Origin of the sequence: Streptomyces sp. NPDC056061 (assembly GCF_042266885.1) — a bacterium.
In the GTDB taxonomy this organism is placed as follows: Bacteria; Actinomycetota; Actinomycetes; order Streptomycetales; family Streptomycetaceae; genus Streptomyces.
The window spans coordinates 324,894-381,847 of sequence record NZ_JBHJWQ010000003.1 but is presented as its reverse complement, the minus strand read 5'-3'; the positions used below and the strand labels follow the sequence as shown (position 1 = coordinate 381,847).

The window sequence follows — 56,954 nt, the reverse complement described above, 5'->3', positions numbered from 1 at the left end:
CCGCTGGTGGGCGCGCTCGGCGGAGTCGTCGGCCGAGTGGCCGCGGAACTGCAACGCGAGAACGGTGTCGATCTGCGGTGCGGAATCATGGTCACCGCGCTGGAGGGCGACACGGCGGGGCGCCTGCGGCGTGCCCATCTGTCCGACGGCACCACCGTCGACGCCGATGTCGCGGTGGTCTCGCTCGGCGCGTCCCGGAACACGGGGTGGCTCGCCGGTTCCGGGCTCGGCGCCGGTCCGCGCGGCATCGCCTGCGACGCCGGATGCCGGGCCTTCGACGTCCGGGGCATCGTCACGGACGACGTCTTCGTCGCCGGTGACGTCGCCCGCTCCCCGCATCCGCTCTTCGGGTACCAGTTCCTGTCCCTGGAGCACTGGGGCAACGCCGTCGCACAGGCCGAGACCGCCGCGCACAACATGGTCAGCAGCAGTTCGGAGCGTCGCCCGCACCTGTGGGTGCCGGCGTTCTGGTCCGCCCAGTTCGGCGTCAACATCAAGTCGGTCGGTGTTCCGTCCCTGGGCGAGGAGATCGTCGTCGCCCAGGGCTCACTCCCCGATCACCGCTTCACCTGCGTGTACGGGTATCAGGACCGGGTCATCGCCGCCGTCACCTTCGACCAGACGAAGTGGTTGGAGTTCTACCGGCGGCAGATCGAGTCGGCCGCGCCGTTCCCGCCGCCGTACGCCTCGGTGGATCGTCGTCCGGAGGGTCTGCGCCCGGTCCCGGCCGAGTTCCCGGACCCCTCCCTGCCCAGCCACGGGCCGTCCGTCACGGTGAGTGGCTACGCGCCGACCGACCAGCGGATCACGTTCACCCCGGCCGGGGGCTGACCCCGTCCCGTCCGCCACCCGCGCAGCCGACACCGCGTGCGTCCGACGATCCGTGCGGCCGACACCTCGTACGGCCGACACCGCGTGCGTCCGACGGTCCGTGCGGCCGACACCTCGTGCGCCTCTTCCGTTGTTCGGTGCCCGTTGTTCCCCATCCTTCGCCCCCGCCCCTCGCGCCTCCAAGGACCGCCACCATGACGCCTGACGTACTCCTGCGGCAGATCCTCGACCCCGCCAACCGCGCCGACCCCTACCCGCTGTACGCCGAACTCCGCAAAACGCCGGTCATCCGCGGAGGAGACAGCTTGTTCATCGTCAGCACGTACTGGGAGATCAAGAGCCTGCTGCACGACCCGCGGGTCAGCTCGGACGCCCGCAACCTCTCCCCCGGCGCCGGCGACAGCCTGCTCCGGGACGACGACGACGCGTCGGTACTGCCGCCCTCGTTCCTCCGGCTCGACCCGCCCGAGCACGACCGGCTGCGCCGGATGACGATGCGACCGTTCGGACCGCCGGAGACGCCGCGACGCATCCACGACATGCGCGGTGAGCTGGACGGGATCGTCTCCGGTCTCATCGACGGCTTCGGGGACCGGAAGCGGGTCGATCTCGTCGACGACTTCTCGTACCCCTTTCCCGTCACCGTGATCTGCCGCCTGCTCGGCGTGCCGCGCGAGGACGAGGCGCGCTTCCACACCTGGGCCGACACCATCGCCGCCGGGCTCGACCCGGACCCGGACGACGATCCCGGCGAGCGGCGACGCGTCGTCCAACAGGCCCGGACCGAACTGGGCACGTACCTGTCCGGGCTCATCGACGAACGCGGCAGCGCGCCCGGCGACGACATGCTCTCCGCACTGGTCGCCCAGCACGGCCCCGACGGGCGGATGAGCCGGATGGAACTGCTCAGCACCGCGGCACTGCTGCTGATCGCCGGCCACGAGACCACCGTCAATCTGATCACCAACGGGATGCTCACCCTGCTGCGCAACCCCGATGTGCTGGCACGGCTGCGCGACGACCCCCATTTCGCCGTCCCGGTCGTGGAGGAACTGCTGCGCTTCGAGCCGCCCGTGCAACTGCTGCCGCAGCGCACCACTCTCGCGGACATCGACATCTGCGACACCACCATCACCAAGGGGTCCGCCCTCTGGCTCGTACTGGCCTCCGGCAACCGTGATCCGCAACGGTTCGCCGAGCCGGACCGTTTCGACCCGGACCGCGAGGACAACCAGCACCTCGGCTTCGGCAGCGGCATCCACAACTGCTTCGGCGCGCCCCTCGCCCGTCTGGAGGCCCAGACCGCCCTGGCCGAGCTCGCCCGGCGGCTCGACAACCCGCGTCTGGTGGAGGACCCGCCGCCGTACCGCCGGAACGCCGTGCTCCGCGGGCCCCGGCACCTGCACATCGAGTTCGACGGGGTGAGGGGGTAGCGGGCGGCGAGGCGGGGGAACGGGTGCACGCGCCCCGCGGGCGGGTCGGACGGGGCGCCGTCCGGTCCTGGGCCCGTACCGGAGACCGGTCCTCGGCCCGTACCGGAGACCGGTCCTCGGCCCGTACCGGAGACCGGTCCTCGGCCCGTACCGGAGACCGGTTCTCGGCCCGTGCCGGAGACCGGGCGAGATCGGCGGGCCGTCCGACCATGATGGGCGCATGGCAGCACCTGTGCATGAACTGGACGGACGCGACGCGTACGCGGCACGCGCGGCGCACGACACTACAACTCCCTGCCGCGGCCGGCTGTGTACGGCTATCGGACCGATCCCGACGGACAGGTGCGGTTCGTGCTCGTGCGCGAGGCGCAGAGCGTGCGCGGCGTGGTCGAGGAGAGCGGGCTCTCCCAGGCGGACGCCCTGGTCGCACTGCGTTCGGGCGGCACCGCGGAACGGTCGGAGAACGCGACGGGATGAGCGGGACGGGCAGCATGGCCCGTTCCCTGCGTCGGCCGTCGATCACCGGCCGAAAGGTCAGGACCGTCGGCCGAAGAACTCGACCTCGGCGACGGCCATGCGCCGGTCGGGGCCCGCTCCGTGGGTGCTGGTCGTCGTGAGCCGGGCCCGGACCACCTCCGAACCGCGCAGGTCGAAGGTCTGCTGACCTGGCTGGTCCTTGACCCTGATCTCCTTGCTCGTCTCCCCGCCGTCGGCGGAGGTGAGCAGGACGGTGATGCGGGCCGGGCGGGCCTGAGTGAGGAACTCGTCCATCTTCGTCGACGTACCGGCGAAGACGACAAGCTTCAGCACCCGCACCGGCTGCTCGAAGTCGCACTCCACATACTGCCCCACCCCTGATTCCGGCCCCGCCGCCGCGGGCGCCCAGTAACGGTTGTTGAAACCGTCGAACGCGGCGCCCGCGGGATGGCCGGGCGCCCGGCTGGAGGCCCTGAACCGGGCGGGCGGCACCGCCTCCGGCGTTCCGGTCTCGTCCTTGGCGAGACCGAGCCAGCCGGACAGGTGCGGAAGGGCGAACCAGACTCCGCAGGCGACCACGATCAGCACGATGGGCAGTGCCAGGCGCGGACGGCGCCACAGCCGACGCCGCGGACGGCTCCCCGCGACGGGCGCCTGACGCCGTCGCCCCCGCAGGATCCTGCGCCACCACGGAAGCCGGGCCTCGGGAGGCGGCCCCGGGTCCAGAAGCAGGGCGCAGCGGATGCACAGGGTGCGGTCCGGGGCGTTCTCCGTACGGCAGTTGGGGCAGCGGACGGGCGCTGCGGCCGGTGGTCCGGGCGGTACGGGCGCGGGTGCGGTCGATGCGTCGGGGAATGCCTCGGGGCCGGGCACGGACACGTCCGGCTGGTCACCGGGCCGGCGCGGGGCGGCGGTGGCGGTGGCGGCGGGCGGCCGGGACGGTTCGGCGACCGGCCGGTTCGGTGACTGCGGTCGCGATACCGGTCGCGGCTGCGGCTCCGGCTCCGGCTCCGGCTGCGGCTGCGGCTGCGGCTGCGGCTGCGGCTGCGAGGTGGAAACAGCAGAGGCAGGAGGGGCGGGAGTGGCAGGGGGGACGGGAGTGGCAGGTGGGGCGAGAGGGGCAGGAGGGGCGTATGAGTCACCGCCTACGCCGCCCGATGAACCCGCACCACCCGCCGTTCCTTCACCGGAACCCGCTCCTCCACCGGAACTCGAACCCCCGCCTCCACCCGACCCCGACCCTGCACCCGACCTCGACCCCGCACCTGACCCCGCACCCCCACCCGTACCGCCCGGACCACCACCCGCCACGCCCGTCCCGCGCTCCTCCTCCCATTCCAGGAACGCCTGGCACGACGTGCAGAACGGCGTTCCCGGCGCGTTGTTCTGCCCGCACACCTCGCAGATCACGACACCTCCAGGTCGAAGCCCACATGCGCCGGTATCTCCGAACGGATCAGCTCCTCCAGCCGTACCCGGTCGATCCGGTACGGCTGCGCCGCCCGGACCCGCACCGTCACCCACGGCCGCGGCCCGCCCGGGAACTGCGTGTGCGGGGTCGACGACCACGCCGTGCCCCCGCTCTCGACGATGTCCGGTTCGATCCCGGTCTCCAGGAACACCGCCTCCGCGAGGCCGCGCCGGGTACCGCGTCGGCTGTGCCGTTCCACCGCGCCGCGCACCGCCGCGCGCCGTTGCCCGACCGGATGGTTCTCGTGCGGTTCGACGGCCACCCACTGGGCCAGCCACGCGAGGAAGTCGTCGGGGGCGCTGCGGGGGTCGAGGTGGGCGGGCAGGTTGTCGATGGCGAGCAGGACCGGGGCGAGCACGTCGTCGAGCGCCCCCAGGAACCGTTGCAGGAAGTCCTGCTCCAGGTAGACGGCGGGAAGCTGCTCGATCAGCGGATGCGGGGTCGGCAGGCCGGACACGGCGGTGCGCACGATGCTCAGCCCTCCCGTACCCGGAGCTGGTGCTCGTAGCTGAACACCAGGGCATGCCGGTCCAGCGTGATCCTGGTGGTGGGTTCGCCTCGCCGGCCGGTCACGGGGTCGGCGGGGAAGAGGCGTACGTCCTCCACCAGGTCCACCCCGGCCACCTGTTGGAGCACGGCGAACGCCTCGCCCGACTGGATCGGCCGCCCGAACGGCCAGCCCTCGCCGCCGGGCCCGCCGCTGAGCGGGTTGAAGTAGCGGTAGAGGGCCTCCAGCGCCTCCTCGCGCACCCGCTCCGGCACGGAACCCCGGCGGGCCTGGACCCTGGCGACCACGGTGACCCCCTGGTAGTAGGGCGGCTCGACCACCAACCGGGCGCCGATCGGACGGCGTTCGTCGAGATGGCCCGCGATCAGGGCGAGGGTGTGCTGCGGCGGGATCAGCTCGTCGAACTGGATGCGACCCTGCTCGTCGCTGCGCCCGGCCGGCACGACGAGCAGCCGCACCCCGCCCGCCTCGACGTCCGAGTCGCCACCGGCCGGGATGCACTGCACCCGGGAGGCGTCGGGGGCGACCTCCCGGGCCAGCAGCTCGTAGTCGTGCGGCACGACGGCCCGGTGCAGGGTCCGCAGCGTCATGGGGCCGCGCACCCGGGCGCTGTCCACCGTCTCGCCGTCGACCCCGCCGAGTGCGGGTCGCCGGTTCTCCACCCGGGCCACGTACGGGATGGCACTGCGCAGCACCCGGAGCGTGGAGCGGGCGACGTTGCCGCGCAGGCCGCCGCCGGTGCGGTACGCGCGCACGCGCACGGTGGCGCCCTTCGGCGGCACCGCCCCGTAGTAACGGATCGACCCGTCCCGCTCCCGCACCGCGGGGCCGAATTCGACCCGCCCCGAGTTGGGGTCGAGCGTGATGTGCCGGTCGTCGGGGCCGGAGTGCGCGAAGTCGTCGACGCGGGTCCACTCCGTCGCGTGCGGTCCCCGTCCCGGATCGGCCACCTCGACGACGAACTCGCCGGGCACGACCGGCGGACGGCTCACCGTGAAGACCTGCCCGGGGACTCCCTCGGCCGGCCCGAGCACCTCGTCGGTCACGGTCTCGGCGTGCACGGCGCCGACGGTGGCGCCGATGGTGAACGCCCTGATCCCCCGCACCACCGGGGGCGCCATGTAGGTGGGCTGCCCCGGTTCGGCCTCCACCAGACGGCAGCGCAGCCAGCCCCCGGTCCGGCGCACGACGACGGCCGGGGCGTGCCCCTCCGGAAGGTGCAGGATCAGCTCCCCCGACCTGTTGAAGCCGCCGGTGTCGTCCTTCTCGACCTCGCAGACCGCCCAGGCGCCGCCGTCCCACGCCTCCCAGAGCAGTGGCGGGCGCGACGGGTCCACTCCGACGCCCTCCACCGCGCAGTCCAGCCGCAGCGCGACGACCCCCGACGGAACGGCCGCGGACAGCCCGAGATAGAGGGCGTCGCCGGGCGCGGGTGTGGTGTCGAAGCAGGGAACGGCCCTGCCGAGGGCCAGCTCCTCGGTCCGCTCGACGGCGTCCCCGGACGCCGCCCAGGTCGCGAGGTACGCGAACTCGCACGGCACGACGGACAGTTCACGCACCGTCGTGAACACGACGGCTTCCTCGGTCTCCGTGCGGACGGTGGCCACCTCCGTGCCCGCCCGCACCCGGACCGGTTCGGGCCGGGGCGCGGCGAGCCGGAAGGTCACATCGGTGCGGGCGGCGGTGGGCGGGTGCAGCCGGACCCCGATCAGGTCGAGGAAGGTCAGGTAGCTCTTCTCCGGCACCCGGTTCACCCGGTAGACGAGCTGGTCGACCATGGTCGCGAATGCCTCGATGAGGGTCACGCCGGGGTCCGACACGTTGTGGTCGGTCCACTCGGGGCAGCGCTGCTGGACGAGCCGTTTCGCCTCGTCGACCAGGCCCTGGAAGCGCCGGTCGTCCAGATGCGGGCTGGGCAGCGTCACGCTCGGTCCACCTCCTCGTGCTCCGGGATCACATAGAACGGGAAGACCAGGTTCCGGGGGTCGTTGGCGCCGCGGACGGTGTAGCCGATGTCGATGTACAGGACGCCCTCGTCGGCCTCGTCGAAGCGGACGACGACCTCCGTCACCTCGATCCGGGGCTCCCACCGGTCCAGCGCGAGGCGTACCTCGTAGGCGAGTTGCCCGGCCGTACCCGCGTCCGCCGGGGCGAACACGTAGTCGTTGATCCCGCAGCCGAACTCCGGCCGCATCGGCCGCTCGCCCGGCGAGGTCGCCAGGATCAGCCGGATCGACTCCTCCAACTCGTGCTCGCCGCGTACCAGGGCGATGGAACCCGTGGCGTCGGTGCGTGGCGGGAACGCCCAGCCCGCGCCGATGAACTCCTGCCCCATGGGCGCTCAGCCTCCGATCAGCACCGTCGGGCAACCGGACACCACGGTGGCGCCGCAGGCGGCCTTGTCCCCGATCCGGGCGGCGGGCCGCCCGCCGATCAGCACCGAGGTGCTGCCGGGCGGCACGATCACGGACGGCGGATGCACCGCGGGCGGCGGGAACGCGCATGTGTGCTGGGTGCCGACGGTGGCGGCCGGTCGCCCGCCGATGAGCACCGTCGGAACGCCGGGCGGACCGATCGTGCCCGGATGTGCGGTGGGGTCGCCGACCCGCGCTGCAGGCATGGAGATCATTGGCATCGCTTGCCCGTTCCTCTCGTCCCGTGCCCCGTTCGGGCGCTCTTTCCGTTGTTCTGTGCCCGGATCCGCTCCCGTGCCCGGATCTGTTGCCGCAACCGTGTGCGGGGTTCGTCAATTGATCTTCACCAGGGGCGCGTTGATGGCGAGGGAGCTGCCGCCCCTGATGTCGGTGCGCTGTGTTCCGTCGACGGCGACCTGCGCGCCCCTGACGTTCACCGTGCCACCGGTGGAGAGCGCCACCTCTCCGGTGCCCCCGTCCACCCGGACCCCGCCCCGGGATGTCAACGTCACGCTGTCACCGCTGAGTTCGAGTGTGCCCTGCCCGCCGTCGAGTGCGACACCGTGCGACGCCCTGATCGAGACCTGTTGCTTGGCCTCGATGGTCACGCTGCCGTCGCTGTTGATCACGATGGCGGTGCCCCTGCGATCGAGGTCGATCTTCAACTTGCCGTCGCCGGTGAGGAGTCGTACGCCCTGCGGCCCGTCCGCACCGTCGAGGATCTCCAGCTGGTTCCCGCTCTTGGAGGCGATCGACCGGCGGTTGACGGCTCCGCTGGTCGGGTCCACCAACGGGGTCCCCTGCGCGGAACCGGAGGAAGGGGCCGGACCGGAGACGGAGTTCGTGGCGGAGGCCCCGCCCTCGGAAGCGGCCGGGGCGCCGGCCATGGCGGCGGCCACGGCACCTGCCGTACCGCCGCCCCCGTCACTGCCACCACTGCCACCGCTGCCACGGGGATCGCCGCCCCCGCCGCTGCCCTGTGACGGCCGGTCCTTCCCGTTGTACAGACCGGCGAGGACGTACGGGCGGTCCAGATGCCCGTGCTCGAACCCGACCAGGACCTCGTCCCCGACCTCGGGGATGAACGCCTCGCCACCACTCGTCCCGCCCGACTGCGCCGTGCGCGCCCAGTCGCTGGCGTACTCGTCCGACAGCCAGGGGAACCGCACCTTGACCCGGCCGGAGCCCTTCGGGTCATGAGTGTCCGTCACCGTGCCGCTGACCAGCCCCGCACACCGCGACCCGCCGCCGTTCCCCGTCCCCGGTCCGCCGGATCCCCCGCCGCCACCGGTCAGCCCGAACAGCGAGCGTTCCTGCTGTCCGGAGACCGTGAGCCAGGTCTCGTACCCGCGCACCGGGTCGAACACGTGCCGCGACGAGGTGACCGTGTACCGCCCCTCGAACGGCGCCCCCACCGCGTTGAGCGCCACCGCGCTGCCCGCCCGCACCTCCGGGTTCCCCCGGATCACCGCCTCCAGCTCCGCGAACGATCCGGCGATCCGTTCCGCCAGCGCCTTCGCCGCCCGGTCCACCTGCGCCTGCTCCCCGTACGCCGCGTCCGTGACCACGAAGCGCGCCTCGCCGAACGGTGCGGTCACATCGGCCGCGCTCACCCCGAGCTCCAGTGTCGACGACCGGCCCGCGGGCGCCCGTCCGACCAACGGCGCCTTGGCCTTGACGTCCCAGCCTCGCACCTCGACCTCGGACACCTGCTCGGCGCAGGACACCCCGGCGCGACAGCGCAACAGGTTGCTGCCCATCTCCAGGACCAGCGGGTCGCGGTCGGCGCGGGCCGATCCGTCGGGCGCACCGCTCGCCTCGGCGGGGCGGGTGATGTGCAGTTGCCCGTCGAGCACATACGCCTGGGCACCCGCCTCCTCCGCGAGATCACGGATGAACTCCCAGTCGGTGACATTGGGTTGGGCGATGTGTTCGAGTACGGGTCCGGCCACGTCCACGTTCCCCGGCTTCAGCCCGGCCCGCTGGGCCACCCGGGCGCAGACATCGGCGAGTGTCATGTTCTGGTAGCTGGCCACCCGCCGCCCCCGGAACAGCCGGTGCGACTCGTCGAGCCCGCGCACGACGGTGAAGGTGCCGGTCTCGTCGAGCTCCACCTCCAGGGCGGTGACCACCCCCTTCAGCAGCGGCTTCGGGGCGGAGTCGCCGCCCGCGCGGGCCAGCAGCCGGGCCTCGCTGCCGATCCGCAGCCCGGCCTGTTCCAGCAGCACCCGGTCCGGGTCCCGGAAGCGCAGCAGGAACAGGTCGGGCAGCGTCCGGCTGTCGTCGACGTACCCGTCGACCAGCGTGTTCACGAACGTGGCCGGCAGCGGGCGGCCGCCGAACTCCACCACCAGTGCCGTCGCGACGCCCGACCGGGCCATCAGGACCGCCCTCCGCCCCGGCCGCCCTCTTCGAGCCGCTTCAGCTCGTCCGGCGCGGGCAGCAGCAGATGACGTCCGGGGGCCAGCCGCAGCGGATCGTCGATCCCGTTCGCCTCCGCGATCACCCGCCAGGCGGCCGGGTCGCCGTACTCGCGCTGGGCCAGCGACGGCAGCGAGTCCCCGGCGTCCAGCCGGTGGACCCGTCGGGCCGCCAGGGCGCCCGAGGTCGGGTTCTGCCCCGGGGTGTCGCCGCTGATCTCCTCCATCGTCACCTGGCAGACGGCCCGGATCGGCACGCCCGAGGTGGTGAACAGGGTGTATTTCGCCTGTACTTGGCTGACGTAGCCGGGGAACCCGGTGAGCCCGCCCCAGTGGAACACCACCCAGGGCGGCGACGAGCGCTGCTGTTGGCGGGTCTCGTTCGTCGGCACACAGCAGGCGAAGAGCTGCTCCACCGAGGTCACCACGCGGGTGTCGTGGGTGTCGCCCGCGTCGAAGAACATCTCGACGGTGAGCTTGCTGGGCTGCGAACCCTGGTACTCGGGAGGGCCGGAACTCTTGGCGCCCTTGGCCGGACTCCGCTTCCAGGACGCGGCCTTGGTGAGGCTCAGCTCCTTGGGGTTGAACTGGAAGTCGATCCGGCCGCAGGGGCCGCCCGGGGTGAGGCCACCGCCGGTCGGCGGCGTCCGCAGTTCCAGATAGGCGTGCTCCAGCTTGGGCCGGGCCGAACCTCCCCGGCCCGCCTTCGCACCGGCCGACGCCCCGGCCGTGCCGGCGGCACTGAACGCGATGGGACCCGCACCGCTCACGACCGTCAGCCCTCCATCACATAGCCGTGGTGGGCGATCTCGATCGTCTCCATCGCCACCTTGGGCGATTCGGGGGTGAACGAGGGGCCCGTCCAGCGGACCGGAACGACCTCCAGCAGCCCCCACTGGGCCACCTTCTGCCCGTCCCCGGTCCGGGCCTCGATGTGCGCGGTCTTGCGGCTGAACCCGGTCGTCATGGTGGCGAACCAACGGGCGACCTTCTCGGTCTCCCTGGTCAGCGGCCGGGAGAGCTTCACGTTGGAGTACTTCAGACGGGTCGGCAACTGCCACAGGTGGCCGTTGTTCCCGCCCTCCTCCCGTGTTTCGAGCACCACTTCGCAGCCCAGCCCGTCACAGGTGTTGAACGACCCGAGTTCGATGTCGTCGATCGTGACGACGAAGCAGACGCTGACGGCGGGATCGTCGTTCCGGTCGGTGGCCATGGCGCGTACCTCTCCATTCCCTGTGGTGTCGCTGCTGTGCTGTCGCTGCCGTGCTGCCCGACTGCTCGGCCGGCCGACTGCCTGCGGCCGTGTGCCGCCCGATGCCCTCCATCAGTGGCGGGTGTTGATGAGGAAGCCCGCCCGCTCGCGTTCCAGCCGGAGGTCCGCCTTGAAGAGCCTGCTGAGCGGCGGGTACAGGGCGCGGACCAGCTCGTCGGTGACGACGGGCGGCGCCCCGCCGGGTGCCTGGACGTGGGCTTCCGGGGTTCCGGGAGCATCGGGCGCGGACCCGGGCTCCGGTTCGGGAACGGGATCGGGTTCGGGGGGCGGGTCCGGAGGAGGCGGTTCCTCGCTCTCCGTCTCGCGCTGGACGACCGGCACGGAGTAGGCGGGCCGAGGCGTGCCGAACACGACACTGCCGTCCGCCATCCGCTGGGCCACTCCCGCGGCGACGGCGGCCGAACCCGCCGTGGTGAAGTCCCCGACGGGCACGGCGGACGCGGGGGACGCCGGGGGCGCGGAGAGGGCGCCGGACGCCGACAGCGACCGCGGCACCGGCGGTCCTTGGGCCGCCAGGCGTTGCAGAGCGGGCGTCGGCGGCCGATGGCCGCCCGGCCCGTACCCCGCGCCGATCCCGACGCCGGTTCCGATCCCCGTGCCGATGCCGGTTCCGATGCCCGTTCCGGCACCGTGCGCCGCGCCGGGCCCCGGGGCGTTGCCCGACGCCGTGGTGTCACGTTGCAGAGGCACGACCGCCCGGCCCGCCGCCCCATCGGGGGGCCATCGCACCGGAACGGCATCGGCGGTGGTGACGGCGGCGGTGTCTGCGAGGCTGCCGCCCGATCCCACGGGTGCGAACCCGCCCGCCCCTCCCGAACGCTGTACGGCGACCGCGGCGCGGCCCCCGTCCGAGCCCCCGTGTCCGGACCGGAGCGACAGCGGCCGGTCGGCCAGCAGCCCGGCGAGCGGTCCGGTGGCCGCGGGCGGCGACAGGGGTGTCGGCATCCCTGCCCCGGACGAGCGCTGCACCTCCGGGCCCGCAGCAGGGACGGGGTCGGGCCCCGGCGGTGCGGGGAACAGGGGATCGTCACCGAGCAGGGGGGCCGTGGACGCGTCCGGCCCGGACGTCGGCAACGGGGGCGAGGCCGACTCCCGGCCCACTGCCGACTCGAACGCGTCGGGCGCGTCGGGCGCCGTGGGGGAACCGGCAGCGGGCCGGGCGTCCACACCCTCCGCGCTCCGGGAAACCGGGAGGTCCCCCGCATCCGCCGCCGGGTCCGGTGCCGTGGCGGCGGCGCGGCGCTGCGCGGTGGGCGGCAGGCCCGGCAGCGGCGCGCCGAGACCGGGCGCACGTCGGGGGCGGGCCGCGCCCGGGGACGGCACCTCACGCTGAACGGGCGGCGGAGGGGTCACGGGCCGCGGCCCGGACGGCTCCGGCACCGCCACCCCCAGGAGCTGTTCGCCCACCAGGTGCCGTACCGGCAAACCGGCCACGGCCGAGTCCCCGGCCGATGTCATCTCCGGCGCCTGCCCGCCCGCCGACCGCTGCACCCCGACGAGCCCGGAAGCGGAGAAGGCGTCGGCCCCGGACGAGGCGGAACCGTCGGTCCCGGACGTAGCAGGGCTGCCGAACCCGGACGCCGACCCGGCTCCCCTGCGCATCGGAAACTCCACAGCGCACCCCGGCACCGACCCGGACACCGGCTCCGGCACCGCCCCCGCCGTCCGCTCCCCGGTCCGCTGCACCGAGGCGCCGCCGCCCGCGTCCGCCGGGGCCGGGTCGGTGATCCCGCGCAGGAGCCCCGTGGGGGCGTCCGGGCTGACCAGATGACCGAGCGGCGTGCCGAGCGAGACGTCGCGCCGGGTGGTGAGAGCTTCCTGGAACCCGGAGGGGTTCACGACGAGGTCCTGGCCCCCCAGCGTCCGCTGAAGGGGCGGGAGTTCGCTCAGATCAAGGCGCTCATGCGCAGCACCGCCCGGTACGGAGGATTCCGCGGGCGGCTCCGCCCGCCCCGTGCCGGGGACCGCCGCCGAAGCGGCAGGATCCGCCGACGCCGCCGGGTCCGCCGGGTCCGCCGGGTCCGCCGCGGAGCCTTCCGCGCCCGTCCGCGCCCCCTTCTCCGTGCGCCCGTCGCCACGCAGCCAGGACATCAGGCCCATGAACTCTCCCGCCCCTCCCCGCGTTTCTCGCTACTGCCCGTTCAGGCGAGCGACCTGTGCGACGAACCTCAGACGTTCCGGATGTTCCAGATCCAGCAGCTCGTCGAGCGGCCAGTGGAAGTGGTAGGCGAGGTACGCGACCTCCTCGTAGAGCAGGTCGGCCGCGTACGTCACGATTCCCCCAGGCGGCCACCGGCGAGATTCACCGCGAACTCCTCCTGGCACGACGGGCAGGTGACGGCGGCGCGAGTGTGGCCCTCGGCATTGATCCGCCGGTAGAAGTCCTGGAGAAAAGCCAGGTCGGAGGCGAAGAGGTCCTCGATGACGCCGGGATGGATGTCGTCGATCGTGCCGATCCGGGTGACGACCCGTGCGATGAGCACGACCGAAAGGTACGCGGAGTTCTCGCGCACCCGGTCGTCCCGCAGCGGCACGAGTTCGTCGCGTGCGGTCGCCAGCCGCATGGTCCCGGTGCGGTGCACGGTGCCCGCCTCGTCGACGTATCCGCGCGGCAGCTCGAAGGTGAACTCGGTGCGCAGCGTGTCCCGTTGGGCGGACTTCCCGCCGCGCCCCGGCGATGCGCCTCCGTCCGGTCGCGCCGTCCGCTCCGGCCGTTCCGCTCCTTCCGCGACCGCGGTCTGCGCGGCTGCCGCGGCGGATGCCGGTGTCGGTGTCGGTGTCGATGTCGATGTCGAACGCCGCATCAGTCGACTTCCATGCTCTCGTACGTGATCGCGAGCTTCTCCGTCAGCACCGAGGTGTCACCGGCCTTGAGCGTGCCGATTTCCAGGGACTTCGGCCAGGCGTTGATGAGCTTGTAGCGCTTGATGGCGACGCCCTCGTGGTCGTACACGATGACCGCTCCGTTGCGCCGGGCCGTGGGCATCCGGCCGAACCGCGAGTCCTTGATCCACCGTTCGAAGCTGTTGTCCTCGGTGAGCCCCCGGGTCACGGTCACCTCACCGGCCTTCGGCCGGCCGGGGAGCTTCTTGATGGCATAGCGGCCGTCGGCGGTGTTCTGCTTCAGCTCGATGACGTCCTGCTCCATCTTCAGACCACTGACCTCGGTGATCTGCTTGATGACGACGCTGTCGAATTCGAGGCCGAAGGACGCACCGACGGTGCTGTCGAGATCGGGAAGTGGCACAGCAGGCTCCTTTACCGCTCATACCGCTCTTACCGCTTGGTGGACCTCAGGTCTTGTCGGCGGACCTCGGGACGGCCGCGTTGCCGTGATCCGACAGCCGCGCTGCCGTGACCCGACGTCCGCGCTGCCGCGGCCCGGCCCCGGTGGGGCGCTACTCGTCGACGCCGCCGCTGCCCTCGCTCAGCTGGGAGAGGCGGAAGACGACGAACTCGGCCGGCCTGACCGGTGCCACCCCGATCTCGCAGACGACCTGGCCCGCGTCGATGCTCTCGGGCGGATTCGTCTCCCGGTCGCACTTGACGTAGAACGCCTCCTCCGGTGTGAGCCCGAACAGCGCCCCCTTGCGCCACTCGTTGACCAGGAACGCCGAGACCGTGCGCCGGATGCGCGCCCACAGGGCGTCGTCGTTCGGTTCGAAGACGACCCATTGCGTACCGGCGAGGATCGACTCCTCCAAGTAGTTGAAGAGGCGCCGGACGTTCAGGTAGCGCCAGGCAGGGTCCGAGGCCAGGGTTCGGGCTCCCCAGATCCGGATGCCGCGGCCCGGGAAGGACCGGATGCAGTTCAGGCCGATCGGGTTGAGCAGGTCGTGCTCGCCCTTGGTCAACTGGGTCTGGAGGGCGACAGCACCCCGGACCACCTCGTTGGCCGGCGCCTTGTGCACACCGCGCGAATCGTCGTTGCGGGCCCAGACGCCGGCGATGTGACCGCTCGGCGGGACGAGTTGCGCCCGCCCGGAGACGGGGTCGGCGACCCGGATCCAGGGGTAGTAGAGCGTGGCGTACTTGGAGTCGAAGTTGGCACGGCCGGTGCGCCAGGTGCGGATCTGCTGCGGACTCAGCCCCGGCGGCGGATCGAGGATGGCGACGCGGTCGCCCATCAGCTCGCAGTGTCCGAGCAGCCCCTGCTGCACGGACACGACCGCCTCCAGGTCGAGCAGCCCGCGTTCGTACGCGCTCATCAGATCGGGCACCGCGACGGTGGTGACCTCCTCCACCGCTTCGAGCCCGCCCAGACCGGTCCGGCTGTCGGCGTCGCCGACGTACACCTCGGGGCTCAACGCGCCCGCTCCGGATGGCGCCGGTGCGGCGGGGGCCAGGGTCACGGTCTGCGGTTCGGGCCTGACGGGGGCGGCACCGCGCCCCGACTCCTGTATCTCGATGAGTTCGGAGGTGGCGTTGACCCGGGTGGCGACGTTCTCCTTGCTGCGTTTGGTCGTGACGCCCGGGTACGTCTCGACGACCTCGCCGTCCCGCTTCACGAGCAACCGGAACACATCGGACGGCGGATCGTCCCCCTCCGCCTCGGCCACCTCGACGGTGATCTCGCCGACCGCCCCGGGACGGGGCTTCACCGCGTACGGCCCGAGCGACGTCTTTGACCCCGGCGGCAACTGCCCGGCCGCGCCGTCGCTGCCGTCCTCCGCCGGGGGCTCGGTGCCGTCGCCGATGCGCACCACGTAGCAGACGCCACCGCCGTTGGCGAAGAACCCGTAGACGGCCGAGGCGAGGTACGTGCCGTCGACGAAGTCACCGAACACGGCGGTGAACTGGCTCCAGTTCGTGATCAGTGTCGGCTCGTCGAACGGGCCCTTCTGCGCGAAGCCGACGAAGGCGGCGACCGAGGTGCCCACCCCTTCGATCGGCCGGGAACCGGACTCGACCTCTTCGACGTAGACGCCCGGGGACAGGTACGACGGCATAAAAGTCTCTCCTTGGCCGGGGAACGCCCGCAATTCTCGCGACGACCGCGATCACCGGGAACGGACGCTCGGCCGCCCACCCGTGCAGCGACCACTGCCCGATCAGGCAACGCGCCGACGCCGTGCATGCCGGCGCGCACTGCCCGCGGACGCGGTGCGCGTGCCCTGCGTACGCCGCGGGCGGCGCAGACCCTGGGACGGCAAGAGGGCTCATGCTCGATCGGGAGGGCGGATGAAGGCGGTTCCGGAGAAGGCCCCCCCTTCCACGTCCGGTCGCAGGGGCACACCCCCATCAGGAGAACGTGACACTCGCGCCCCAACTGTCACGTTCCCCATCGCCCCCGCCCCACCGCCCATCCGGCGATCGCCCCGCCCTCGCCCCCCCGCAGCCTGCGACACCTGCAACGGGCGGCGGGGAACGCGGCAGTTTCCCGCCTGGTGGCCCGGCGCTACACCGCCCCGGTGAAACCCTCCCCCGCCCAGGCGCCCGGCTTCCACAGGGTCGAGGCCGATGTCGCGGCAAAGAAGACCCGCCTGTCCGCCCATGCCCCCTCCACCACCGAGTCCGCATCCGCGCAGGACGCGGCCGTCGCACCCCCGAACGACAAGGAAGCACCCGGCGACAGGAAAGTGAAAGTGCAGGAATTCATCATCTGATCAAGCTTTTTCACTCTGCAAGGAGACGGGATGATTCGGCGCCTCACGGCACAGCAGGCCACGGAGACAGCTCGAAAGCTGGACAGCCATGCATGTCACTGGACCATGCGGGAAATCGCACCCATGCTCGAAGCGGTGAACCTTCACCCGTTGGACTCGCTGGAAGCGCCTTCCATCCCGATCGAAGTCCCGGAGCTGCCGAGGCAATCCGGGTTCCGGGCCGCGCGTGTCAGGCGCCGGTCACCCGCACCGGCAAAGTCTTCACCCCGTTGATGAAGTTCGACACCAGACGGTGCGGCGGAGCCGCGAGTCGGAGTCGGCCCGGCGGCAGAGCACGGCAGGTCTCCTCGTACAGGGCCCGGAGTTGCAGGCGGGCGAAGTGGGCGCCCAGGCAGACGTGGGGGCCGTCGCCGAAGGAGACGTGGGGGTTCGGGGAACGGGCGAGATCCAGGGTGAAGGGGTCGGGGAAGACGCGTTCGTCGTGGTTGGCGGAGGCGTGGAAGACGACCACCTTGTCACCGGCGCGGATGCGCGTGCCGGCCAGCTCCGTGTCCCGGGTCGCGGTGCGGCGAAAGGTCAGGACCGGTGGGTGGCGGCGGAGCAGTTCGTCGATGGCCGTGTCGGGCCGTACCTCTCCGTCGCACAGTCGGCGGTAGGCGTCGGGGTGCTCGGCCAGCAGGCGCAGGCCGCCGGGGGCCGCGCTGCGTACGGTGTCGTTGCCCGCCACCACCAGCAGGAAGAAGAACATCTCCAGTTCGGGGTCGGTCAGTTCGGGATCGGTGGCGAGGGCCGTCATCACGTCGTCGGCGGGATACCGGCGCTTGTGGGCGGCCAGGGCGTGGGCGTAGTCGAACATGTCGCGCAGGGCGGACGGGGAGCGGGGGTTGAGCGGCTTGCCGTCCGGGCCGAGCGTCGGCGTTCCGGACTCGTCAGGGTCCTGGTAGCCGATGACGCGTCGGGTCCAGTGGAGAAGCAGCGCGCGGTCGGTGTCCGGCACACCCAGCAGGTCCGTGAGATTGAGCAATGCGTAGTCGTCGGTGACCCGGGCGACGAGGTCGCAGGTGCCGTCGTCGGCCCGCGCCCCGGTGACCGCGCGGGCGAGCAGTTCGCGGGCGCGTTCGCGTACCACCGTTTCGAAACGGTCCACGCGCTTCGGAGTGAAGGCGCGGCTGACGAGAGTGCGCAGGCGCCGGTGGTGCGGCGGGTCCTGGTTGAGCATCATGCGGCGGATGAACGGCAGGTCGGCGGGGTCCGGGTCGCGGATCTGGGTGGCGCCCAGATATGAGGAGTACGCCGAGGAGTCCTTCAGGACCCGGATCACGTCCTGGTGCCGGGTGACCGCCCAGAAGCCGGGGCCCGCCGGCCAGCCGAGCACCTCCGGCTCCTCCTGCCACGCCACGGGGTGGTGGTCGCGCAGGTGGCGGTAGCGGTCGTGGGGGATGCCCTGCCCGTACTGTCTGGGGTCGAAGACATCCGGTACGGGAGTTCCGGCAGTGGCGGAATCGGTCATGCCGCCGCGCCCTCGCCGTCGTCGCCGCCCTCGCCGTCGTCGCCGCCCTCGCCGTCGTCGCCGTTCTCGCCGTCCCCCGCGTTTCCGCCGTCCCCCGTGCCCTCGTCGCCTACCGCGTCCGCCCGCAGGAAGTCCTCCATCACGCGGATCAGGTCGAGCGGAGTCTCGTCCATCGCGTAGTGGCCGCACGACGGCAGTTCCACCAGTTCGGCCCGGGGGAACCAGCGCATCCAGGTGGCCCGTTGCACGTCGGCGGAGAGCGCCGGGTCCAGCGCGCCCACAACGGCGAGGGCGGGCACGGGCGAGCCCTCGACCTGATCGTGGAAGTCCTCGCCCGCCCAGGAGTCCAGCCAGGCCCGGAACGCCCCGACGTCGCTGCACGCCACCGATCGGCGCACCATGCGGTCCAGCCAGCCCGCCGGGCGGCGGCCTCCGGTGGTGGTGTCGAGAATGATCCTGCGGTTCTGCGGGGTGCGGGCCGCCCCGGCGAAGAGCTCCCACTGCTCGGGCGGGAGGGAGAGGCCGGAGGCCGGGACCGGCGAGATGCCGACGACTCTGCGCACCCGCTGCGGCACGGCGGCCAGCGTCCGTTGGACGACGGAACCGCCCATCGAGTGGCCGACCAGCGAGAACCGCTCCCAGCCGAGCCGATCGGCCAGCGCGATCACGTCCTCGGCCCCCTCGGCCGTGGTGTACGCGCCGCCCGCGTCCCTGGCCTCGCCGTAACCCCGCAGGTCCACCATCGCGTACTGGAACGAGGCGAGGTCCAGATCCGGCAGCACCGGGGCGTACGCGGAGCGGTCGGCGAGCCAGCCGTGCACCGCGATCACCTTGTGCGGTCCTTCACCGTGAACTTCGTGGGGCAGAACGAGCTTTGTGGTCACACCGGCTCCCGTCACCGCGCGGAGAGAGCCGGACGGTCCGCCCGCCGGCCCCGCCCACAGTCGCGCCAACTCCGGCCCGGCGCAAGGGCACACACCGGAGGGACGGGCCCCCGCACCTCACCCCAGCAGCTCCAGATACGGCCCGAACTCCGAGGCGAGCGTCAACCTCCCCAGCTTCTGGTACTCGCGCTGGATCGCGTGGATCAGGGTCGGCATCGTCACCGGGTCGCCCGTGTCGGCGGCCAGGTAGGCGGCCGTCACCGCGATCGAGCGGATGTTGCCGCCGGCCAGTTCGAAGTTCTCCGCGCAGAACGCGAGGTCCAGGCCGGCCCCCCGGGGAAGGGCCGGGCCTAGGCAGCGCTCCCAGAGGATGAGGCGCTGTTCGGGGTCCGGGACCGGGAAGTCGATGACCAGGTCCAGGCGGCGGGTGAAGGCGTCGTCGAGGTTGGCCCGGAGGTTGGTGGCGAGGATGGCCAGGCCGTCGAAGGACTCCATGCGCTGGAGCAGGTACGCGCTCTCGACGTTCGCGTAGCGGTCGTGGGCGTCCTTCACGTCGGAGCGCTTGCCGAAGATCGCGTCGGCCTCGTCGAAGAGGAGGACACCGTTCACGCCTGCGGCCTCGGTGAAGATCCGCTCCAGGTTCTTCTCCGTCTCGCCCACGTACTTGTCGATGACCGTGGCCAGGTCGACGGTGTAGAGGTCCAGGCCCAGATCCGCGGCGATCACCTCGGCGGACATGGTCTTGCCGGTGCCCGAGTCTCCTGCGAACAGGGCCGATACGCCCCGGCCCCGGCCGCCGCCGGGGCGCATGCCCCACTCCCCCAGGACCTGGTCGCGGTGGCGGGCGCGGGCGGTCAGTTCGCGGAGCTGGGAGCGGGTGCCCGGCGGGAGGACCAGGTCGTTCCAGGCGACGGAGGGCTCGATGCGGCGGGCCAGGCGGTCCAGGCCCGCCGCGTTCTGGGCGCGGGCGCCCCGGCGGACATGGTCGGCGGTGAGGGTGCCGCCGTCCAGGTGGGTGGTCTGGGCGGCCCCCCGTGCGGCGCGGGTGATCTGCTCCGGGGTGAGGAGGAACGGCGAGAGCAGCCGGTCCACGTCCACGGTGCCGGGGACGGGGTCGGCGTACGCGTCGGTCCAGAGGGTGGCCCGGGTCGAGGGTTCCACTCGGGGGGCGTGCAGGAGCAGGGGCGGGGCGACGGACCAGGCCGCATCCCAGGGGGCCCGGCCCACCAGGGTCGTGGGGACCGGGGTACGGGTCAGCAGCCGCAGCAGCTCCGGATGGTCGCGGCAGACCGCGTCGAGCGGTGCGCAGACCAGTCCGGCACCGGTCAGCCGGGCCTCGCGAACCAGGGAACGGACGGCCTCGGCGGGGGCTGGGTCCTCGGCCAGCCGTGCCAGGTCCAGCCCCAGGACACGGTGCCCGGCCCGGGTCAGCGCGGAGGCCGCGAGAGCGGTACCCGCACCGCCCTGGTCCTCACGGAGGTAGACCAGTGAGACACCGTGGGACAGGGCCCCGGCCAGCGGGGCGGGGTCGCCGACGCCCGGCACGGCGTGCCAGGGGGCGAGGAGGTCCGCCAGGCGCGGATCGGAGGTGTCGTCGCCGAGAAGGTGGGCGGTCACCCGGTCCGGAACGCGGAGCGCACGGCTCAGGAACGGGCGGTCGAGGTCCTCCACCAGCAGCAGACGGCCCTCGCGGAGCGGGGCACGGGCGGACAGCCTGCCGCGGGCCGCCCGGTCGGCGGGGGACAGCCCGCACAGTCCCAGGGCCATCCCGATGGAGGGACGACGGCGGGTGACGTCGTCGTTCAGGTAGCCGTAGAACGCCTCGAAGCGGTCGTCGAGATCGGGCACGAGCGCGATGAGGAGAATCTCGACATCGAGCTCGGTGAGCCCGAACTCCGCAGCCAGGGACCCGAGTCGGGAGGGCTCGACCGACGTCCCGTCACCCTGCGGGACGTCGTGCGGAGTGTCGTACGGAGCGGCACACGGGGCGTCGTGCGCAACGCCGTTCGGGACGCTGCACGGAACGGGGGACGGGTAGGCCCGCGCCTCCTTCGCATCCAGCAGGCGCGCGATGTTCTCGTCCGTGAGGTACAGGCCCCGAAAGGCGTCGTCCGGATCGGGGTCGGTGAGCCGTCGGGCCTCGACCGCCGCCCGGACGCGCTGTTCCACCACCACCGCGCGGGCGAGGAGATGGCGCAGGTTCGCGTCATCCGCGGTGGTCATCGGGCACCGCCCTCCCCACGGTCCTGTCGGCCGTCATCCACGGGGTCGCCGCGGCCGCCCGTCCCGGTTCCGGCTGCCCGGTCCGTGGCCGGGGGCCTGCGGTTCTCCGTGATCCTCAGGGACAGACCGCGGCGCCGCTCACCGCCCGGGTCCCGTCGGCCGTCCTGCCGTCCGGGCCTGCCCGGACGGCCCCCGTACACCGGAAGGGCGCCGCGTCCCGGCATCGTCTCCATGACCGGTTCGGCCTTCTCGGGCACGTCCCCGAAGCGGGCCTGCACCCCTTCGTCACCCACCGGAGGGCCGACCACGTAACTCGGCGAGGCCGTCACCGGCACGCTCACCACCAGGTCCAGCGAGGGCTTCAACTCGCCCCCCAGCGCACTCCACACATCGGCGAACGAACGGTCCTCCGGCGGCGGCAGCGCGATCGACATCGGCACCGGGGCCCCGATATCGGCCAGAGTGCCGGTCAGTCGCTCCGGGGGCAGCGCCTCGTGGCACAGCAGGCAGCCGAGCAGCGAGGCGAGCAGCCGGTGTTCGTCCTCCGGGCGCTTCGTCCAGGCCGTGATCAGGTACGAGAGTTTGAAGAAGCGGGGCGGACGACGGCGCGCGATGATCGTTCCGCGCTCGTCGTAATCGTTGTGCAGCCCCCGTTCGCGCCTGCGCATGTCCTCACGGATGTCGTAGAGGTACAGGTTGACCATGGGCGCGTTGGCCTTCGCCGCCCACTCCCGGGTCGGCGCGTCGAAGACCACCGCGATCTGGCCGCCTTCGAGCACCTCCGCCCTGATGAGGGACCGCAGTACGTCGTCGACCTCGTGGATCATCCGATCACTCCCGTACGGCTGTCGGCTCCCCTGCGTGCAACTCGCCCACCCGCGCCTTCGCTGTGCGTCCCTTCGCTGTGCGTCCCTTCGCTGCACGTCCCTTCGCTGTGCAGTCCTCTCATGCGCGGCCCATCCGGCGCGCTTCTTCCCTGCGCGGCCCTCTCATGCGCGGACCTCCCCAAGCGGGCCTCCCCCGCCTGTCCCGCTCATGCGCGGCCTGCGAAGTCCGGCGGTTGGAGATTCCGCTGGACCACCAGGACCGGTTTCTCCAGCCGGTCGAGGTCACGGGAATCCACGCGCAGCTTGCGCGGGCCCAGCTTGTCCTTGCGCAGAACCGGGATCTGGACCTCGAAGGTGCCGTCACGGCCCACGATGACGCCGGACATCTGGGCGTTGATCCCGATGTTCCACGTGAAACGTACGGTCTGCCCCGGCGGGTAGTCCTTGCCCCGGGCCAGCACCACCTGCCCCGGCTTGGCGACCTGCGGAGTGACGGTCAGCGAGGGCTTCAGCACCCGCAGCCGGTCGGTGTCCTGGTTGTTGACCTGCCGGCGATCGGGCAGGGTGCCGCGCACGGTGGCCCGTACATCGCCGGTGATCGCCGCGTCGTATGTCGCTGTCTGTGTCACCTCGATGCGGCCGCCTGCCGGGATGGTGCATGGTTCAGCGGCGGTGCAACGGGTCAGCGCGGGAAGGCTGCGGTCCTTCGCCTTGGCCGGCTTCGGCCAGGACGTCCCGACGACGACCCCTGTCGCAGCATCAGGACCGGCGTTGGTGAGGGTGAAACGGGCACGGGCCGGGCGACCGGTGTACGTACGGTCCGGGCTGACGTCGGCCTTGACCGCCACATCCGCCGAGGGTGGCACGGGGGCCTCCAGGACCTCCACCCGGGCTGTGTCCGTCCCCGTATTGCCCGCCGAGTCGGTGGCCGAGCAGGTCACCGTGGTGGTCCCGACCGGAAAGAGCGAACCGGAGGGCGGGGTGCAGGTCACCGGGAGTGTGCCGTCGGTGGCGTCCCGCGCGGTGGCCGTGTACGTGACGCGCGCGCCCTGCTTGTCCTTCGCCCGGACGGTCAGGTCGTCGACGGTGACGACCGGGGCGTCGATGTCGTTCACGTCGATGGTGATCTGCTCCCGGAAATCCGGATCGGCCGCCGCCGCCGGTCCGATCGTGTCCGTCCCGGGCACCTGGGTGCCCATGAGGAACTGGACGGTGCAGCTCAGCCGGGTGCCCTGGGGCGCGTCGGCGGAGACATCGATGTTCTCCGCGAAGTGCGCGGTGTCGCCGCTCGTCAGCTGCCGTGTGGGCGGGTCGAGGCTGACGGACAGATGTGGGTCGCAGTCGTCGAGGCGGTACCCGACGCTGGTCGGGAGGTTGTGGAAGCCCTCGATGATCGCGTCCGCCACCTCCCTGCCGTCGATGCCTTCCAGCAGTCGGCCCCGGGTGGCGTCGACGATGCGCGTCGCCTGACCGGGCGTCGTGGGGGGATCCTCGACGTAATCGGGATTGTCGGGGTTGTGGGCATCGCCGTTGCCGTTCATCCCGTCGCCGATCTTGCTCTCCACGTCGACGCCGATCACCCGGACGTTCTTGTCCTGGAGGGCAAAGATCGTGTCGTCGATGGAGTGGCCGTTGCTCGGCGAGTGGCTGGACGCGTCGCTGACCACCACGACGACGGGACTTGCTCCTTCGCGGAACACCGTCTTTCCGTCCGCGCCGTCGGCGATCTGCCACAGTCCGTTGATCCAGTCCTCTGACGGCCCGCGGCTCTTGCCTCCCAGCGCGGTGCCGAGACCGTCGACGCCTTCCTTGATCTTCGTGTCGTCGGTCGTGAGCTCGGTCAGGACGTCGAAGCCTGCGTTCACGTCACCTTCCTGGTCGCCGAACGTGGCGACGGCGAACCGGGAGTCCGGCTGTTCGTTCCGGATGGCAGCGGTGATCTGCGGCAGGTTCCTCCGCACGCTGGCAATCGGTACCGCCATGCTCGCCGTCCCGTCCACCAGCAGGACCACCTCCGGTTTCGGCGGGATGACCGGCGTCAGCACCTGCTTGGCCACACCTGTCGAGCCTCCCGGATCCACCGAGTCGGTGAACTCGGCCGGGGTGACCCAGGGTTCGGGCTCTCCCACCGTCGGCACCCCGGAACCGGCCGCCGAGCCGGGCGCGATGCCGGTGGCCACGAGGACCAGAGCCAGCGCGGGCACGCGCAGCACCGCAAGCGTTCCGCGCCGGGCCGAGGCCCTGGACCACGGCGCGAAGGCCCCGGACCGCAGGGCCGAAGACCCGGGTCGCGGGCCCGAAGACCCGGGTCGCGGGGTCGGGCCGGTCCGCAGCAGCGGCCACGACCACGACCACGGCCACGACCGCAGCACCCTCGGCAGCGGTTGGAACCAGCGCACGGAAGTCCTCCCCCAGCCGATCGACATCCCGACGCCACGGTCGCGCACGGGGAACCGGCCCGCAGCGGTGCGGAAGTCACACTCCCGGGAATCCCCCACTGCCCTTTCGGGCAGGCCCCGCACTGCCCGGGTTCCACCCGGCCGGACGACCGAGGTAGCGGCCGGTCCGAAATCGACCGGTCCGTCATCGAAATCGAGAGGGCCGGACCGTGATCGAAATCGAGAAATCCCGACGCGATCGGAAACAACGAGGGAAAACGGTGATCGAGATGAGTGATCGAGATGAGCGATCGAAAGGTCCGGCAAGATCAGCAGAACCGGGGAACGGGAACCGGAAGCTCAGAGGATCGGGAGACCGGAGAAACCGCAGGACCCGCGGACCCGCGGACCCGCGGACCCGCGGACCGGCGGACCGGCGGACCGGCGGACCGGCGGACCGAGAACCGGCGGACCGGGGCCGGAAGCCGGTCGGGCAGACTCGAATGGCATCCGAATTGGATCAGATCAAGCCCTGTCGCATGGCGTACGCGACGGCGTGCGACCGATTCCGCAATTGCAGCCGAGTCATCACGGAATGCAGCACGTTCTTGATCGTGCGTTCGGAATAGGACAGCTTCGTCGCGATGTCCGCGGTGTCGTACCCCTCCGCGACCAGCCGCAGCACATCTACCTCCCGGGCCGCGAGCCCGGTGAAGTGCAGTCCCCGGGGTCCGAGCACCTGTCCCTGGAGGCGCCCGACCTCTTCGAGAAGCCGTCCGAGCAGGTCGGAGGGGAGATGACCTTCGCCCCGCGCCACCGTCCCTATGACCTGCACGAGGTGCTCCGGAGTCGACTCGGAACGCCTGATCACTCCGGCGACACCGCATTCCGCGGCGCTCACCAGCTTCTGCTCGTCGATGTCCGTGGTGACGAGGACCGTCCGGGCCGTGCTGGTGCGCTGGATGTGACGCAGCATCGTCAACACCTGTTCGTCGACCGCGTCCACGACGACGACCACGATCTGCGGTGAGGCGTCTCCCTCCGCCCACTCCGTCACGCTGACTTCCGGTCGGGCCCGCAACTGACTGGAGACGCCGGCCTGTGAGATCGGATCCTGGGCCCGTAACGCGACAATGGTTCGCTCCATGGCAATGCTCCCCCTGGGCAACAGCCGATGGCTTCACGGCGAACACAACCATCACGGCTGTTTTCGTGGACCTCGTTCGTCTTGAGGCGGTCAAACGATTCCCACGTATACCTACAGGGAAACAAAAAAGCCGATCCGGGCACGGAATCTGCCCAGAAGTATTCCTCCGTGGTCGCTGCCCGCTTTCGGAGACCGACCCTACGGTGCGCCCTATGAGTCTCACGGCAAGCCTCGACGATTCGTCCGTCACTGCCGCACCGGGCGAGGAGACGGCCCTCCCTCTGCGGATCCTCAACTCCGGCAGCACCGTGGAGGAGTACCGCTTCGAGGTGATCGGCGCGTGTGCGGCCTGGTCGACCGTGGAACCGGAAACCTTGTCCCTGTATCCGGGCGACTCGCAGACGGTCTCGTTCGTGCTCCGGCCTCCCCGCGACTCCACCGTACCTGCGGGCGAAACACCCTTCGGGATTCGAGTGGTGCCCACCGGCGAACGGGGCGACACGGTGGTGCCGGAAGGACGGGTGACCGTCCCGCCGTTCACCGAGACGACCGCCGAGCTGGTGCCACGCAGTTCGCAGGGTGCCTGGCGCGGCGGGCACCAGATCGCCATCGACAACCGCGGCAACGCCCCGACCACGGTACGGCTGGAGGGCCGGTCGGGTACGGATCGTGCCCGGGTTTCCTTCGCTGCGGACGCACTGCGGATCGCGCCCGGCAGGGCCGAGTTCGGGAAGATCCGGATCCGGCCCGCGAAGCGCGTGTGGCGCGGGACCTCGCTCACCCACCCCTTCCAGGTGGTCGTCGCCACGGATGCGGCGGAGGGGCGGGCCCCGGACGCCCCGCTGGTCCTGGACGGCTCGTACCAGCAGGAGCCGATCCTGCCGCGCTGGCTGCCCCGGGCACTGATCACCGCCGCCGTGCTGCTGATCGCGCTGGTCGGGCTCTGGTACGCGTTGTTACGACCGGCGGTGAAGTCGGCCGCCAGGGAGGCGATCACGCCGGACGCGGTCCGGTCCGCCGCCGCGGCCGACAAGAGCAGGGCCCCGGACCAGGGCTCCGCGGCCGGAACCGGATCGAACGGAGGCGACTCCTCCGGCGGCGCGAACGGAGGGGCGTCGCAACCGAGTCCGTCACCCAGCGCCGGGACTTCCGCCGGAACTTCCGCCGGGGCGTCCCAGGGCACGGGGGCCGCGGCCCCGACCAGCGCGCAGGTACAGGTCAGGGACTCGGTGGGCGGCGGCTCCACCACATCGGCGGCCCTTCAGGTGCCCGGCGGACACACCTTCCAGCTCACGGACATCGTGGTCCAGAACCCGCAGGGCGACGCGGGAACGCTCGTGGTCTCCTCCGGCCCGGACACCCCCGTACTGCGGCTCGCGCTGGAGAACTTCCGGGACTCCGACTACCACTTCGTCACGCCGATCCTGGTACCCGCGGGCGGCAAGGTCACGATGACCGTCGACTGCCGGAAGGTCGGCAAGCCTGTGAACGCCCCGACGCCCTCGCGCTGCGCGGAATCGCTGTTCCTCGGCGGCACGATGCGTACCGACACGACGAACTGACGCCCTCGGCCGACCCGCGCGAAGCCGACCCCCGGGACCACGCCGACACGGCCGGACCGTCCCCGAAGACGGCCGGTCCGAGCCGGTCCGAGCCGGTCTTGAAGACGGCCAGGCCGGTCTTGAAGACAGCCGGGGCGGTCAAGATGGTCAAGGAGCCTGGGCAGCCGAGCAACCGGGGCGGCCCGGCGTCCTCGGGCCGGGCCTTCGCGGGCGAAGTCTCCCGACCCGGGCGGCTGTCTTCTCCTCAGGCGGGCGGAGACTCCTCTTCCTCCTCCTCGGAGGAGCCTTCCTCGGCCCGCTGGACGAATGATCCCTGCACGTCCGCGGGTTCCTCGTCCTCGTCCTCCGTCGAGGCGCGCTGAACGGCGGGGGCCCCGGCAGAGGCTGTAGTCGTGCCCGCAGCCGAAACCGACTCCGGTGCCGGGACCGACTCCGGTGCCGAAACCGCGTCCGGTGCCCAAGCCGCGTCCGGTGCCGGAGCCGGATCCGACAGGACCCGGTCGGCATTGGCGACGGCCTCCCGCTCGAACCGGTCGGACGGATCACTCACCCGGATGCCTCCCGGCGCCTGCGCACCGTCCACCGGGCCGCTGCGCTGCTGAATGACGTGCGTGAGTTCATGGGCCAGTGTGGTCCGGCCCTGCGGCGACGACGGTTCGTACGCGTCACGCTGGAACACGACGTTGTTGCCGACGGTGTACGCATGGGCCCCGACGCTCTTCGCCGACTCGTGCGCGGCGGAGTCGGTGTGCACACGTACGTCGGAGAAGTCCGCACCCATCCGGCGCTCCATGTCCGTACGGGTGTCGGTGTCCAACGGCTGCCCGCCACCGGACGAGACCACGTCGTGCACGGGGGACCGGTCTTCCCCCTCCTGCCGCTGGACCATCGCGCCCACCGCACTGTTGCCGACCGTCCGTTGGAGCACGCCCATGCCGCCGACCCCGACCGCGTCGGCCCGCCCGGTGGCCGCCGCGCGGAACACACGTGAGGTGTCCACGGCCTCCGCTCCCCCGGACGCCCTCGGCGCGGGCGCGCCCTCGTAATCCTGCTCCGTCCCGTGCTCCTCCCGCTCGGGAACGTGCCCGTGGTCCCGCCCGTGGTCGTGCTCCTGGTCCCACTCCTGTGCGTGCATCGTCATCTCCCCTGCGCCGCGCCCGGGTCGAAGGCTCGTCATGATGGCCCCACCACTCCACCTTCACGACGCGTCACGCCCCCGTCCAGCCCGTGCCCCGCCGGTCCGGGGCACCCGGCGCTGCCCCTTCGGGCACCCCTTGGCGGCTCGTACCGGAAGGAGCGCTCGTCCACCCCCGCGGCGCGACCTCGGCTCCGGCCCGGCCCTCCCCTTCTCCTCGTACGGCTCTCGCAGGCCCATCGGGTCGCCGTGCGTCCCGACCTGTTCCGCGGCGCCCATCAGGTGGATCGATCCGCTCACGGCGAGTCCCGCTGCTGCACGGATCGAGGTTGTCTCCTCGTACGGATCGGCGTCGAACGGCCGCATCGGCGGCCGGTGGAGTGGCCGGGCCACCCGGCCGTCGGGATGATCGACGACATGACCAAGAGCAAGAAGGACGGAGTCGTCACCCTGCGGATCGCCCAGGAGCCGGAGGCCGACGGGCTTCTCGCGCGCAGCCCGCTCGCCGCCCTGGTCGGCATGCTGCTGGACCAGCAGGTACCGATGGAATGGGCGTTCACCGGTCCGTACACCCTTGCCAGGCGGATGGGCGGCGACGATCTGGACGCCCACGAGATCGCCGCCTACGACCCGGAAGCCTTCGTCGAACTCTTCACCGCCAAGCCTGCCCTGCACCGGTATCCGGGCTCCATGGCCAAGCGGGTCCAGCAGTTGTGCCAGTACCTGGTGGCCGAGTACGACGGGGACGCGAGCGCGCTGTGGCGTGACGCCGCCACCGGTACCGAACTGCTGAAACGGCTGAATGCCCTGCCTGGCTTCGGCACCCAGAAGGCGCAGATCTTCCTGGCCCTGCTGGGCAAACAGTTCGGGGTCCGGCCGACGAACTGGCGGGAGGCGGCAGGACCGTACGGCGAGGAGGGCTCGCACCGGTCGGTCGCGGACATCACGGGGCCGGAGTCGCTCGCCGAGGTCCGCGCGTTCAAGCAGCAGGCCAAACAGGCTGCGCGAGCGGCGAAACGCGCGGCCGGAGCGTAGCGAAGCACGGCACGCCACCGAACAGCCGCCCGCCCCACACCGGCCCTGAACGAAGCTTCGGCTCGGCACGCTCGGCCCACTCGGCCCACTCAGCACGCTCCGCCCACTCGGCCCACTCGGCACGCTCCGCCCACTTCACCCACTTCACCCACTTCACCCACTTCACCCACTTCACCCACTCGGCCCACTCGGCCCACTCAGCACGCTCCGCCCACTCGGCCCACTCGGCCCACTCCGCGGCCGGCCCGGAACGTTCTCCCCGCGCCGCTCCTCCACCCGGCGTCAAGTCCGTGCACGTACCGCCACCCGTACTTGAGCCCGCATCCGCGTCCGTACCGTCTCCGGCGCCCGAACCCGCTCCCCGCCCACGCTGTCGCTGTCACTCATCACAGCCCCAATTCCGGAATGCCCGTATTTGTGGCGCACTGGAGAGCATCGCAGTCCGGCGCCATGGCTGCGCCCGGGCGCTCTTGCCCGGTAGGCTTTCCGTGTGATCTTCAAGCGCATCGGAAATGGGCGGCCATATCCCGACCACGGCCGGGAAAGCACCCGGCAGTGGGCGGACGTCGCGCCGCGCCCGGTCCGCCTCGATCAGTTGGTGACCACCAAGGGCAACCTGGACCTCGAAACCCTCCTCGCCGAGGATTCGACGTTCTACGGCGACCTGTTCGCGCATGTCGTGAAGTGGCAGGGCGACCTCTATCTGGAGGACGGCCTGCACCGCGCGGTGCGCGCGGCACTTCAGCAGCGCCAGGTGCTGCACGCCCGGGTGCTCGAACTCGGCTGAGCGGCGGGGCGGTACCTCGTACGGATTCCGCGAGCGCCGAACGCACCCACGGACCCCGATCCGTGGCAGCGTCGACTCTCGCGGCTGTGGCACCCCGTAGACCCCCATAGACCCCATAAGCGCCCGTGGGTGCTTTCGGGTTCGTTCAGGTTCGTTTGGGTGCATTCGCACTCGGACGGGTGCGGTCCATTGATCATTTAGTAGGCATCATCACTGGGCCGCACTACGCTGCGCCCATGAGCATGCTCACACCCCCCGGCATCGGCGGAAAGTACCGCATCACGGGCGACAAGTACCCGCGCATGCGCAGGCCCCGGCATCGCGGCAAACTGATCCTCGTTGCCGCCGCCTCCGTGGTCGCCCTCGGGCTGGCCGGCTGGGGCACGCTGCAACTCATCGATGTCTTCTCGGGCGGCGACAAGAAGGCCAGCGCCGCCGACCACAAGACGGACTGCCCGACCGCGAAGCCGTCCGCGCCCGCGAAGGCGCTGCCGAAGCCCGCGAAGATCACCGTCAACGTCTACAACGCGACACCGCGTGGTGGCCTCGCCAAGCAGGCCGCCGACGAGCTCAAGAAGCGCGGCTTCGTCATCGGCAAGGTGGGGAACGCCACGGCCGAGTACGACAAGAAGGTCCCCGGCCCCGGTGTCCTGCTGGGCGCCCCGTCGGCCACGAACGGCTCGTTCCCCGTTCTCGGTACGCAGTTGGCGGGGGCCGTTCCGAAGACCGACACCCGCAGGACGGCGGACGTCGATCTGATTCTCGGCACGAAGTTCACGACGTTCAACACGCCCCAGTCGGCCGCCGCGGCGCTCGCCGCCCTGACCGAACCGGCCCCCGCGCCGTCCTGCTGACCGGCCGCCGTTGCACCCGGCAGCCGCGTCACGCCTCCTCGGTCACGGCGGTGTTGCTGTATCGGCCGTGCCGCGCCCCGTCGCGGACCGCCCTGCCCGAGGTCGCCCGCGGCCCCGTACGACCGTGGGACCGATACGCCACACGGCCGACTGAGTCACACGGCCGGGACAACCGGCACAGCCGAGACGGCCGTACGGCCGACACGCCCCGTGCGCCCGATATGCCCCGCAGGACTCGATACGGCCGTGCAACTCTGTACGGCCGTGCGACTCTGTACGTCCGTACGGCTCTGTACGTCCGTACGGCTCAGTCGGCCGTGCCGTACATCCGGTCGCCCGCGTCACCGAGCCCCGGGACGATGTAACCGCTCTCGTTGAGCCGTTCGTCGACCGAGGCCGTGACCACCGTCACCGGCGTACCGGCCAGCTCGCGCTCCATCACCTCGACACCCTCCGGCGCCGCGAGCAGCACGACCGCCGTGACGTCGTCGGCCCCGCGCCGGATCAGTTCCTGGATGGCCGCGACCAGGGTCCCGCCGGTGGCCAGCATCGGGTCGAGGACATACACCTGGCGGCCCGAGAGGTCCTCCGGCATGCGCGTCGCGTACGTGGACGCCTGGAGCGTCTCCTCGTTGCGGATCATGCCCAGGAAGCCCACCTCGGCGGTGGGCAGCAGCCGCACCATGCCGTCGAGCATGCCGAGGCCGGCCCGCAGGATCGGCACGACCAGCGGCCGGGGGTGCGACAGCTTCACCCCGGTCGTCGACGTGACCGGGGTCTCGATGTCGACCTGCTCGGTCCGCACGTCCCGGGTGGCCTCGTAGGCGAGCAGGGTGACCAGCTCGTCGGCGAGCCGCCGGAAGGTCGGGGAGTCGGTGCGCCTGTCGCGCAGGGTGGTGAGCTTGTGCGCGACCAGTGGGTGGTCGACGACGTGGATCCGCATGGGCTCAACAGTAACCGGGCCCGCAGCACGCGTGCGCTGGCATCAACCACACGTTCGGGGGGAAGGTGGTGGCATACGGACCCAGCCTTGGGGTGGTGAACGGATGCCCGACGCGGAACAGCGCACGTGGAGCTGGCGAAAGCCGGACCGGCCGGATGCACCGAACACACCGGCGGCACCACCCCCACCGCACCCCGGGGCCGCACCCGGCCCAAAGGACCCGCAGGCACCGGAAGCCCCCGAAGCCCCGGAAGCGGAGCGAGCCGACGAGGAGACCGAGGCGGCGCGGCGCAGACGGCGCGCCCAGTTCCTTCGGGAGCTCCACGAGGCGAAGGCCCTGCGCGACCGGGTCCAGCCACGCCGGGCGCGGGCGGCCCGGATGCGTCAGGCCATGCGCATGCGAACCTTCCGCTGGTAGGTCGTACGGAGGCCCCGCGTCCCCCTGGTGGCCCCGTCCAGGAGAACTGATGGCCGACGCAACGGCGGAACTGCTCTCGCGAAGCCCTCGTTTCTGCCACGATTCCGATGGGCGGGACGCAGGGCAGCCGGGCCACCGACTGCCCTCCCGCCGGACCGACACCCCTATGACCAGTGGGAGAGTCACGGTGTACTTCGCCGCACTGCTCGCGCGCACCGAAGACGGGTGGGAAGCGAGCGATACGGAACTCGACGATGTGGAAACCCTGTCCGACCTGACGGATCTGGCCCGTGCCGCTTCGGCGGACGAGGACACGGTGCTCGTCTACATCGAGCAGGAGGACGTCTGGTTCGGCGTCGTCCGGGTGGATGGTGAGGACGACCCCCGAATCTTCGTCTCGGACGCCACCGCCGCCGCCCGATCCTCGTACGGGGAGATCCTGCTCACCGACGAACTGCTCGGCCGCGAACCCGGGGCCGACGACACCATTGCCGCCCTCGAAGAGCTCGTCGGCCTCGACGGTACGGAGGACGGCGAACCGGACACCACCCCCGACAACGACCACGACACCGACACCGACACCGACACCAATGACGATGACGACGAGTTCGACGCCGATGCCGTACCGGCGGGACCGCTCGGCGACACCGCCGTCCTGGCCGACCTCGGACTCCCCGAGGCGGAGCTGTTGATGCTGCGCGCGGACGCGCTGGCGGAGATCGCGGAAGCGCTGGGCGCGGCCGAGGTCCTGGAGGCCGTCCGTTAGGGTCCGCGGGTGACCGAACCACCCCGCCCGCCGGAACCGCACGACCCCGTACGAGACCCGTGGCGGGCGCACATGCGCCACGCCCTTACCGAGGCCGACCTGGCGGCGGCGGCCGGCGACGTGCCGGTCGGCGCCGTCGTCCTCGGCCCCGACGGCACGCCGCTGGCCGTCGGCCACAACGAACGCGAGGCGACGGGCGACCCGACCGCCCACGCCGAAATCCTCGCCCTCCGCCGCGCGGCCGCCGCGCTCGGCGAGTGGCGACTGACCGGCTGCACCCTGGTGGTCACCCTGGAGCCGTGCACGATGTGCGCGGGTGCGTTGGTGCAGTCCCGCGTGGACCGGGTGGTCTACGGGGCGCGCGACGAGAAGGCGGGCGCCGCCGGCTCCCTCTGGGACGTCGTCCGCGACCGTCGGCTCAACCATCGCCCGGAGGTCATCCAGGGGGTCCTGGAGCCGGAGTGCGCGAGCCGCCTGACGTCCTTCTTCCGTGGCCCCTGAGCACGGATCGGGAACGGATTTCTTTCCACGGCCCGGGATGGTCTAAGCTCTCTCTCGGTAGCGTGTCCGAGCGGCCGAAGGAGCTCGCCTCGAAAGCGAGTGTGGGGAAACTCACCGAGGGTTCAAATCCCTCCGCTACCGCCATCGACGCCCTCCCGACCTGTGGAAACACAGATCGGGAGGGCGTTCGCGTTGCACCAGACAGCACCACCAGGCAGGCGGCGCCCCCTGACCACACATACGCTGACACCGCACCACCAAGATGGAGCGATATGTCCGAATCTCAAGAAGTAAGTAAAAACCGTCTCCGCCGCACATAAACCAGCAGGTCAGAAACTGTGGTCCCCGCGCGTGCGGGGGTGGTCCCTCGACCGGCGACAGCAGGGCGTGCACCTGGCGGTGGTCCCCGCGCGTGCGGGGGTGGTCCCTCGGCGCGCTGGGGGTCGCATGCGGGCATGGTGTGGTCCCCGCGCGTGCGGGGGTGGTCCCTCGATGATCCTCGGGGCGCTCAGTGTCGGCGAGTGGTCCCCGCGCGTGCGGGGGTGGTCCTTGGACCCGGGACTCCACCGTGATCCCGCCCGTGTAGTCCCCGCGCGCGGGGTTTCCCCCGGGGGGCCGGGTGCTGGCAGCAGTCGGTTGCCGGGAACGGTGTCGGAATGCGGGGATGGGGGGTGTCAGTGCGGGGTGCCAGGATCGCGGCATGGTGATGTGTGACTACTTCTCGGCTGCTGGTGACGACGTGGCCCTCGGCGTAATCGATGAGGTCGGCGGCCCGGATCCGTCGGCCTTCGACGTGGTGTCGCTGAAGGGAATCGATCCGGTCGTCGTGGCGGCCCACCTCGAAGCCGTCCTGACCGGCTGCACGTACGACGAGGCGTCCGGGCGTCCTCGCTCGGGGCAGTTGCTCTCGTCCCCGGAGGCGGAGGGCGCGTTCGTGGTCGCTGTGTCCGACAGTCTGCAGGAGGCCCTGGCCTCGGCCACGCCCGGACGTCTCGCCGAGGCCGCCGGGCCGTGGTCCGGGACCGAGGAGCTCCAGGCGTCCGGGGTCGATTCCGAGGCGGCTGCCGAAGTGCTGGTCCTGCTGTCGGGGCTGGCCGGTCGCGCGAGGTCGGCCGGTCACCGCATGTACTGCTGGTGGGCCCTGTGAGGTGATCCGGAGAAGCAGGTCGGGGGAAGCGGCATCGGGGGGACAAGCCGCTTCCCCCGATGAGAACGGGCTCCTCAGGTCCTCGCCGCGGTCAGGGGGAAGCTCGCGGCGTGGACCCCACAGTGAGGGCCTGTTCCTCGCCCCTCGGATTCCTGCCTGGTCCGCGGGGCTTTGCACCGTCCATCCTGCGCACCGGAAGCAGCCCTGTGGGCCGACGAAGGACCTCGATCACGGGGACCTTGGTCCTTAAAGCCCGTGTGGGGCGACGCCTCGCCCACGCAGGACAGCGAGAGAGGCTGTAGGCGAAGATCAGGCAGATACGACCAAGCGTGCGGATAGAATCGCCCGACTGCACAGGGGAACGAAGGGGAGGCAGGGGCTGATGGTGCAAGCGAAGAAGATAGCTCTCTACGTGATAGTCGTCTTCGTGCTGTACACGATCATCACGTCCCCGGCCCGGGCGGCGGATCTCGTCCAGATAGGGTTCGAGGGCGTTTCGAGTGCCGCACAGGGCGTCGGCGACTTCATGTCCGCGCTCGTGAAGTAGGAGTACCCCCATGATCCGCCATCTGGTCCTGTTCAAGCTGAACGACGGCGTCGAGCGGGACGACCCGCGGGTCGTTGCCGCGGCGAAGGCGTTCCAGGAGCTGGCGGGAAAGGTTCCCGAGCTGGAGTTCTGGGAGTGCGCCTGGAACATCACCGACCGGCCGATCGCGTACGACTTCGCCATCAACTCCGCCGTCGCCGACGAGGACGCGCTGAAGCGGTACATCGAGCATCCGGCCCATCAGGCCGCCGCCGGACAGTGGCGGGAGTTCGCCACCTGGGTGATCGCCGACTATCCGTTCTGATTCGCCGGGTCCGTCCACTCCCTTCGACCCCTACAGCCTCCTTGGGCTCCTCACCTTTCGGTGTGGGGCCCTTTCGGCGTTTAAACCAAGTTGAACCCAACACGACGTTATACGGTGCTTGCACACAGTGGGGATGTCTTGTGATGCTATGACCGCTTTTGACGGATGAGTTGACCGAAGTTGACCGCAAAGGGGTGGCCCCACCGTGCCGGCCAGTACAGCGCCTCAAGTGCCTCCCCAAACCGCCCAGGCGACTCAGACCACCACCCGGACCCCCCGGACCGCTCAGGCCACCCGATCCGTTTCGGCGGATCGGGACTCCGGGAGCCCGGAGGGCTCCGGGGGCTGCGACGACACGGCGACGCCCGCCAGGAGCAGGGGCACGGACACTCGGGCGCTCACCCAGGTGCTTTTCGGACAACTCAAGAACCTGGAGCCCGGCACCCCGGAGCACAGCCGGGTGCGGGCGGCGCTGATCGAGGCGAACCTTCCCCTGGTGCGGTACGCCGCGGCACGGTTCCGCAGTCGCAACGAGCCGATGGAGGACGTCGTCCAGGTCGGCACGATCGGCCTGATCAACGCGATCGACCGCTTCGACCCCGAGCGCGGGGTGCAGTTCCCGACCTTCGCGATGCCGACCGTCGTCGGCGAGATCAAGCGGTACTTCCGGGACAACGTGCGCACCGTCCACGTCCCTCGACGGCTGCACGAACTCTGGGTGCAGGTCACCGGGGCGACCGAGGACCTGACGACCGCCCATGGCAGATCACCGACCACCGCCGAGATCGCCGAGCGACTGAGGATCTCCGAGGACGAGGTGCTGGCCTGCATCGAGGCGGGCCGCTCGTATCACGCGACATCGCTGGAGGCCGCCCAGGAGGGCGACGGAATGCCCGGCCTGCTGGACCGGCTCGGATACGAGGACCCGGCCCTCGCCGGGGTCGAGCACCGCGACCTGGTCCGCCACCTCCTCGTACAGTTGCCCGAGCGCGAGCAGCGCATCCTGCTGCTGCGCTACTACAACAACCTGACGCAGTCACAGATCAGCGCGGAGCTGGGTGTCTCCCAGATGCATGTGTCAAGACTTCTGGCCCGCAGCTTCGCTCGACTCCGATCCGCAAACAGGATCGATGCATAACCGGATCGGGTAGAACACGCGAAGTCGCGTTCGCACGGCCCGAATTGCCCGGCACCCCCTGTTAACTGCGCAGACGTCACAAAGACTTGTCGACATGTCACTACAGCGTGTTGCCGACATGTGACATTCTGCGGAAACCGCGTTTGCCGTGGCCCCGCCTCCGGTATTCAGGTGGAGGCTGCGTTCCTCCGATGGTCGCGGCTCGACGCGACCGTCCGCGACCTCAAGGGGGTGGCATGTCCGAAGAACAGGGCAGCTCGAAGGTGCTCACGCTCACGAAGGGCGCACCCGCGCCCGACGCACCCGTCGGCTCGTCGGAGGCCATCGACACCCGCACTCTGTCCCGCTCCCTGTTCCTGCGGCTCGCCGCACTGGGGCCGGCCGCCGGTCCCGACGGAACGGACAGCCCGGAGCGAACCTATGTGCGGGACACGCTCATCGAGCTCAACCTTCCGCTGGTGCGGTACGCCGCCGCGCGGTTCCGCAGTCGCAACGAGCCGATGGAGGACATCGTCCAGGTCGGCACGATCGGCCTGATCAAGGCGATCGACCGGTTCGACTGCGAGCGCGGGGTGGAGTTCCCGACCTTCGCCATGCCGACCGTCGTCGGCGAGATCAAGCGCTTCTTCCGCGACACCTCGTGGTCGGTGCGCGTCCCGCGCCGCCTCCAGGAGCTGCGGCTCGCGCTGACCAAGACCAGCGACGAGCTCGCCCAGCGGCTCGACCGTTCGCCGACCGTGGCGGAGCTGGCCAAGGAGCTCGGCGTCTCCGAGGAGGACGTGGTCGACGGGCTTGCCGTCGGCAACGCGTACACCGCCTCCTCGCTGGACTCGCCCTCACCCGAGGACGACGGCGGCGAGGGGTCCCTCGCCGACCGGCTGGGGTACGAGGATTCGGCGCTGGAGGGCGTCGAGTACCGCGAGTCGCTCAAGCCGCTGCTGGCCAAGCTCCCGCCGCGCGAACGGCAGATCATCATGCTGCGGTTCTTCGCCAACATGACCCAGTCGCAGATCGGCGAGGAGGTCGGCATCTCCCAGATGCACGTCTCGCGCCTGCTGACCCGCACGCTCGCCCAGCTCAGGGAAGGGCTCATCGCCGACTGACGCCTACCGACCGGCACGCATCGCCGGACCGCGGCACAAGGGTTCCGATTTGACGAACCGTCAGACACACTGGCGCGATGCGACGTCAGATACTCCACTCGACCGGCCGCCGGGGCACTTTGATCGCCGCCTCGGCGGCCGTCCTGTGCCTGGGCGGCGCACTGGCCGCCTGCGGCGGCGGGGCGGCGGACGGCGGATACGTGGCGGTGGGTGCGGCCGGGGCCGGGCCGGAGAGGACGCCCTCCGGGGCGGTGGCGCCGTCGGGGAAGGTGACCTTGCTGCCGCTGGACGGGAAGACCGGGGGCGACGGGCGCGGCAGACCGTCGCCCGGCGCTTCCGGCGCTTCCGGCATGTCCGATGTTTCCGGCGCATCGGATGTGCCTGCCGGAGGGCGCGGGGCCGGTGCGGGCGGTCCGGCGAGCGGCCGGAATGCGGGCGAGGTGGGCAACTCGGGTGGAACGGGCGACTCGGGCGGGGCGGGGGACGGTTCCTCCGGCTCGGCCGACCCCGGCGCCGGCCCCGGCGGCACGAGTGGCGGGGGTTCCGGTGGGGATTCCGGCGGCACGAGCGGCGGGGGTTCCGGTGGCGGCGCCGGAGGGGACCCCACGGGCCCGGTGGATCCCGGCCCGTCGACACCCGCCGGTCCGGCCGTGGTCGTGATCGGCGCCGTCGAGCGGGCCGCCGCCGACGAGCGCCGGTGCCAGAAGGTGGGCGTGGAATTCCGCAATACCGGGGGCTCGGCGGCGCAGGAGGGGACCGTCACCTTCGCCGTGCACGTCATCGGCGGGCTGGGGATCGACTGGGCGACGGTCGAGACGTCCGCGCCGCTGCCGACGCCGATCGACGCGGGAGCGGCACGGACGAAGACGTACACCGTCTGCGTGGACGCCTGGCGGGTGCCCCTGGGAATGCATGTCGAGACCCGGGACATCACCGCCGTGGTGAAGCAGTCCCAGCTGAAGCAGCCCTGAACAGTCCTACTGAAGCAGCCCTTCTGAAGCAGCCCTTCTGAAGCAGTCGTGCCGAGACTGGTCTGCCGGACAACCCTGCTGGAGCGGTCCTGCGGAGGCGGCCCTGCTGGAGCGGCCGCGCCGATGTGGTGGAGCGGGGGACGGGTCGGCGCCGGAGGCGCGATGAGACCGGCGTGCGGAAGGGCGCGCGGGAACGTGCGCGTAGGTCAGCCGAGCGCGAGCCAGGCGACCGCCCCGAGGACGACGAGCACCGCGACGACGGTGATGATCACTCCGGTCTTCGGTCCGGACGGGGCGGCAGCCTGCTGTCGGCGCTGCGGTTCGCCCTCGTCGACGAAGGCGCGGAACATCTGGGTGCTGCCGGCCGGGTCGTGGTTGCCCTCGGGGCCCTGGGGGGCGTGGGGGTTGTGTGCCATGTGCCAGGACCCTAGCGAACTCGGCGTTATGGCCCAACCCCCGGGTCGGGGAAGCGACCTGACGCCGGGCCTCCGTCTCGCGACCGGGCACGGGAGGCCCGTGGAACACACCTCGCAACCCGGTCCGGAACGGACGGTCGGCACCACTCGGCTGTGGCAGGAGACACACCTGTTCCGACGCTCACCCCACACGCTGGGGCTTTGACCGGAGCCGTACACAGCCTTTTGCGTTCCTTTACTTCTGCAAGCCTATTTTCGTTTGCCTGCAGCAACCAACGGCTTCTATGGTTGCCCTAAGCAACAAGATGTACTGTGAGATGTCTGGGGGTCCCGTGGCCGCACGGAGTCAGTACGAAGAACTGGCCCTGCAGCTCAGCGCGGTGGGAGCCGTCAAACGAGGTCTCGCCCGCATCCTTCCCGCCGACTGCCCTGCCGGATCCGCTGCCGTACTGGCCCTTCTCGGACAGCACGGCGAGATGCGAATCAGCAGGCTGGCCGAGCTACTGGACGTCGATATGTCCGTTACCAGCCGCCATGTCGCCCATGTGGCGGAGCACGGCTGGCTGGAACGGTCCTCGGACCCGGCGGACAAGCGGTCCCGCATCCTGCGGCTGACCCCCGCCGGGGACGACGTGCTCAGCGATCTGAACCGCCGGGTCACCGAGATGTTCGCCCACAACCTGGCCGACTGGTCCGACGCCGACGTCGGCCGGCTCAACGTGCTCCTGGCCCGGCTGCGCGACAGTTTCTCCTGCCGCGGCCCTGGTGGATGCGCCCCCGGAAGGCACAGCGGCGAATGCCGTTCGCGGCCCTCCGGCGGCGACACCGGCTCGCACTCCCGTACACCCGTGTAACAGAAGCAAAGACAAGGAACTCTATGGCTACGACCACACCGACCGGTGTGCGGGGCGGCCACGCCAAGCACGGGGGATCACCCGATTCCTCGTCCGGCGCGCCGATGACTCACCGGCAGATCATGGAAGCACTGGCCGGGCTCATGCTCGGCATGTTTGTCGCGATCCTGTCGTCGACGGTCGTCTCCAACGCCCTTCCGCAGATCATCTCCGACCTCGGCGGCGGCCAGAGCGCCTACACCTGGGTCGTCACGGCCTCGCTGCTGGCGATGACGGCCACCACCCCCCTGTGGGGCAAGCTCGCGGACCTGTTCAGCAAGAAGCTGCTGGTCCAGATAGCCCTCGTCATCTACGTCGCGGCCTCGGTCGTGGCCGGACTCTCGACCAGCAGCGGCATGCTCATCGCCTGCCGTGTCGTCCAGGGCATAGGCGTCGGCGGTCTCTCCGCCCTCGCGCAGATCGTGATGGCGGCGATGATCGCCCCCCGCGAGCGCGGTCGCTACAGCGGATACATCGGTGCGGTGTTCGCCGTCGCCACCGTCGGTGGTCCGCTGCTCGGCGGTGTCATCACCGACACCAGCTGGATGGGCTGGCGCTGGTGCTTCTACGTCGGTGTGCCGTTCGCCGTCATCGCGCTGATCGTGCTCCAGAAGACGCTGAAGCTCCCGGTCGTGAAGCGTGAGGTCAAGGTCGACTGGTGGGGCGCGTTCTTCATCAGCGCCGCCGTGTCGCTGCTGCTCATCTGGGTGACCTTCGCGGGCGACAAGTACGACTGGCTGTCCTGGCAGACCGCGGTCATGGTCATCGGCTCCGCCGCGCTCGCCGCGATCTTCGTCTTCGTCGAGTCCAGGGCCAGCGAGCCGATCATCCCGCTCCGCCTCTTCCGCAACCGCACCATCACGCTGGCCTCCCTGGCCTCGCTGTTCGTCGGTATCGCGATGTTCGCGGGCACCGTCTTCTTCAGCCAGTACTTCCAGCTGGCGCGCGGCAAGTCGCCGACGATGTCCGGCGTCATGACGATCCCGATGATCGCCGGCCTGTTCATCTCGTCGACGGTCTCCGGCCAGATCATCACGAAGACCGGCCGCTGGAAGGCCTGGCTGGTCAGCGGTGGCTTCCTGGTCACCGCCGGGCTCGGACTGCTCGGCACCATCCGGTACGACACGGCCTACTGGCACATCGCCGTCTACATGGCCGTGATGGGTCTCGGCATCGGCATGATGATGCAGAACCTGGTCCTCGCCACGCAGAACCAGGTCGCCCCGTCCGACCTCGGTTCGGCAAGCTCCGTCGTCACCTTCTTCCGTTCCCTCGGTGGTGCGATCGGCGTCTCGGCGCTGGGCGCCGTCATGGCGAACCGCGTCACCCACTACGTCAAGGACGGCCTCGCCGCTCTCGGCCCCGAGGGCGCGGCCATGGGCCACGGCGGCACCGGCGGCGGGGGCATCCCCGACCTGGACGCGCTGCCCGCGCCGTTCCGCACGGTCGTGGAGAGCGCCTACGGGCACGGCGTCGGTGACGTCTTCCTGTACGCCGCACCGGCCGCGCTGGTCGCCTTCCTGATCACGATCTTCATCAAGGAGGTCGCGCTGAAGTCGAGCGCCGCGAACGCCACACCGGTCACGGACGAAACCCTCGCCGCGGACGGAACCCCTGCCGCGGGCGGAACCCCTGCTGTGGAGCAGGCCGACGTCCCGGTGGCCGTCGCCGCGACCGCGGCCTCCCCGGCCGAGGTCCAGGACGCTCCGGCGGCATCGGTGGCCCCGGTCACCACCGTCGAGGGCACTCCTGTCCACGGCGTGGTGCGCGGCGCCGAGGGCGCGCCCGTCGCCCGGGCCGCCGTCACGCTGATCTCGCTGGCCGGCCGGCAGCTGGGGCGCTCCGTCGCCCAGGCCGACGGCGGCTACGCGCTCGACGCGCCGGGCCCCGGCAGTTACGTGCTGATCGCGTCCGCCGACGGCTTCCAGCCGCAGGCGTCGACCGTGGTCGTCGGCGGGGAGCCGCTGTCGTACGACATCCTGCTCTCCGGCACGAGCGGCCTGGCCGGTGTCGTACGGACCGCCGAGACGGCCGCGCCGGTCGAGGACGCCATGGTGATCGTGACCGATGTGCGCGGCGAGGTCCTGGCGACCGGCACGTCCGGGGCAACCGGCGAGTTCGCCTTCGGCGAGCTGGTCCCCGGTCCGGTGACCGTCGCGGTGAACGCCGCAGGGTACCGTCCGCTGGCGCTGCCGGTGGAGATCGGCACCCAGGGCGTCACCCGGATCGAGGCCGCCCTCCAGTCCGGCGCCCTGGTGCAGGGCGTCGTGCGGGCGGGTTCCGACCGGCGTCCGCTGGCGGACGCCCGGGTCACCCTGGTCGACGCGGCGGGCAACGTGGTCGCCACGTCGACGACCGGGGAGGACGGGGCGTACGCCTTCGCCGACCTGGACGCGGGCGAGTACTCGGTCATCGCGACCGGCTATCCGCCGGTGGCGGGCGCGCTGACCGTGGCGGGCCGAGGCATCGACGGCCACGACATCGAGCTCGCCCACCCCGGCGAGTAGGAGCGGGTCCGGCAGGGGGGGGCGGCGTCGAACCGCCACGCCCCCTGCCGGACACTCTCACCACAGACCCCTGGCGGGTCGGCGTTTCGAGCGGAGACGCTGTACCCGCCGGTGGAAATGGGCCCCGGTGGCGGGGTCGGCAGGCAGGGGACGGCCTGCCGACCCCGCCCCGGGGCCCGACTCATGAAGTCACCGGGCCGTCGAGCGGACCGTCGGACGCGTCGTCGGGCAAGGCACCGGGCGATTCGTCGGACGAGTCGTCGGACACGTCGACGGGCGGCTCGTCGGGCAAGTCACCGAGCGAGGCGTCGAGCAAGTCATCGAGCAAGGAGAAAGAACGGGATGGGACTTCGCGCACAGGTACGGACGCGGGACGGCTGGGCGGTCCAGCACGCGGTCGTGACGGTCACCGACATGACCGGCACGCAGGTACTGCGGGCCACCGCCGACGAGGACGGGTCGGTACGGACCGACACCCCGCTGGCGGCCGGCGCGTACACGGTGATCGTCACCGCGGTCGGTTACGCGCCTGCCGCCTCCACCGCGCTCGTCACGGCGAGCGGACGGGTCGAGGCCGGCACGGTGGTGCTGGCCCGCCAGGGCGGTGTGCAACTGCCGCCGCCGGGTGCCTGGTCGCTGGACCCTGCGCACTCCACGGTCGCCGCGGTCGCGCAGCACCTGGGGATCTCCAGCGTGCGGGGCCGGTTCACCGAGTTCAGCGGCCGGATCGAGATCGCGGAGGAGGTCCATCGGTCCCGGGTCGACGCGGTGATCGCCGCTGCCACCATCGACACCGGCAACGGCATGCGTGACAAGCACCTGCGCTCCCCCGACTTCCTGGACTCGGACCGCTTCCCGGAGATCACCTACCGCTCCAACGGGCTCACCCCGGTCGGCCCGGACCGCTGGACCGTCCACGGCATGCTGGCGATGCACGGCGTCGAGCGCCCGGTCGATCTGGACCTGAGCTACCTGGGCACGGGACCGGACCCGTGGGGCGGGGTGCGCGCCGCGTTCAGCGCGACGGCGGAGCTGCGCCGCGAGGACTTCGCGATGAACTACAACCAGGTGGTGCAGGCCGGTATCTCGGCGATCGGCACGACCCTGCGGGTGGAGCTCGACATCCAGGCCGTACGGGGTGAGACGTTGCCGTCGTAGTCCGCGGACGCGGCACCCCGCACCGCTGCGGACACGGCGGTGGAATCCGGCCAGTCGCCGGACCTCGTTCGTCTCGGCACCGGGTGATCCTGCCGACCACCCGGTCCGACGGCGGCTCGGAAGCGGGGAGCCGGAGGTCGGGAGTCGGGGGGCGGAGGTCGGGAGTCGGGGGTCGGGGGTCGGGGGTCGGGGGGCGGAGGTCGGGAGTCGGGAGTCGGGGGTCGGGAGTCGGGGGTCGGGGGGCGGAGGTCGGGAGTCGGGAGTCGGGAGTCGGGGGTCGGGGGTCGGGGGTCGGCGAGGGGCTGCCGGAGGAGACCGGTGGGGATGCACGGGGTCGCGGCCGTCCCGTGCCCCGGTCGCCCCGCCGAACACGCCGAACACGCCGATCCCTCAGAGCACCCGCAACGCCCTCATGCCTTCAGGGCCTCCAGCTTCTCCGGACACGCCGTTCCTACCGGCCCCGGTCGTGGTCCCGATCGCGGTCGTGGTCCCGATCGCGGTCCTGGTCCCGATCGCGGTCCTGGTCGTGGTCCTGGTCCCTGCCGCGCATCGCCTCGATACCGGCGATCATCACGTCCAGGGCGTAGGTGAAGTCCCGGTCGCGCATCTCCTCAAGCGTGTCGCCGCCGCGTGCGTCCATCAGCTCCTCCGCGCGCTCGATCATCCGGCCGTACTGCGGCTGCGCCCGGACCGCCCCCGTGGCCTGCCGGTAGTACTCCTCCTGGCTCATTCCCGCGTCGGCGCAGCGCTGTGCGAAGTGACCCTCGATGGTGCCGAAGCCGTACACGAACTGGAAGACCGCGGCGAGCGCCCCGGCCTGCCGGTCCTTGGGCAGGCCCGTCGCCCGGATCACGTCCTGGATGGCGTACGACACCAGCATCGCGTGCGGGCCGATGTTGAGGAAATGTCCCGCGAGCGGCGACACCCAGACGTGCCGTACGAGCAGTTCCCGGTACGCGGTGGCCAGTTCGCGCAGACGGTCGTGCCAGTGCGCGCCCTCGCGCGGGGAGCGGACCTCGCTGTAGACGGAGTCGAGGGCGAGCTCCAGCAGGTCGTCCTTGGAGTCCACGTACCAGTAGAGGGACATCGCCGTGACGCCGAGCTCGGCGGCGAGACGGCGCATGGAGAACTTGCCGAGGCCCTCGGCGTCCAGTAGCCGTACCGAGGTCGCAATGATCCGCTCCCGGTCGAGGCCGGTGTGCTGATCCTGTTTGCGCGTGCGCGACGGTGCCCGCTGGTCCAGCCACACACTGGTCCTGGCGGGGTTCTTCACACGGTCGGCCGCGGACACCATGGCGCACTCTCCTCGCTTCGCCGGCGGGGCCGACCGGTCCGTCCGTACCCGCGCGCTGCCCGTGTGCGGCCCATGCGCGCCTCCGCGCACCTCCGCGCAGGAAGCGGATTCGTTCGGTCCGAGCGCCCCGCCACGATGCTATGCCGCTGTCGCGGCCCCGGCCGCGTCAGCCCCGGAGGTTTCCGTCCGCTCCGCGCGGCGCAGGAGCGCCGCGGCCAGCAGGCCACCCGCGAGTACGGCCACCGCCCCGACCAGTTGGCTGGTCTCCAGCCCCGAGGCGAACGCGTCGGTGATCCGGGTCCGCTCGTCGGCGTCGGTGGCCGAGGCGAGTGCGGCGGGCAGTGAGGCGGCGCCCACGGCCGCGGGCACGAGCGCCGAGAAGCGCGAGCCCAGCACCGCGCCGAGTACGGCGACCCCGAGGCCGTTGCCGAATTCGGCGAGCGTGCCGTTCACCCCGGCGCCCACTCCCGCCTTCTCCGGCGGAATCGCGCTCATGATGGCGTTGGCCATGGCGGGTCCGGCGAGCGCGATGCCCGCGCCCATCACGACGAGGCCGATCAGCATGCCTCCATAGCCGTCGCCACCGAGCAGCGCGATCGCGGCGAGCCCTGCGGCCAGCAGACTCATCCCGGACGCGATGGTCACGGGCGTGCCCAGCTTGGGCACCAGCCGGGCGCCGAGTCCGGCGAGATTGAGGACGACGACGCTGAGGGCCAGGGGCGCGGTGCGCAGACCGGCCTCCAGCGGCCCGTAGCCGAGGACGAACTGGAGCTGCTGGGTGAGCAGGAAGAGCGAGCCGCCCATCCCGAAGGCCACGAGGATCGCACCGGCGACCGCCCCGATGAACTTCTGGTTCCGGAAGAAGTGCATGTCCAGCATGGGGTTCGGAATGCGCAGCTCCCACAGCACGAATCCGGAGAGCACGGCGACCCCCACGCCGACGGTGAGCAAGACCCGGCCCGATGTCCAGCCGTGCTCCGGGCCGGAGATGATCGCGTAGACGACCGAGGCCATGCCGATCGTGGAGAGCAGCGCGCCGAGCAGGTCGGGGCGGTCGCCGGTGGCGCTCCTGGACTCCGGGACGAGCCGGGCCACGGCGACCAGGCCGATGAGCGCGACGGGGATGTTGATCAGGAAGATCGCGCCCCACCAGAAGTGGTCGAGCATCACCCCGCCGACCAGTGGTCCGACGGCGAAACCGAGCGAGCTGACGATCGACCAGATGCCGATCGCCTTGACCCGTTCGGTGTCGTCGAAGATCTGCACGACGACGGCGAGGGTCGTCGTCATCAGCAGCGCACCGCCGACGCCCATGCCCGCCCGGGCGGCGATCAGCTGCCCCGACGACTGCGACAGCCCCGCTGCCAGGGAGCCGACACCGAACAGGGCGAGCCCCGCGATCAGCATCTTCTTGCGCCCGTAGCGGTCGGCGGAGCTGCCGGCCGTGAGCAGCAGGCCCGACTGGACGAGTGAATAGGCGTTGATCATCCACTGCACATCGGCGGTGGAGGCGTCCAGCTCCCGGGTGAGGGAGGGGATCGCGACGTTGAGAACGGTGTTGTCGAGCAGCACCGTGAGCTGGGCAAGACAGATGACGCCGAGGATCAGCCAACGCTGCGGATGGCTCGGCGGCGAGGGGTGGTTCTGCTCGGCGGCGGTCGCCGTCATGCGGACTCCAGATTCCTTATACGCCGTACAGGGAGAAAACTTGTACACCGTATAGCTCTCCCGTACGGCGTACAACCGATTTCCGTGCGGTACCGTGCCGGCCGTCGGCCCAAAAGGTGATCCGGACGCGGATGCGGACGCGGACGCGACCTGGCGTGGGCGCGGGTGCGACGTGACGCGGGTTCGGGTGCGGGTGCGGGTGCGACGCGGGTTCGGGGTCGCGGTGCTGTCCACGTATCGGGTATCGGGTATCGGGTATCGGGTCCTGAGCGCCGAGAACCACGACATCACCCGACTCCCCATGCAGGACCCGAACCCGGTGCCGACGCCCGCGCCCGGCTTCGGCGAAGTGGTTCTGCGGGTACGGGGACTGCCCGTGCACGTGTATGTGACGCACCTCGACTACCGGGCCGACCCGTCCGTGCGGATCGCCCAAGTGGCCGACACCCGTCGGATCATGGGCGAGGACGAGGCGGAAACGTCCGGGGGCCGGAAGGCGCGGCAGATCCTGCTCGGCGGCTTCAACGCGGCACCGGACGCGCCGGAACCCGCCCCGCTGTGGCACGAGCTGAGCGACGTCGAGCCCGGCGGTCCGACGTACCCGGCACAGGACCCGGTGCGGCGGATCGACTGCGTGGCGGTGTCGAAGGGTTCGGTCCGGGTGCGCGACGTGGCGGTGGCCGAGACATCCGCCTCGGACCACCGCCCGGTCGTCGCCGATCTGCCGCTGCGGCGCCGAGTTCCCGGGCCCCCGGCGGCTCCCGGGCCCCCGGCGGCTTCCGGGAGGTCCAGGACTTCCGGCGGCTTCCGCGCGCCGCCCGCCGCGTCTTCCGGCCGGGGGCACACGCAGCCGTGAGCCGTCAGCCACCCGCACTGCCGCCGGCCATCTGTTCGGCGGGGTCGTCTGCGCGGACTTCGGCGATCTGCACGGACTTCAACCGTCTGCACGGACTTCGATCGTCTGCGCAGCGGCCGGTCGTCTGCGCGGCCGCCGAGCGCCCTGTGGTGGTCGGGCGTCCCGCAACTGCCGGTGTCAGGCGGCTCCGTCGCGCTTCGGCTCGGTCAGGTCGTAGAAGGTGACGTCGCCCGCGGTGACCTTCTCGAAGTTCTGCTCCACCCAGGAGGAGATCTGCGCGGAAGTCCCGTTGCCGCCACCTCCGCCCCTGCCGCCCATATCACCCATACCACCCATGTCACCGATACCGCCCATGCCGCCCATGCCACTCGCGATGAAGTAGTGGATCGCACCGTCCTCGACGTACTCCTTGAACCGGGCGAGCGTCGGGAAGGGGTCGCTGCCGTTGAACCCGCCGATCGCCATCACCGGTTCGCCGGTGGCGAGTTGGTAGCTCGCCGCGTTCTGCGCGCCGATGGCGGCTGCGGCCCAGGTGTAGTCCTCGGCGTCTTCCTTGAGGAGCTTCTCGGCCTCGGTGCCGACGGACGCCCCGTTCAACAGCCCGCCCATGCCGCCGGGACCGCCCGTCGGACGACTGCCGTATCCGGTGCCGGGCATGGAACCGGTGCCGGTACCGGGAGGGGTGCCGGTACCGGGAGGGGTGCCGGTACCGGGAGGGGTGCCGGGAGGCATGGGCATGCCGCCCTGCTGGCCCCCGTTCCCTTGCCCGCCGTGCTGCTGGTTGCCGCCCCACCGGCCATCACCGGCCGGGAGCTGTCCCATGCCTCCGCCCGGTCGGCCGCCCTGTCCCGGAGGCCGCATTCCGCCGCCCCCGCCGTCGCCACCACCCGGGCCGCCGCGGCCACCGCGCCCGCCACCGGGACCGCCCTGGAAACCGGCGCCGGACGGGCCTGCCGTGACGATCGATCCCTGATGTCCGGTGTTCAACGTGCTGACGGTGTACGTCATCGGCCCGGCCAGTGACGCCGCGAGGCTCAGCCCCACTGCGGCGAGCGCCGGTCGGCGCCCGGGACGCGCGGCGAGCAGCAGGCCGCCCGCTCCGGCCACTCCACCGACCAGCACGGCCCAGCGCAGCCACGGCAGATGGTCCGGGGTGCGCCCCAGCAGGACGTACGACCAGAGCACGGTCACCACGACGGCACCGGCGAGCGCCCCACGCGCCCACCACCTGGCCCGCTCCTCCCACAGGACAGTGACTCCCATGCCGACGAGCGCCGCGACGTACGGAGCCAGCGCCACCGTGTAGTACTGGTGGAAGATGCCGGCCATGAAGCTGAAGACGGCGGCCGTCATCAGCATCGAGCCGCCCCAGGCCAGGAACGCCGCACGGGCCGTGTCGGTCCGCGGCGCCCGCCAGGTCAGCCAGATGCCCGCGACGAGCAGGATCAGCGCGGCGGGCAGCAGCCAGGAGATCTGGCCGCCCACCTCGGCGTTGAACATCCGGCCGAGCCCCGTCTCGCCCCAGTGGCCGCCTCCCGGGCCGCCACCGCCCGGGGCGCCGCCTCCTCCGACACTGCCGGTCTCGTCGCCGTTGATCCGGCCGAGACCGTTGTAGCCGAAGGTGAGTTCCAGGAAGGAATTGTTCTGTGATCCGCCGATGTACGGGCGTGAGGATGCGGGCCACAATTCGACGACCGCCACCCACCAGCCGCCGGTGACGACCATCGCGAGTGCCGCCAGGCCGAGTTGGCCGAACCTCCTGCGCAGGCGCACCGGCGCGAACACCGCGTACAGCACGGCCAGTGGCGGAAGGATCAGGAACGCCTGAAGGGTCTTCGCCAGGAAGGCCGCCCCGACCGCGGTCCCCGCCCACACCAGCCACGCGGTCCGGCCGTTCTCCATGGCGCGCAGCACGCAGTGCACGGTGATGGCCATCAGCAGTGCCAGCAGGGCGTCCGGGTTGTTGAAGCGGAACATCAGCGCGGCGACGGGCGTGAGCGCGAGGACCGCCATGGAGATCAATCCGGCTGCGGCGTTGAAGCGGCGGCGCACGGTCCCGTACAGGACCCCGGCCGTGGCCACCCCCATCAGCACCTGCGGAGCCAGGATCGCCCACGAGCCGAGGCCGAAGATCCGCACCGACAGCGCCATCGGCCACAGGGCGGCGGGCGGCTTGTCCACCGTGATGGCGTTGGCCGCGTCCAGCGAACCGAAGAAGAACGCCTTCCAGCTCTGGCTGCCCGCCTGGACGGCCGCGGAGTAGAAGGAGTTGACGTATCCGGACGCGCTGAGGTTCCACAGGTACGCGAGTGCGATGACCAGCAGCATGGCGAGGAACGCGGGCCGTGCCCAGCGCGGGTCCTCGGGCCTGCCCCGCCACACGCGGTACGCCATGGACCGGGCCGTGCGGGCGGAGCCGGGCCCCGGAACGGGCACGGCACCTGGCACGGGCACGGGCACGGAGCCGGGCCCGAGTCCGGGGCCAGGGACGGGGAGGGGGCCCGACCCGAGTCCGAGTCCGGAGCCGGTGGCAGCTGCGGGAGGCTCGGGAGACGCGGCCGTGTCGGACCGGCTCGCGTGATGTCGGGCGTGGTCCTGGTGATCGGACTGCTGCGAGCTCATCGGGCGTCCCCCGGTTCACGATCGGTGCGGCCGGTCAGACGGGTCGAGCCCATGCAGCCGCTCGAACCCGTGCGTCCGCTCGAACCTGTGCGCCCGCTCGAACCCGTGCGTCCGCTCGGGCCGGTTTCGTCGGCCCGGCGACCCGCGGAGTGCCCCCGCGCGGCCCGCTCCGGGAAGACCCAGGCCCGGAAGAGCAGAAAACGCAGCACCGTCGCCGCGAGATTGGCCGCGATCAGCACGGCCAGCTCCGTACCGTGCGAGGGCGATCCGGACGCCGCACCCAGTGCGGCCAGCGAGCCACTGGTCAGGGCGAGACCGATGGCGAAGACGACAAGTCCCTGAGCCTGGTGTCGCATCGCCCCGCCCCGGCCCCGCACCCCGAACGTCAGCCTCCGGTTGGCCGCCGTATTGGCGACGGCCGACACCAGCAGCGCACCGACGTTCGCGATCTGCGGACCGATGCCGAGCCGGAACAGGGAGTACAGGGTGAGGTAGAAGAGCGTGGAGAGCACGCCGACGACGCAGAACCCGACGAGCTGCCCGGCCAGACCACCCGGCACCCCACTCAGCTCCCGGTCACGCGGGTCGTCCCCGAACGGCCTCGCCAGCCGGTCCAGGGGCAGTGCGCCGACCGCCAGCGCCCGTCCCACCCGCCACACGCCTTTCAGGTCCTCGGTCGCGGTCCGCACGATGTGGACGGTCGAGTCGGGATCGTCGACCCAGTCGACCGGCACCTCGTGGATACGCAGCCCGGCCCGCTCGGCGAGCACCAGCATCTCCGTGTCGAAGAACCACCCCGTGTCCTCCACCATCGGCAGCAGCCGCTGCGCGACCTCCCGCCGGATGGCCTTGAACCCGCACTGGGCATCGCTGAACCGGGCGGCCAACGAGGAGCGCAGGATGAGGTTGTAGGCGCGCGAGATGAACTCCCGCTTCGACCCGCGCACCACCCGCGAGCCGCCGGCCAGCCGGGAGCCGATCGCGAGGTCCGAGTGCCCCGAGATCAGTGGGGCGACCAGCGGCAACAGCGCGTTGAGGTCGGTGGAGAGGTCGACGTCCATGTACGCCAGGACGGGGGCATCCGACTCCGACCACACGGTGTGCAGCGCCCGTCCCCGTCCCTTCTGCTCCAGCCGGTGGGACCGGACCCGCGGCAGTTGCGCCGCGAGCCGGGCCGCCACCTGCGGTGTCCGGTCGGTGCTCGCGTTGTCCGCGATGGTGATCCGGAAGGCGTACGGGAAGGTGCGCGCCAGATGGTCGTGCAGGCGCAGTACCGATGCTTCGAGGTCCTTCTCCTCGTTGTGGACGGGCACCACCACGTCGAGAACGGGCACGCCCGCCGCGCCCCCCGCTCCGGCGGACGTGGCCGACGCAGCAGGCGGGGACGACGCAACGGAAGGGGCCGACGCGACGGGCGGGGCCAGGAGATGGTCCCGGGCCGGCAGGGTGCCGGGAGGAATGTCGGTTCGCATGCTGCCGACACTCGCCAACTCCGCTGTCACGCCGATGTGCTGGACCTGTCCACCGGCTGTGAGTCCTGCGGGACGGAGGGAGCGACGAGATCGTCGGAGCCCCGCAGGGTTGAAGGACGCTCGGAATCGTGAAAGGCCGACCGGTCGGAAGGAGCAGTCGCTCCCGTGGGCAGATGGACGGCGAACACCGTCCGTCCCGGAACCGACATCACCTCCACCCGGCCGCCGTGCGCGGCGACGACCGCCTGCACGATGGCGAGCCCGAGCCCGGTCGACCCGGCGGTACGGGAGCGGGACGCGTCACCCCGCACGAACCGCTCGAAGACATGCGGCAGCAATCGGGGCGGAATCCCGGGCCCGTCGTCCTGGACCTCCAGCGTCACCGCGGTACCACCGGACATCGAGCCACTCGGCGCCGAACCACTGAACGCCAAACCGCTCGGCGCCGAACCACTGAACACCGAACCGCTCGACGCCGAACCACCGCTACGGGTACCGGGATCCACAGCGCCCACGGCGCCCACGCCGTCCCCGGCCTCCTCGGCCGACGTACGGTGCGCGCCCGCGCCGCAGCCCCCGACGCGCACGCGCACGGTGACCGTGGTGCCCGGCGGGGTGTGCGTACGGGCGTTCGCCAACAGGTTGACCAGTACCTGATGGAGCCGAGTGGGGTCCCCGTGCACGATCGCGGGCTCGTCCGGCAGTTCCAGCCGCCAGTGGTGCTCCCGCCGTCCGGCGGCGCGTGCATCGCTCACCGCGTCGACGACGACCGGTGAGAGATCGGTGGGCTCATGGCTCAGCGGACGTCCGGCGTCCAGGCGGGCAAGGAGCAACAGGTCCTCCACCATCCCCGTCATCCGCTCCGCCTCGGACTCGATCCGCCGCAGGGCATGCCGGGTATCGGGGCCGGTCTCCTCCCCGCCGCGCCGGGTGAGTTCGGCGTAGCCACGGATCGAAGCCAGCGGGGTACGCAACTCGTGACTGGCGTCGGCGACGAACTGCCGTACCCGGGTCTCGCTCTCCTGCCGCGCCTCCAGGGCCGAACCGACATGGCCCAGCAGCCTGTTGAGCGCCGCGCCCACCTGCCCGATCTCGGTGCGCGGATCGGCCTCCGCCTCCGGGACCCGTTCCAGCAGGGCCACCTCGCCGCTGTGCAGCGGGAGTTCGGAGACCCGGGACGCCGTCGTAACGACCCGGCGCAGCGGACGCAGCGCGACGCCCACCATGGTGGTGCCGGCGATGCCCGCAGCGATCAGCCCGGCGCCGGTGACACACACCTCGACGACGATCAGGGTGGTGAGGGCGTTGTCGACCTCTGCGGCGGGGAGACCGACCAGGATCGTCGTCCCGCGCGGGCCCGCGACGGCTTCCACCCGGCCGACGCCGAGCCCCGGCAGGTCGACGTTCCGTGCCTCGTCCCCCTCGCGGATGTCCGCGTCCGTCAGCGCGTTCGTCTGGGCACCGGTCATCGGCTGCCCGTCTCCCTCGGCCACCGGGTCCGGCTCGGCGGTGCTCCCCACGACCACTCTCGACGCGGTGACCGAACCGTCCGAGACCACGGCGCCGAAGGCTCCGACCGGCAGCCCTCGCGCGTCGACGAAGGCCAGCGGATCGCCACCGTGCGGGAGACCGCCCGGCGGCATCGGCAGGCCACCGGGCGGTTTCGCGGCCCGCACGGCGACGGCGTGCAGTTGGTCGTCGAGCTTGCCGTACATGTAGCTGCGGTACGCGATGGTGGTGACCGAGCCGATGACCGCGGCGACCACGGCGATCAGCGCCACAGCCGAGACCACGAGCCGGGTCCGCAGCGTCCACGGCCCGCGCCACCACCGCCGCCGCCCCGCACTCGCACCGGCACCGGCGGTCTCACGGCCCCGGCCCCAATCCCGGTCCCCACCCCGGTCCCCACCCCGACCCCGGCCCCGGCCCCGGCCCCGGTCTCGGTCTCGACCCCGGCCACCCGTACCGCCACTACTCACCGGGCTTGATGAGATACCCCGCCCCGCGCCGGGTGTGGATCATCGGAGACCGGCCCGCATCGATCTTCTTGCGCAGATAGGAGATGTACAGCTCGACGACGTTCGCCTGCCCCCCGAAGTCGTAGTTCCACACCCGGTCGAGGATCTGCGCCTTGCTCAGCACGCGACGCGGATTGCGCATCAGGAACCGCAGCAGTTCGAACTCGGTGGCCGTGAGGTGGATGGACGTGCCGCCCCGGCTCACCTCGTGGCTGTCCTCGTCCAGGACCAGGTCACCGACGACGAGCGACGACTCGCCGCGGCCGACCGCCGCACCGGACCGCCGGATCAGTCCGCGCAGCCGGGCCACGACCTCCTCCAGGCTGAACGGCTTGGTGACGTAGTCGTCGCCGCCCGCGGTCAGCCCGGCGATCCGGTCCTCCACGGCGTCGCGGGCGGTGAGGAACAGTACGGGAACCTCGGACAGCTCCCGCCGCAGCCTGCCGAGCACGGCGAACCCGTCCGTGTCCGGCAGCATCACGTCGAGGATCACCACGTCCGGCCGGAAGTCGCGCGCCATCCGCGCCGCCGCAGCACCGTCCCCGGCGCTGCGCACCTCCCACCCCTCGTAGCGCAGGGCCATGGAGAGCAACTCGGTGAGCGATGCCTCATCGTCCACCACCAGCACACGGACGGGGGTGCGGTCCGTCCTCGACAGTTCGGTACGCCCCTGGGGCAAGGTCGTCGTCGTCATGCCTCAACCCTGTGAGGCCCCTCTGAGAGGGTTCTTTCCCGAATCTGTGAATTCCCTGAGAAACTCGCCCTCCGCGTCCCGTTCTCCCCAGCCTCAGTCCACGCCGAACAGCTTCGCCGCGTTTCCGTGGCAGACCGCCCGCAGCCAGTCGTCACCGAGCTCCAGCCGTTCCAGCGCGTGCAGTTGGTGCGCATACGGGTACGGAATGTTCGGAAAGTCCGTCCCGAGCAGGATCCGGTCCCCGAGGGCGGCGAGCCGCCCGCGTTCGGCGGCCGGGAACGGGCTCGTCTCCTGCACGAAGTCCGTGAACGCCATCGTCGTGTCGAACCGCACCTCCGGGTAGGTCTCGGCCAGCGTCAGGAACTCCGCGTACTCCGGCATCCCCATGTGTGCCACCACCAGCCGCAACCGCGGATGCCGGGCCAGCAGCCGGGCGATCGGTTCGGGCCCCGTGTGCTTTCCGGGCGCCGGCCCCGATCCGCAGTGCGTGACCACCGGAACACCCGCCTCCGCGAGCAGCCCCCACACCGGTTCCAGCAATGGGTCGTTGGGGTCGTACGCGCCGACCTGGACGTGTGCCTTGAAGACCCGCGCGCCCGACTCCACGGCCTCGCGCACGTACCGCTCCACACCCTCCTCCGGGAAGAACGTCGCGGTGTGCAGGCAGTCCGGGACCCGGCGCGCGAACCCGGCCGCCCAGTCGTTCAGCCAGGCGGCCATCCCCGCCTTGTGCGGGTAGAGCATCGAGGTGAACCGCCGCACGCCGAACGAGCGGAGCAGGGCGAGCCGTTCCTCCTCGTCGTGCCGGTACTCGATCGGCCATTCCATGCCCGTGAGCGGTCCTGCGGAGTCGAAGTAGGCCCAGACCTTGCGGAGCACCCGCTCCGGCATGAAATGCGTGTGCACGTCGACGATCCCCGGCAGCCCCAGCCGCTCCCGGAACCGCACGACGGCGTCGGCATCACCACTCATCACGACCTCCTGATCGCATACCCGCTCCTGATCGCATGCCCGGCGTCACCCGTCCCGGCATCACCCGTCCCGCCGGTCCCTGTCGACCCGACGATCTCAGAACAAGCCGTCCTGCACACCACCGCCCCCGATGCCGGTCACCGGCACTCCCACCGCGGCCTGCGGATCGGCCCCCTCCAGCACCCACCCCACCAGCAACCGGGTATCCACCACCACGACCTCCTTCTCCCCTCCCTCCTCTCCCTCCTCCCCGCCGCGCCCCGTCTCCAGATGCAGATCGGGACCGGCCGCCGCCACCAGCCGTCCCGCGACCACGCCCCCGTCCACCAGCTCGGTCACCGCGCACGTCACCGTGACGTCACCGGCCAGCCCGAACAGCCCGGCGTGATCGACGGCTTCGAACGGCAACCGCTGCAACGACTCCGGCCACCCGGCCCCCTCCAACGCCGCGGCTCGCCCGTACAGCTCCGCCACCTCCGCCCGCCGCTCCTCGACGCCCGGCAGCGCCGCACGCACCGCCCGCTTCGCCACGTACGGGATGCGGTCCGGCACGCCGAGCGCCGACCGCAGCAGTTCCTCGGTACGCCGCGCCGCCATCAGCGGCCCCCGGCCCAGCCAGCTGAACACCACGGCCCCCTGCTCCCGCAGCCGTGCCGCCCCCCGCTCCTCGGCGGTGATGCCGACCTTCACCATGCCCGGCCCGAACCAGGCGAGATACACGCGGTACGTCCGGGGATCGTCGGCGATCGTGTCGGCGGCCACCGAGTGCGCCCGGTCCAGCCGCGCGCACTCAGGGCATCGCGCCCCCGTACTCCTCCCGGCCACCACGGCCCCCACCGGACACACGTGCCCGCGCGCACCGGTGCACCGCCGCGGCCCCACGGCCCGGAATCCGAGTTCCGTCCCGTACGCGAGCGCACTCGCCCGCTCCGCCCCGTTCCGCCACCAGCCGAGCGAGGGCCCGTCGTCCTCCGTCGGCCACCGCAGCCCCGTGCACTGCCAGCCCATGGTGAGCTCCGGTCGTTCCGCGGACGATGAGAGATCCCGCGATGCTACCGGGCGACCGGACGAAGAGACCGGACGCGGGAAACCGGGCATGAGAGACGGGGCACGGAAGACCGAACACGGAAGATCGAACACGGAAGACCGAACACGCAAGACAAGGTGTGAAGGACCGGGCGAAGAGGACGGGCCGACAACAGTCCGACCGGGGCGGCCCCCACCAACCTCACGCCTCCCGCAGCCCCACCGACCCGCAGGCCCCACCAACCTCACGCCTCCCACCGGCCCGCAGAACCTGCCGGCCCCGCAGAACCTGCCGATCCTTCGGGCCCCGCGTCCGCCGCCGCCCCGGACTCCGCCGATCCCGCCGCTCCGGGCTCCGCCGATCCCACGGCTCCGGCGGCGGCCGTTCCCGCCCGTTCGCGTTGCCGCTTGAGCAGCAGGACCGCGAGGGCCGCGGTGGCGAGGGCCACCGCCCCCGCAACCGCACCCACCTCGCCGAGCGCCCGTGTGTACGCTGCCCGGCCCGGTTCCGAGAGCCCGACGAACAGACCACCGCACACCGCGACGCCCAGGGCCAGCCCCACCTGCCGGGCGGTGTTCGCCACTGCGGACGCCACTCCGGCCCGTGCCGGGTCGGCGTCCCGCATCGCGGCCGACGGCAGCACCGGGGAGACCATGCCCGCGCCCACCCCGGTCAGCACCAACGACGGCACCAACGCCACCGGCCCGTACGAGAGACCGAGCAGCAGGAAGCTCAGACAGCCGA

General features: G+C 71.5%; 52 protein-coding genes, 1 tRNA gene, 1 pseudogene and 1 CRISPR repeat array (2 of these 55 cut by a window edge). Of the genes and pseudogenes, 22 read left to right on the top strand and 32 right to left on the bottom strand.

What is annotated here, in order from left to right:
- From ACFC79_RS07750 to ACFC79_RS07740, 3 genes are all read left to right on the top strand, one after another.
- Positions 1-831, top strand: partial view of an NAD(P)/FAD-dependent oxidoreductase gene (locus ACFC79_RS07750; RefSeq protein WP_376236534.1) — the 3' portion only. 564 nt of this gene lie to the left of the window's left edge; the window shows 831 of its 1,395 coding nt (coding positions 565-1,395); its start codon lies beyond the left edge, outside the window; its stop codon occupies positions 829-831.
- Between the two features lie 194 nt (positions 832-1,025).
- A complete protein-coding gene (locus ACFC79_RS07745; RefSeq protein ID WP_376236532.1) occupies positions 1,026-2,264 on the top strand; it encodes a cytochrome P450 in 1,239 nt (412 codons plus the stop codon).
- Between the two features lie 351 nt (positions 2,265-2,615).
- Complete coding sequence (locus ACFC79_RS07740; protein ID WP_376236529.1) at positions 2,616-2,741, top strand: hypothetical protein; 126 nt, start codon at positions 2,616-2,618, stop codon at positions 2,739-2,741.
- Between the two features lie 57 nt (positions 2,742-2,798).
- Here ACFC79_RS07740 and ACFC79_RS07735 read toward each other — a convergent pair whose 3' ends face one another.
- The 13 genes from ACFC79_RS07735 to ACFC79_RS07675 form a co-directional block, all read right to left on the bottom strand.
- Positions 2,799-3,620: a discoidin domain-containing protein gene (locus ACFC79_RS07735; RefSeq protein ID WP_376236527.1), complete on the bottom strand. Its 822-nt coding sequence runs from the start codon at positions 3,618-3,620 to the stop codon at positions 2,799-2,801.
- A gap of 527 nt (positions 3,621-4,147) precedes the next feature.
- Entirely contained in the window at positions 4,148-4,681 is a 534-nt protein-coding gene (locus ACFC79_RS07730) for a phage tail protein (RefSeq protein WP_376236525.1), read from the bottom strand.
- Positions 4,682-4,686: 5 nt separating this feature from the next.
- A complete protein-coding gene (locus tag ACFC79_RS07725) occupies positions 4,687-6,645 on the bottom strand; it encodes a putative baseplate assembly protein (protein WP_376236522.1) in 1,959 nt (652 codons plus the stop codon).
- Positions 6,642-7,055 (bottom strand): GPW/gp25 family protein, encoded by a 414-nt coding sequence (locus tag ACFC79_RS07720; RefSeq protein WP_376236519.1) that lies wholly within the window; start codon positions 7,053-7,055, stop codon positions 6,642-6,644. Before ACFC79_RS07720 ends, ACFC79_RS07725 begins: the two co-directional genes overlap by 4 nt.
- A 6-nt stretch (positions 7,056-7,061) precedes the next feature.
- Entirely contained in the window at positions 7,062-7,349 is a 288-nt protein-coding gene (locus ACFC79_RS07715; protein ID WP_376236706.1) for a PAAR domain-containing protein, read from the bottom strand.
- 117 nt (positions 7,350-7,466) lie between these two features.
- Positions 7,467-9,515 carry a VgrG-related protein gene (locus ACFC79_RS07710; protein ID WP_376236517.1) on the bottom strand — a complete coding sequence of 683 codons (2,049 nt, stop codon included), beginning with the start codon at positions 9,513-9,515 and terminating at the stop codon, positions 7,467-7,469.
- Positions 9,515-10,324, bottom strand: coding sequence for a peptidase M23 (locus ACFC79_RS07705; RefSeq protein ID WP_376236515.1), 810 nt, complete (start codon positions 10,322-10,324; stop codon positions 9,515-9,517). The genes ACFC79_RS07710 and ACFC79_RS07705 overlap by 1 nt, the downstream gene beginning before the upstream one ends.
- A 5-nt stretch (positions 10,325-10,329) precedes the next feature.
- Positions 10,330-10,767, bottom strand: coding sequence for a phage tail protein (locus ACFC79_RS07700; RefSeq protein WP_376236513.1), 438 nt, complete (start codon positions 10,765-10,767; stop codon positions 10,330-10,332).
- A 111-nt stretch (positions 10,768-10,878) separates the two neighbouring features.
- Entirely contained in the window at positions 10,879-12,927 is a 2,049-nt protein-coding gene (locus ACFC79_RS07695; RefSeq protein WP_376236511.1) for a hypothetical protein, read from the bottom strand.
- Positions 12,928-12,957: 30 nt separating this feature from the next.
- A complete protein-coding gene (locus ACFC79_RS07690) occupies positions 12,958-13,101 on the bottom strand; it encodes a DUF6760 family protein (protein WP_093549683.1) in 144 nt (47 codons plus the stop codon).
- Entirely contained in the window at positions 13,098-13,631 is a 534-nt protein-coding gene (locus ACFC79_RS07685) for a hypothetical protein (RefSeq protein ID WP_376236508.1), read from the bottom strand. Before ACFC79_RS07685 ends, ACFC79_RS07690 begins: the two co-directional genes overlap by 4 nt.
- The gene (locus ACFC79_RS07680; protein WP_335932618.1) at positions 13,631-14,074 is read right to left on the bottom strand and encodes a phage tail protein; all 444 of its coding nucleotides are present in this window, start codon (positions 14,072-14,074) and stop codon (positions 13,631-13,633) included. The genes ACFC79_RS07685 and ACFC79_RS07680 overlap by 1 nt, the downstream gene beginning before the upstream one ends.
- 151 nt (positions 14,075-14,225) lie before the next feature.
- Positions 14,226-15,776: a phage tail sheath family protein gene (locus ACFC79_RS07675; RefSeq protein ID WP_376236507.1), complete on the bottom strand. Its 1,551-nt coding sequence runs from the start codon at positions 15,774-15,776 to the stop codon at positions 14,226-14,228.
- 462 nt (positions 15,777-16,238) lie between these two features.
- Between ACFC79_RS07675 and ACFC79_RS07670 the strand changes: the two genes are divergently transcribed.
- Positions 16,239-16,433, top strand: a complete 195-nt coding sequence (locus tag ACFC79_RS07670; protein ID WP_376236505.1) for a hypothetical protein — start codon at positions 16,239-16,241, stop codon at positions 16,431-16,433.
- A gap of 229 nt (positions 16,434-16,662) precedes the next feature.
- Here ACFC79_RS07670 and ACFC79_RS07665 read toward each other — a convergent pair whose 3' ends face one another.
- The 6 genes from ACFC79_RS07665 to ACFC79_RS07640 form a co-directional block, all read right to left on the bottom strand.
- Positions 16,663-17,943, bottom strand: a complete 1,281-nt coding sequence (locus ACFC79_RS07665) for a cytochrome P450 (protein WP_376236504.1) — start codon at positions 17,941-17,943, stop codon at positions 16,663-16,665.
- Positions 17,940-18,827 (bottom strand): alpha/beta fold hydrolase, encoded by an 888-nt coding sequence (locus tag ACFC79_RS07660; protein WP_376236502.1) that lies wholly within the window; start codon positions 18,825-18,827, stop codon positions 17,940-17,942. The genes ACFC79_RS07665 and ACFC79_RS07660 overlap by 4 nt, the downstream gene beginning before the upstream one ends.
- 117 nt (positions 18,828-18,944) lie before the next feature.
- Entirely contained in the window at positions 18,945-21,050 is a 2,106-nt protein-coding gene (locus tag ACFC79_RS07655; RefSeq protein ID WP_376236500.1) for an ATP-binding protein, read from the bottom strand.
- Complete coding sequence (locus ACFC79_RS07650) at positions 21,047-21,877, bottom strand: DUF4255 domain-containing protein (RefSeq protein ID WP_376236498.1); 831 nt, start codon at positions 21,875-21,877, stop codon at positions 21,047-21,049. The genes ACFC79_RS07655 and ACFC79_RS07650 overlap by 4 nt, the downstream gene beginning before the upstream one ends.
- Positions 21,878-22,083: 206 nt before the next feature.
- On the bottom strand, positions 22,084-24,081 hold the full coding sequence (locus ACFC79_RS07645; RefSeq protein ID WP_376236496.1) for an HYR domain-containing protein: 1,998 nt from the start codon (positions 24,079-24,081) through the stop codon (positions 22,084-22,086).
- 694 nt (positions 24,082-24,775) lie between these two features.
- A complete protein-coding gene (locus tag ACFC79_RS07640; protein ID WP_376236494.1) occupies positions 24,776-25,402 on the bottom strand; it encodes a response regulator transcription factor in 627 nt (208 codons plus the stop codon).
- Positions 25,403-25,614: 212 nt separating this feature from the next.
- On the opposite strand from ACFC79_RS07640, the gene ACFC79_RS07635 reads away from it, so the two are divergent.
- Positions 25,615-26,964, top strand: a complete 1,350-nt coding sequence (locus ACFC79_RS07635; RefSeq protein ID WP_376236493.1) for a hypothetical protein — start codon at positions 25,615-25,617, stop codon at positions 26,962-26,964.
- A 244-nt stretch (positions 26,965-27,208) separates the two neighbouring features.
- Here ACFC79_RS07635 and ACFC79_RS07630 read toward each other — a convergent pair whose 3' ends face one another.
- Positions 27,209-28,105, bottom strand: a complete 897-nt coding sequence (locus ACFC79_RS07630; protein WP_376236491.1) for a DUF4157 domain-containing protein — start codon at positions 28,103-28,105, stop codon at positions 27,209-27,211.
- 411 nt (positions 28,106-28,516) lie between these two features.
- Here ACFC79_RS07630 and ACFC79_RS07625 point away from each other — a divergent pair, with 411 nt between their 5' ends.
- The 3 genes from ACFC79_RS07625 (at position 28,517) to ACFC79_RS07615 (ending at position 30,775) form a co-directional block, all read left to right on the top strand.
- Positions 28,517-29,134: an HhH-GPD-type base excision DNA repair protein gene (locus ACFC79_RS07625; RefSeq protein WP_376236489.1), complete on the top strand. Its 618-nt coding sequence runs from the start codon at positions 28,517-28,519 to the stop codon at positions 29,132-29,134.
- Positions 29,135-29,624: 490 nt separating this feature from the next.
- Complete coding sequence (locus ACFC79_RS07620; protein WP_072488263.1) at positions 29,625-29,921, top strand: type II toxin-antitoxin system VapB family antitoxin; 297 nt, start codon at positions 29,625-29,627, stop codon at positions 29,919-29,921.
- A 260-nt stretch (positions 29,922-30,181) separates the two neighbouring features.
- Positions 30,182-30,775 carry a LytR C-terminal domain-containing protein gene (locus tag ACFC79_RS07615; protein ID WP_376236704.1) on the top strand — a complete coding sequence of 198 codons (594 nt, stop codon included), beginning with the start codon at positions 30,182-30,184 and terminating at the stop codon, positions 30,773-30,775.
- Positions 30,776-31,082: 307 nt separating this feature from the next.
- On the opposite strand, the gene upp is transcribed toward ACFC79_RS07615, so the two are convergent.
- Positions 31,083-31,718 (bottom strand): uracil phosphoribosyltransferase, encoded by a 636-nt coding sequence (upp, locus tag ACFC79_RS07610; RefSeq protein ID WP_376236487.1) that lies wholly within the window; start codon positions 31,716-31,718, stop codon positions 31,083-31,085.
- Positions 31,719-31,821: 103 nt separating this feature from the next.
- Here upp and ACFC79_RS07605 point away from each other — a divergent pair, with 103 nt between their 5' ends.
- The 10 genes from ACFC79_RS07605 to ACFC79_RS07560 all read left to right on the top strand — a co-directional run bounded on the left by ACFC79_RS07605 (position 31,822) and on the right by ACFC79_RS07560 (position 38,613).
- A complete protein-coding gene (locus tag ACFC79_RS07605; protein WP_376236485.1) occupies positions 31,822-32,136 on the top strand; it encodes a hypothetical protein in 315 nt (104 codons plus the stop codon).
- A 187-nt stretch (positions 32,137-32,323) separates the two neighbouring features.
- Positions 32,324-32,902 carry a hypothetical protein gene (locus tag ACFC79_RS07600; protein ID WP_376236701.1) on the top strand — a complete coding sequence of 193 codons (579 nt, stop codon included), beginning with the start codon at positions 32,324-32,326 and terminating at the stop codon, positions 32,900-32,902.
- A 9-nt stretch (positions 32,903-32,911) separates the two neighbouring features.
- The gene (tadA, locus tag ACFC79_RS07595; RefSeq protein WP_376236483.1) at positions 32,912-33,403 is read left to right on the top strand and encodes a tRNA adenosine(34) deaminase TadA; all 492 of its coding nucleotides are present in this window, start codon (positions 32,912-32,914) and stop codon (positions 33,401-33,403) included.
- Positions 33,404-33,459: 56 nt separating this feature from the next.
- Positions 33,460-33,547: transfer RNA gene (locus ACFC79_RS07590), tRNA-Ser, on the top strand.
- A 194-nt stretch (positions 33,548-33,741) separates the two neighbouring features.
- A CRISPR array of direct repeats spans positions 33,742-34,013; the repeat unit is 28 nt; unit sequence GTGGTCCCCGCGCGTGCGGGGGTGGTCC.
- Between the two features lie 90 nt (positions 34,014-34,103).
- Entirely contained in the window at positions 34,104-34,550 is a 447-nt protein-coding gene (locus tag ACFC79_RS07585) for a hypothetical protein (protein ID WP_376236480.1), read from the top strand.
- A gap of 382 nt (positions 34,551-34,932) precedes the next feature.
- Positions 34,933-35,097, top strand: a complete 165-nt coding sequence (locus ACFC79_RS07580) for a hypothetical protein (protein ID WP_376236477.1) — start codon at positions 34,933-34,935, stop codon at positions 35,095-35,097.
- 10 nt (positions 35,098-35,107) lie between these two features.
- Positions 35,108-35,401: a Dabb family protein gene (locus ACFC79_RS07575; protein ID WP_376236474.1), complete on the top strand. Its 294-nt coding sequence runs from the start codon at positions 35,108-35,110 to the stop codon at positions 35,399-35,401.
- Between the two features lie 205 nt (positions 35,402-35,606).
- A complete protein-coding gene (locus tag ACFC79_RS07570; RefSeq protein WP_376236472.1) occupies positions 35,607-36,539 on the top strand; it encodes an RNA polymerase sigma factor SigF in 933 nt (310 codons plus the stop codon).
- A 236-nt stretch (positions 36,540-36,775) separates the two neighbouring features.
- On the top strand, positions 36,776-37,642 hold the full coding sequence (locus tag ACFC79_RS07565) for an RNA polymerase sigma factor SigF (protein WP_376236469.1): 867 nt from the start codon (positions 36,776-36,778) through the stop codon (positions 37,640-37,642).
- Between the two features lie 77 nt (positions 37,643-37,719).
- Positions 37,720-38,613, top strand: coding sequence for a hypothetical protein (locus tag ACFC79_RS07560; protein WP_376236468.1), 894 nt, complete (start codon positions 37,720-37,722; stop codon positions 38,611-38,613).
- Positions 38,614-38,819: 206 nt separating this feature from the next.
- On the opposite strand, the gene ACFC79_RS07555 is transcribed toward ACFC79_RS07560, so the two are convergent.
- Complete coding sequence (locus tag ACFC79_RS07555; RefSeq protein WP_376236466.1) at positions 38,820-39,029, bottom strand: hypothetical protein; 210 nt, start codon at positions 39,027-39,029, stop codon at positions 38,820-38,822.
- Positions 39,030-39,361: 332 nt separating this feature from the next.
- On the opposite strand from ACFC79_RS07555, the gene ACFC79_RS07550 reads away from it, so the two are divergent.
- Positions 39,362-39,883: a MarR family winged helix-turn-helix transcriptional regulator gene (locus ACFC79_RS07550; protein WP_376236464.1), complete on the top strand. Its 522-nt coding sequence runs from the start codon at positions 39,362-39,364 to the stop codon at positions 39,881-39,883.
- 23 nt (positions 39,884-39,906) lie between these two features.
- Positions 39,907-42,429 (top strand): MFS transporter, encoded by a 2,523-nt coding sequence (locus tag ACFC79_RS07545; protein WP_376236461.1) that lies wholly within the window; start codon positions 39,907-39,909, stop codon positions 42,427-42,429.
- A gap of 181 nt (positions 42,430-42,610) precedes the next feature.
- Here the strand turns inward: ACFC79_RS07545 and ACFC79_RS07540 are convergent, their stop codons facing one another.
- Positions 42,611-42,745: a hypothetical protein gene (locus tag ACFC79_RS07540; RefSeq protein ID WP_376236458.1), complete on the bottom strand. Its 135-nt coding sequence runs from the start codon at positions 42,743-42,745 to the stop codon at positions 42,611-42,613.
- A gap of 26 nt (positions 42,746-42,771) precedes the next feature.
- On the opposite strand from ACFC79_RS07540, the gene ACFC79_RS07535 reads away from it, so the two are divergent.
- The gene (locus tag ACFC79_RS07535) at positions 42,772-43,587 is read left to right on the top strand and encodes a YceI family protein (protein WP_376236456.1); all 816 of its coding nucleotides are present in this window, start codon (positions 42,772-42,774) and stop codon (positions 43,585-43,587) included.
- Between the two features lie 451 nt (positions 43,588-44,038).
- Here the strand turns inward: ACFC79_RS07535 and ACFC79_RS07530 are convergent, their stop codons facing one another.
- Together ACFC79_RS07530 and ACFC79_RS07525 are read right to left on the bottom strand one after the other, a co-directional pair.
- Positions 44,039-44,881, bottom strand: coding sequence for a TetR/AcrR family transcriptional regulator (locus ACFC79_RS07530; protein WP_376236453.1), 843 nt, complete (start codon positions 44,879-44,881; stop codon positions 44,039-44,041).
- Positions 44,882-45,019: 138 nt separating this feature from the next.
- The gene (locus ACFC79_RS07525) at positions 45,020-46,549 is read right to left on the bottom strand and encodes an MFS transporter (RefSeq protein ID WP_376236450.1); all 1,530 of its coding nucleotides are present in this window, start codon (positions 46,547-46,549) and stop codon (positions 45,020-45,022) included.
- 202 nt (positions 46,550-46,751) lie between these two features.
- Between ACFC79_RS07525 and ACFC79_RS07520 the strand changes: the two are divergent.
- Positions 46,752-47,285, top strand: a pseudogene (locus ACFC79_RS07520) (endonuclease/exonuclease/phosphatase family protein); the annotation flags it as partial.
- 297 nt (positions 47,286-47,582) lie between these two features.
- On the opposite strand, the gene ACFC79_RS07515 reads toward ACFC79_RS07520, so the two are convergent.
- The 7 genes from ACFC79_RS07515 to ACFC79_RS07485 form a co-directional block, all read right to left on the bottom strand.
- Positions 47,583-49,799 (bottom strand): ArnT family glycosyltransferase, encoded by a 2,217-nt coding sequence (locus tag ACFC79_RS07515; RefSeq protein WP_376236447.1) that lies wholly within the window; start codon positions 49,797-49,799, stop codon positions 47,583-47,585.
- A 224-nt stretch (positions 49,800-50,023) separates the two neighbouring features.
- Positions 50,024-51,499, bottom strand: coding sequence for a glycosyltransferase (locus tag ACFC79_RS07510; RefSeq protein ID WP_376236445.1), 1,476 nt, complete (start codon positions 51,497-51,499; stop codon positions 50,024-50,026).
- A gap of 26 nt (positions 51,500-51,525) precedes the next feature.
- A complete protein-coding gene (locus ACFC79_RS07505; RefSeq protein WP_376236443.1) occupies positions 51,526-53,292 on the bottom strand; it encodes a sensor histidine kinase in 1,767 nt (588 codons plus the stop codon).
- A 178-nt stretch (positions 53,293-53,470) separates the two neighbouring features.
- The gene (locus ACFC79_RS07500; protein ID WP_376236441.1) at positions 53,471-54,211 is read right to left on the bottom strand and encodes a response regulator transcription factor; all 741 of its coding nucleotides are present in this window, start codon (positions 54,209-54,211) and stop codon (positions 53,471-53,473) included.
- Between the two features lie 93 nt (positions 54,212-54,304).
- Complete coding sequence (locus tag ACFC79_RS07495; protein WP_376236438.1) at positions 54,305-55,183, bottom strand: amidohydrolase family protein; 879 nt, start codon at positions 55,181-55,183, stop codon at positions 54,305-54,307.
- Positions 55,184-55,279: 96 nt separating this feature from the next.
- Entirely contained in the window at positions 55,280-56,191 is a 912-nt protein-coding gene (locus tag ACFC79_RS07490; protein ID WP_376236435.1) for a DUF2797 domain-containing protein, read from the bottom strand.
- 263 nt (positions 56,192-56,454) lie between these two features.
- On the bottom strand, positions 56,455-56,954 hold the final stretch of the coding sequence (locus ACFC79_RS07485) for an MFS transporter (protein WP_376236433.1). The gene runs 1,006 nt beyond the window's last position; only the last 500 of its 1,506 coding nucleotides appear in the window; its start codon lies off the right edge, out of view — the gene reads right to left on this strand; its stop codon occupies positions 56,455-56,457.

What these genes read in the sequence shown, in the direction of transcription:
- ACFC79_RS07650 (WP_376236498.1), bottom strand. Translation starts at nt 21,877, where the DNA reads ATGATCCACGAGGTCGACGACGTACTGCGGTCCCTCATCAGGGCGGAG.
- ACFC79_RS07695 (WP_376236511.1), bottom strand. Translation starts at nt 12,927, where the DNA reads ATGGGCCTGATGTCCTGGCTGCGTGGCGACGGGCGCACGGAGAAGGGG.
- ACFC79_RS07495 (WP_376236438.1), bottom strand. Translation starts at nt 55,183, where the DNA reads ATGAGTGGTGATGCCGACGCCGTCGTGCGGTTCCGGGAGCGGCTGGGG.
- ACFC79_RS07490 (WP_376236435.1), bottom strand. Translation starts at nt 56,191, where the DNA reads ATGGGCTGGCAGTGCACGGGGCTGCGGTGGCCGACGGAGGACGACGGG.
- ACFC79_RS07715 (WP_376236706.1), bottom strand. Translation starts at nt 7,349, where the DNA reads ATGATCTCCATGCCTGCAGCGCGGGTCGGCGACCCCACCGCACATCCG.
- ACFC79_RS07585 (WP_376236480.1), top strand. Translation starts at nt 34,104, where the DNA reads ATGGTGATGTGTGACTACTTCTCGGCTGCTGGTGACGACGTGGCCCTC.
- ACFC79_RS07535 (WP_376236456.1), top strand. Translation starts at nt 42,772, where the DNA reads ATGGGACTTCGCGCACAGGTACGGACGCGGGACGGCTGGGCGGTCCAG.
- ACFC79_RS07560 (WP_376236468.1), top strand. Translation starts at nt 37,720, where the DNA reads ATGCGACGTCAGATACTCCACTCGACCGGCCGCCGGGGCACTTTGATC.
- ACFC79_RS07515 (WP_376236447.1), bottom strand. Translation starts at nt 49,799, where the DNA reads ATGGCGTACCGCGTGTGGCGGGGCAGGCCCGAGGACCCGCGCTGGGCA.
- ACFC79_RS07575 (WP_376236474.1), top strand. Translation starts at nt 35,108, where the DNA reads ATGATCCGCCATCTGGTCCTGTTCAAGCTGAACGACGGCGTCGAGCGG.
- ACFC79_RS07545 (WP_376236461.1), top strand. Translation starts at nt 39,907, where the DNA reads ATGGCTACGACCACACCGACCGGTGTGCGGGGCGGCCACGCCAAGCAC.
- ACFC79_RS07710 (WP_376236517.1), bottom strand. Translation starts at nt 9,515, where the DNA reads ATGGCCCGGTCGGGCGTCGCGACGGCACTGGTGGTGGAGTTCGGCGGC.
- ACFC79_RS07500 (WP_376236441.1), bottom strand. Translation starts at nt 54,211, where the DNA reads ATGACGACGACGACCTTGCCCCAGGGGCGTACCGAACTGTCGAGGACG.
- ACFC79_RS07745 (WP_376236532.1), top strand. Translation starts at nt 1,026, where the DNA reads ATGACGCCTGACGTACTCCTGCGGCAGATCCTCGACCCCGCCAACCGC.
- ACFC79_RS07640 (WP_376236494.1), bottom strand. Translation starts at nt 25,402, where the DNA reads ATGGAGCGAACCATTGTCGCGTTACGGGCCCAGGATCCGATCTCACAG.
- ACFC79_RS07675 (WP_376236507.1), bottom strand. Translation starts at nt 15,776, where the DNA reads ATGCCGTCGTACCTGTCCCCGGGCGTCTACGTCGAAGAGGTCGAGTCC.
- ACFC79_RS07530 (WP_376236453.1), bottom strand. Translation starts at nt 44,881, where the DNA reads ATGGTGTCCGCGGCCGACCGTGTGAAGAACCCCGCCAGGACCAGTGTG.
- ACFC79_RS07635 (WP_376236493.1), top strand. Translation starts at nt 25,615, where the DNA reads ATGAGTCTCACGGCAAGCCTCGACGATTCGTCCGTCACTGCCGCACCG.
- ACFC79_RS07605 (WP_376236485.1), top strand. Translation starts at nt 31,822, where the DNA reads ATGCCCGACGCGGAACAGCGCACGTGGAGCTGGCGAAAGCCGGACCGG.
- ACFC79_RS07700 (WP_376236513.1), bottom strand. Translation starts at nt 10,767, where the DNA reads ATGGCCACCGACCGGAACGACGATCCCGCCGTCAGCGTCTGCTTCGTC.
- upp (WP_376236487.1), bottom strand. Translation starts at nt 31,718, where the DNA reads ATGCGGATCCACGTCGTCGACCACCCACTGGTCGCGCACAAGCTCACC.
- ACFC79_RS07655 (WP_376236500.1), bottom strand. Translation starts at nt 21,050, where the DNA reads ATGACCACCGCGGATGACGCGAACCTGCGCCATCTCCTCGCCCGCGCG.
- ACFC79_RS07720 (WP_376236519.1), bottom strand. Translation starts at nt 7,055, where the DNA reads ATGGGGCAGGAGTTCATCGGCGCGGGCTGGGCGTTCCCGCCACGCACC.
- ACFC79_RS07510 (WP_376236445.1), bottom strand. Translation starts at nt 51,499, where the DNA reads ATGCGAACCGACATTCCTCCCGGCACCCTGCCGGCCCGGGACCATCTC.
- ACFC79_RS07625 (WP_376236489.1), top strand. Translation starts at nt 28,517, where the DNA reads ATGACCAAGAGCAAGAAGGACGGAGTCGTCACCCTGCGGATCGCCCAG.
- ACFC79_RS07630 (WP_376236491.1), bottom strand. Translation starts at nt 28,105, where the DNA reads ATGACGATGCACGCACAGGAGTGGGACCAGGAGCACGACCACGGGCGG.
- ACFC79_RS07685 (WP_376236508.1), bottom strand. Translation starts at nt 13,631, where the DNA reads ATGCGGCGTTCGACATCGACATCGACACCGACACCGACACCGGCATCC.
- ACFC79_RS07580 (WP_376236477.1), top strand. Translation starts at nt 34,933, where the DNA reads ATGGTGCAAGCGAAGAAGATAGCTCTCTACGTGATAGTCGTCTTCGTG.
- ACFC79_RS07565 (WP_376236469.1), top strand. Translation starts at nt 36,776, where the DNA reads ATGTCCGAAGAACAGGGCAGCTCGAAGGTGCTCACGCTCACGAAGGGC.
- ACFC79_RS07525 (WP_376236450.1), bottom strand. Translation starts at nt 46,549, where the DNA reads ATGACGGCGACCGCCGCCGAGCAGAACCACCCCTCGCCGCCGAGCCAT.
- ACFC79_RS07555 (WP_376236466.1), bottom strand. Translation starts at nt 39,029, where the DNA reads ATGGCACACAACCCCCACGCCCCCCAGGGCCCCGAGGGCAACCACGAC.
- ACFC79_RS07665 (WP_376236504.1), bottom strand. Translation starts at nt 17,943, where the DNA reads ATGACCGATTCCGCCACTGCCGGAACTCCCGTACCGGATGTCTTCGAC.